Here is a 52,521-nt window from a genome sequence, read left to right on the forward strand (position 1 = left end):
CAATTCGCGAAGGTGGTCGTACCGTTGGTGCCGGCGTGGTTGCCAAGATCGTCGAGTAATAATTGACGATGATGAAAAAGGCCCCCTCGGGGGCCTTTTTCTATTGTTGATCATTTATTGACACCCTATGGACGCATCCGTACAATTGCGCCTCCTTTTACCGGGGGTATTGCGCCTGGTAGGGTGGCTACTTGGAGTCTGAGGTCAAAATGCAAAACCAACAAATCCGTATTCGGTTGAAGGCTTTTGACCATCGCCTGATCGATCAATCAACCCAGGAAATCGTGGAAACCGCGAAACGTACTGGTGCTCAGGTGCGTGGTCCGATTCCGCTGCCAACCCGCAAAGAGCGGTTCACTGTGCTGGTCTCCCCGCACGTCAATAAAGACGCGCGCGATCAGTATGAAATTCGAACCCACAAGCGTGTGCTGGACATTGTTCAGCCGACCGACAAAACCGTCGATGCGCTGATGAAGCTCGATCTTGCGGCTGGTGTGGAAGTGCAGATCAGCCTCGGCTAAAACCTGAGAGTTTTAGTCGTGTAACGCTCTGAAATGGGCGGCCATAGCGGGTGAAAGCCCCGTACACTCAAGAGGTTTCAAAATGACTATTGGTGTAGTCGGTCGCAAATGCGGTATGACCCGCGTTTTTACCGAGGATGGTGTCTCTATTCCGGTTACGGTCATCGAGATCGAGCCGAATCGCGTCACTCAGTTCAAAAATGAAGAGAGCGATGGCTATCGTGCAGTGCAGGTCACTGTCGGCGAGCGTCGCGCGTCCCGTGTTACCAAGGCTCAGGCCGGCCACTTCGCTAAAGCGAATGTTGCTGCTGGTCGTGGCGTCTGGGAATTCCGCCTCGATGGCGAGGAGTTCCAGGCTGGTGACCAGATCAACGCTGAGATTTTCCAGGCTGGGCAGATGGTGGATGTCACCGGTCAGTCCAAGGGTAAAGGCTTCGCCGGTACCATCAAGCGCTGGAACTTCCGTGGTCAGGACAATACCCACGGTAACTCCGTATCCCACCGCGTTCCGGGCTCTATCGGTCAGTGCCAGACCCCAGGTCGTGTATTCAAGGGCAAGAAGATGTCCGGGCACATGGGCGCCGAGCGCGTAACCGTGCAGTCTCTGGAAATCGTGCGTGTCGATGCTGAGCGGAATCTGCTTTTGGTGAAGGGCGCAGTGCCCGGTGCCACTGGTGGTGACGTGCTCGTGCGTCCGGCCGCCAAGGCTCGCGGTTAAGGGGGAGTTCACATGCAATTGAATGTAAATGGCGCACAGGCCATCGAAGTCTCCGATCGCACCTTTGGTGGTGAGTTCAACGAGACGCTGGTGCACCAGGCAGTCGTCGCCTACATGGCCGGCGGTCGTCAGGGTAGCAAGCAGCAGAAAACCCGCTCCGATGTGTCCGGTGGTGGCAAGCGTCCGTGGCGCCAGAAGGGCACAGGTCGTGCTCGTGCTGGTACCAGCCGTGGCCCGATCTGGCGTGGCGGTGGCGTAACTTTCGCCGCTCGCCCGCAGAATCATGATCAGAAGCTGAACAAGAAGATGTATCGCGCTGCGCTGCGTTCCATTCTTGCTGAGCTGGTCCGCTCCGAGCGTCTGGTTGTCGTAGAAGATTTCGCCGTCGACGCGCCGAAAACCAAAGTGCTTGCTAGCAAGCTCAATGGTATGGGCCTGAGCGATGTGCTGATCGTTTCCGATGCTGTCGATCAGAACCTGTACTTGGCTGCGCGCAACCTGCCGCATGTCGACGTGCGTGATGTCCAGGGTTCCGATCCGGTCAGCCTGATCGCCTATGACAAGGTGTTGATCACCGTGTCGGCTGTGAAGAAATTCGAGGAGCTGCTGGGATGAACCAGGAACGCGTATTCAAAGTCCTGCTTGGTCCGCACGTCTCTGAGAAGGCTACCGTGCTGGCTGACAGCAAGAAGCAATTCGTTTTCAAGGTTGCGACCGACGCAACCAAGCTGGAAATCAAGAAGGCTGTTGAGAGCCTGTTCGACGTGAAGGTCGCCGCCGTCAACACCCTGAATGTTCAGGGCAAGACCAAGCGTACCGCTCGCGGTCTGGGCAAGCGCAACGACTGGAAGAAGGCGTATATCGCGCTTCAGCCGGGCCAGGATCTCGATTTCTCCGGCAGTGCTGAGTAAGGAAGGGGTGCATCATGGCAATCGTTAAATGCAAACCGACTTCCGCGGGCCGCCGTTTTGTGGTCAAGGTGGTCAATCAGGAGCTGCACAAAGGCGCTCCTTACGCACCGCTGCTCGAGAAGAAGTCGAAGACTGGCGGCCGTAACAACAACGGTCGTATCACCACTCGCCACATTGGCGGTGGTCACAAGCAACATTACCGTCTGGTTGATTTTCGTCGCAACAAGGATGGCATTCCTGCCATCGTCGAGCGTATCGAATATGACCCGAACCGTACTGCGCACATTGCGCTGCTGAAGTATGCCGACGGTGAGCGTCGCTACATCATCGCGCCGAAGGGTGTAAGCGCTGGCGATCAGCTGGTCTCGGGCATCAATGCTCCGATCAAGGCTGGCAACAGCCTGCCGCTGCGCAACATCCCGCTGGGTTCTACCGTTCACGGTGTCGAGCTCAAGCCGGGTAAGGGTGCTCAGATCGCTCGCTCCGCTGGCGCTTCGGCTCAGCTGGTTGCTCGCGAGGGTTCCTACGTGACGCTGCGTCTGCGCTCCGGCGAGATGCGCAAGGTGCTGGCCGAGTGCCGTGCGACCCTGGGCGAGGTCTCGAACTCCGAGCACAGCCTGCGTTCGCTGGGCAAGGCAGGGGCTAAGCGCTGGAAGGGCATTCGTCCTACCGTTCGTGGTGTCGCGATGAACCCGGTCGATCACCCGCACGGTGGTGGTGAAGGTCGTACCTCCGGTGGTCGTCATCCGGTGTCGCCATGGGGCTTCCCGACTAAGGGCGCGAAGACCCGCACTAACAAGCGCACCGATAACATGATTGTCCGTCGTCGCAAGTAACTAGAGGGATACGACAGTGCCGCGTTCTCTGAAAAAAGGTCCTTTTATCGATCTTCACCTACTGAAGAAGGTCGAAGCGGCGGTGGAAAAGAGCGATCGTAAGCCAGTTAAAACCTGGTCGCGTCGTTCGATGATCCTGCCGCAAATGGTCGGTCTGACCATCGCTGTACATAACGGTCGTCAACATGTGCCGGTCCTCGTGTCCGAAGACATGGTCGGCCACAAACTCGGCGAGTTCGCTGCAACCCGTACATATCGCGGGCATGTGGCGGACAAGAAAGGCAAGCGCTAAGGGGTAAGGAAAGATGGAAGTAGCCGCTAAGTTGTCGGGCGCTCGCATCTCCGCCCAGAAAGCCCGCCTGGTCGCCGACCAGATCCGCGGGAAGAAGGTGGGCGAAGCGCTCAACCTCCTGGCTTTCAGTAGCAAGAAAGCCGCCGAGATCATGAAGAAAGTGCTGGAGTCGGCCGTTGCCAACGCCGAGCACAACGAAGGCGCAGATGTGGATGACTTGAAAGTCTCCACGGTCTTCGTCAACGAGGGGCGTTCGCTTAAGCGCATCATGCCGCGTGCCAAAGGCCGCGCTGATCGCATCGTCAAGCGGTCTTGCCATATCACTGTCAAGGTTGCGGACAAGTAACGGAGTCGATCAGATGGGTCAGAAAGTACATCCCACTGGCATTCGCCTGGGAATCGTCAAGGAGCACACCTCCGTCTGGTACGCAGACGGCCGTACGTATGCAGACTATCTGCTTGCAGATCTGAACGTGCGTGAGTACCTCCAAGACAAATTAAAAAGCGCGTCCGTAAGCCGTATCGATATCCATCGCCCGGCTCAAACCGCACGCATCACCATCCACACCGCTCGTCCCGGCATTGTGATCGGCAAGAAGGGTGAGGATGTTGAGAAGCTGCGTCAGGACCTGACCAAGCAAATGGGTGTGCCGGTGCACATCAATATCGAAGAGATCCGCAAGCCGGAGCTCGACGCAATGCTGGTTGCACAGAGCGTAGCTCAGCAGCTGGAGCGTCGCGTGATGTTCCGTCGCGCCATGAAGCGCGCCGTACAGAACGCCATGCGCATTGGTGCCAAAGGCATCAAGATCCAGGTCAGTGGTCGTCTGGGTGGGGCTGAAATTGCCCGTACCGAGTGGTATCGCGAAGGTCGTGTGCCTCTGCACACCCTGCGTGCCGATATCGATTACAACACTTACGAAGCGCACACCACTTACGGTGTGATCGGCGTGAAGGTGTGGATCTTCAAGGGCGAAGTAATTGGTGGTCGCCATGAAGAGCTCAAGCCTCAAGCGCCTGCTCCTCGTAAAAAAGCTGCTAAGTAAGGGGTACGCCAAATGTTGCAACCCAAGCGTACAAAATTCCGCAAGCAGATGACCGGCCACAACCGTGGTCTGGCTCAGCGCGGTAGCAAGGTCAGCTTCGGCGAATTCGCGCTGAAGTCTGTTTCCCGTGGTCGTCTGACCGCGCGTCAGATCGAGGCTGCACGTCGTGCGCTCACCCGTCACGTAAAGCGTGGCGGAAAGATCTGGATCCGCGTGTTCCCCGACAAGCCTGTAACCAAGAAGCCTCTGGAAGTCCGGATGGGTAAAGGTAAGGGTAGCGTCGAGTACTGGGTAGCCCAGATTCAGCCGGGCAAGGTGCTCTACGAGATCGAGGGTGTTTCCGAAGAGCTGGCGCGTGAGGCTTTCGCCCTGGCCGCTGCAAAGCTGCCGCTCGCCACCTCCTTTGTTAAGCGGACGGTGATGTGATGAAAGCGAATGAACTTCGTGAAAAATCCGTTGAGCAGCTGAACGAGCAACTGCTCGAGCTGCTGCGGGACCAGTTCAATCTGCGTATGCAGAAAGCGACTGGCCAGTTGGGGCAGTCTCACCTGCTCTCGCAAGTCAAGCGCGACATCGCTCGTGTCAAGACTGTGCTCAACCAGCAGGCAGGTAAGTGATCATGGCTGAAGCTCAGAAAACCGTCCGCACGCTGACCGGCCGCGTCGTCAGCGACAAGATGGACAAGACCATCACCGTTCTGATCGAGCGTCGCGTCAAGCACCCGATCTACGGTAAATACGTGAAGCGTTCGACCAAACTGCACGCCCACGACGAAACCAACCAGTGCCGTATCGGCGACAAGGTCACCATCCGCGAGACTCGTCCGCTGGCAAAGACCAAGTCCTGGATGCTGGTTGATGTCGTTGAACGCGCCGTCGAAGTCTAAGGGCTAGGGGTCGGAGAAATTATATGATTCAGACTCAATCCATGCTCGATGTGGCTGATAACAGTGGCGCTCGTCGCGTCATGTGTATCAAGGTGCTCGGCGGTTCTCACCGTCGTTACGCCGGCATCGGCGACATTATCAAAGTAACCGTCAAGGAAGCGATTCCTCGTGGCAAGGTCAAGAAAGGCCAGGTGATGACCGCTGTTGTGGTTCGCACTCGTCACGGTGTTCGTCGTCCCGATGGCTCCATCATTCGCTTCGATGGCAATGCTGCTGTTCTGCTGAACAACAAGCAGGAGCCTATCGGCACCCGTATCTTTGGGCCGGTGACGCGTGAACTTCGTACCGAGAAGTTCATGAAGATCGTCTCGCTCGCCCCTGAAGTGCTGTAAGGAGTAGCCGCATGCAAAAGATTCGTCGCAACGACGAGATCATCGTCATCGCCGGCAAAGACAAGGGCAAGCGCGGTAAGGTGCTGAAGGTCCTCGCGGACGACCGTCTGGTCGTTGGCGGGATCAATCTCGTGAAGCGCCATACCAAGCCTAACCCGATGTCCGGCGTTCAGGGCGGTATCGTCGAGAAGGAGGCGCCTTTGCACGTCTCTAACGTCGCCATTTTCAACGGTGAGACCAACAAGGCAGACCGCGTTGGCTTCAAGGTTGAAGAGGGCAAGAAAATTCGTGTCTTCAAGTCGACCCAGAAGCCGGTTGACGCTTGAGACTGCTAGGTAGATAACCATGGCACGACTAAAAGAAGTTTATCGGAAGGAAATCGCGCCCAAGCTGAAGGAAGAACTGAAGCTTGGCAACGTGATGGAAGTTCCGCGTATCACCAAGATCACCCTCAACATGGGTATCGGCGAAGCGATCGGTGACAAGAAGATCATCGACAATGCTGTTGCCGATCTGGAAAAGATCACCGGCCAGAAGGTTGTAGTGACTCACGCTCGCAAGTCCATCGCAGGCTTCAAAGTTCGCGAAGGCTGGCCGATCGGCGTCAAGGTCACGCTGCGCAGTGATCGTATGTATGAATTCCTGGATCGCCTGCTTTCGATCTCCCTGCCGCGCGTGCGTGACTTCCGCGGCCTGAATGCCAAGTCCTTCGATGGCCGCGGCAACTACAGTATGGGCGTCAAAGAGCAGATCATCTTCCCGGAAATCGATTACGACAAGATCGATGCCCTGCGTGGTCTGGACATCACTCTGACCACTACTGCTCGGACGGATGAAGAAGGTCGCGCTCTGCTGCGTGCTTTCAACTTCCCGTTCCGTAACTGATTGGAGTAGGCACATGGCTAAGCAAAGCATGAAGAACCGTGAGCTGAAGCGTCAGCAAACGGTCGCCAAGTTCGCCCAGAAGCGTGCTGCACTGAAAGCAATCATCGCAAGTCCGGAGTCCTCTCCGGAAGCGCGCTGGGAAGCTCAGGTCGCACTGCAGAAGCAGCCTCGTGACGCAAGCGCTTCGCGCCTGCGCAACCGCTGCCGTCTGACTGGTCGTCCGCACGGCGTTTACCGCAAGTTCGGCCTCGCGCGCAACATGCTGCGTCAGGCGGCAATGCGTGGTGACGTGCCGGGTCTGGTTAAGGCCAGCTGGTAATAGAAGCATCCAGGGCCCTGCGGGTCCTGTTTGTTTTTCGTTCAAGCCCCTCATGGGGCTTGATTCGTTTCTGGCAACTCTCTAGAATGCCCGGCTCGCCTGAGCCTTGCATTTTTGTGGGGTTTGCCTGTTGGCGACACGAGCCGTCCAAGGCTTATTTTTTTGTATTAGGAGCTAAGAGCCCATGAGTATGCAGGACCCGTTAGCGGACATGCTAACTCGTATCCGTAATGCCCAGATGGCCGAAAAGTCCGTCGTAAGCATGCCGTCTTCCACTCTGAAGGTGGCTGTTGCCAACGTTCTTCAAGGTGAAGGCTATATCGCGGGATACCAGGTCAGTGGCGACGCCAAGCCGCAACTGTCCATCGAGCTGAAGTATTTCGAAGGCCGTCCGGTCATCGAAGAGCTCAAGCGCGTAAGTCGTCCTGGCCTGCGCCAGTACAAATCCGTTGACCAGTTGCCGAAAGTACGTGGCGGTTTGGGTGTGTCGATTGTCTCCACCAACAAGGGTGTGATGACTGATCGGGCTGCTCGGGCTGCTGGTGTTGGCGGCGAAGTGCTCTGCACTGTGTTCTAAGGGGGGATAAGCATGTCTCGCGTTGCTAAGAACCCCGTCAAGCTGCCTGCTGGCGTCGAAATCAAGATGTCTGGTCAGCAGCTTTCGGTGAAGGGCGCAAAAGGCGCTCTCGAACTGAATGTTCATCCGTCCGTGGAGGTCATCCAGGAGTCTGGTGAGCTGCGTTTTGCTGGCCGTAATGGCGATCAGCAAACTCACGCCATGGCCGGCACTACCCGTGCGCTGGTCAACAACATGGTGATCGGCGTCAGCCAAGGCTTCGAGCGCAAGCTTCAGCTGGTTGGTGTTGGTTACAAGGCGCAAGCCAAAGGTCAAGTGCTGTCCCTGGCTCTCGGTTTCTCGCATCCGGTGGATTACGAGCTGCCGCAAGGCGTTACCGCTGAGACCCCCAGCCAGACCGATATCCTGATCAAGGGTGTCGACAAGCAACTGGTCGGTCAGGTGGCTGCTGAAATCCGCGACTTCCGTCGCCCTGAGCCTTACAAGGGCAAAGGCGTGCGGTACTCGGATGAAGTAGTCCGTCGCAAAGAAGCTAAGAAGAAGTAGGGCATAGCAAATGAGCGTAAAGAAAGAAACTCGTCTGCGTCGCGCTCGCAAGGCACGCCTGAAGATGCGCGAGCTGGAAACCGTACGCCTCTGCGTGTACCGCTCTTCCCAGCACATCTACGCCCAGGTCCTTTCGGCCGACGGCGGCAAGGTCCTGGCCAGCGCCTCGACTCTGGACAAAGAACTGCGTGACGCCGCCACCGGCAACGTCGACGCTGCCAAGAAAGTCGGTCAGCTGGTCGCTGAGCGCGCGAAAGCCGCAGGTGTCACTCAGGTGGCGTTCGACCGTTCTGGCTTCAAGTACCACGGTCGTGTCAAGGCACTGGCTGAAGCTGCTCGTGAAGGCGGGCTGGAGTTCTAAGTTATGGCAAATAACGAGCAAAAGCGCGACGAAGGCTACATCGAGAAGCTGGTTCAAGTTAACCGCGTCGCAAAAACTGTAAAAGGTGGTCGTATCTTCACCTTCACCGCGCTGACTGTGGTCGGTGATGGCAAGGGTCGTGTCGGCTTCGGTCGTGGCAAGTCCCGTGAAGTACCGGCTGCTATTCAAAAGGCTATGGAGGCGGCTCGCCGCAACATGATCCAGGTCGACCTGAATGGCACTACTCTGCAGTACGCCACCAAGGCCGCGCATGGCGCGTCCAAGGTCTACATGCAGCCTGCCTCCGAGGGTACCGGCGTGATTGCCGGTGGTGCCATGCGCGCCATTCTGGAAGTTGCTGGCGTTCAGAACGTACTGGCCAAGTGCTACGGCTCTACCAACCCGGTCAACGTGGTTCACGCCACCTTTAAGGGTCTGAAGGCGATGCAGTCGCCTGAGTCGATTGCTGCCAAGCGTGGCAAGAGCGTCGAGGAGATTTCCTGATCATGGCTAACACCGTCAAGGTCACGCTGATCAAGAGCGTCAGCGGTCGTATCCCCAATCACAAGCTGTGCGTCAAGGGTCTTGGCCTGCGTCGCATTGGTCACACCGTCGAGGTTCAGGATACTCCTGAAAATCGCGGCATGATCAACAAGGCTTATTACATGCTCCGTGTGGAGGGCTAAGCCATGCAACTGAACGATCTGCGTTCTGCGCCGGGTGCCCGTCGCGAAAAGCTGCGTCCCGGTCGTGGTATCGGTAGTGGCCTGGGCAAGACCTGTGGCCGTGGTCACAAGGGTCAGACCTCTCGTTCCGGCGGCAAGATCGCTCCCGGTTTCGAGGGTGGTCAGCAGCCTCTGCATCGTCGTCTGCCGAAGTTCGGTTTCGTTTCGCTGAAAGCCATGGATCGCGCTGAGGTTCGTACCTCTGAGTTGGCCAAGGTGGAAGGTGATGTCGTTACCGTGCAAAGCCTGAAAGACGCCAACGTAATCAACCAGAACGTACAGCGCGTGAAAATCATGCTGTCGGGCGAGGTTGGTCGTGCGGTTACTCTCAAGGGTATCGCAGCCACCAAAGGTGCGCGTGCGGCTATCGAAGCAGCTGGCGGCAAGTTCGAGGAATAAATGGCTAAGCAAGGTGCTCTCTCCGCGCTGAGTAATGGTGGTCTGTCCGAACTCTGGGCTCGTCTGCGCTTTCTGTTCATGGCGATCATCGTCTATCGGATTGGCGCACACATCCCTGTTCCCGGGATAAATCCCGATCGGCTGGCCGAGCTGTTCCGTCAGAACGAGGGGACCATCCTTAGCTTGTTCAACATGTTTTCCGGTGGTGCGCTGGAGCGCATGAGTATTTTTGCTTTGGGGATCATGCCGTACATTTCGGCATCGATCATCATGCAGCTCATGACCGCTGTCAGCCCACAGCTGGAGCAGTTGAAGAAAGAAGGTGAGGCCGGTCGTCGCAAGATCAGTCAGTACACGCGTTACGGTACGCTCGTGCTGGCCATCGTTCAGGCGATCGGTATGTCGGTCGGGTTGGCGGGGCAAGGTGTCGCGTTCAGCAACGATTTCGGCTTCTACTTCGTGGCCATCACGACGTTCGTGTCTGGTGCGATGTTCATGATGTGGCTGGGTGAGCAGATCACCGAGCGTGGCGTTGGCAACGGTATCTCGATGTTGATCTTCGCAGGTATCGTCGCTGGCTTGCCGGGTGCGCTCGGTCAGTCGTTCGAGTCTGCTCGTCAGGGCGATATCAATATCATCGCGCTGCTTGCTGTCGGCCTGCTCGCTGTAGCGATCATCGGTTTCGTGGTGTTTATCGAGCGTGGTCAGCGCCGTATCGCGGTTCACTACGCGAAGCGTCAGCAGGGCCGTAAGGTCTTTGCCGCGCAGACCAGTCACTTGCCGTTGAAAGTGAATATGGCGGGGGTCATCCCGGCTATCTTTGCCAGCAGCATTCTGCTGTTCCCGGCTTCGCTGGGGCAGTGGTTCGGTCAGTCAGAAAGCATGGGCTGGTTGGCTGACATTTCGCAGGCGATCGCGCCCGGGCAGCCGTTGAACATTCTGCTGTTCAGTGCCGGGATCATCTTCTTCTGCTTCTTCTATACGGCATTGATGTTCAATCCGAAAGACGTAGCAGAGAACCTGAAGAAGTCTGGCGCGTTTATTCCCGGGATTCGTCCTGGTGAGCAGTCGGCTCGCTACATTGATGGCGTGTTGACTCGTTTGACCATGTTCGGCGCCCTGTACATGACGGCTGTCTGCCTGCTGCCACAGTTTCTTGTGGTTGCAGCCAATGTGCCGTTCTACCTTGGTGGGACCTCGTTGCTGATCGTGGTTGTGGTTGTAATGGACTTCATGTCCCAAGTGCAGTCACACCTCATGTCGCACCAGTACGATTCCCTGATGAAGAAAGCCAACCTGAAGGGCTACGGCAGTGGAATGCTCCGCTGAGGTGGCTCGTAAGGTTCTAGGAGTTGGTGATGAAAGTTCGTGCATCGGTTAAAAAGCTGTGCCGTAACTGCAAGATCATCCGTCGCGACGGTGTCGTGCGCGTGATCTGTAGCGCAGAACCGCGTCACAAGCAGCGCCAAGGCTGATTGTGTAAGGCGTTATAACCCGGCAGCTAGTGCGCTGCCGGGTTGAATATTTGTTATTACAGCGTTAATATCTCGCGCCCTTTTCTTGGCTTCCGGGGCGTAGGTAGCTGTCAATTGGAGTTTCACTGAATGGCCCGTATTGCAGGCGTCAACATTCCGGATAACAAGCACACTGTTATCTCGCTGACCTACATCTACGGTGTTGGTCGCACCCGTGCACAGGAAATCTGTGCTGCTACCGGTGTGAATCCGGCAGCGAAGATCAAGGATCTTTCCGACGAGCAGGTCGAACTGCTGCGTGGCGAAGTCGGCAAGTTCATCGTTGAAGGCGACCTGCGTCGCGAAGTCAACATGAAAATCAAGCGCTTGATGGACCTGGGTTGCTATCGCGGCCTGCGTCATCGTCGTGGTCTGCCGGTTCGCGGTCAGCGTACCAAGACCAACGCACGTACCCGTAAGGGCCCGCGCAAGCCGATCCGCAAGTAATCGCGTTAGCGAATCGACAGGAATTTAGTCATGGCAAAACCTGCTGCTCGTCCTCGTAAAAAAGTCAAAAAGACAGTGGTTGATGGCATCGCCCACATCCACGCGTCTTTCAACAACACCATCGTGACCATCACCGATCGTCAGGGCAATGCGTTGTCCTGGGCTACTTCGGGTGGTTCCGGTTTCCGCGGCTCGCGTAAGAGCACTCCGTTCGCTGCCCAGATCGCTGCAGAGCGCGCTGGTCAGGCTGCGCTGGAGTACGGCCTGAAGAACCTCGACGTCAACGTCAAGGGCCCAGGTCCGGGTCGGGAGTCCGCCGTGCGTGCTTTGAACGCATGTGGTTATAAAATCGCCAGCATCACCGACGTGACGCCTATCCCGCATAACGGGTGCCGTCCGCCGAAGAAGCGCCGCGTGTAATCAGGAGACAGTGAAGAATGGCTCGTTATATTGGTCCCAAGTGCAAACTGTCTCGTCGTGAAGGCACCGATCTCTTCCTGAAGAGTGGTGCGCGCGCGCTCGAATCCAAGTGCAATATCGAAACCCCGCCGGGTGTTCACGGTCAGCGTCGCGGACGTCTGTCCGATTACGGCACCCAGCTGCGTGAAAAGCAGAAAGTACGCCGCATCTACGGTGTGCTGGAGCGTCAGTTCAGTGGTTATTACAAGGAAGCAGCCAGCCGTAAGGGCGCTACCGGTGAGAATCTGCTGCAGCTGCTCGAGTGCCGTCTGGACAACGTCGTGTACCGCATGGGCTTCGGCTCTACTCGTGCCGAATCGCGTCAGCTGGTCTCGCACAAGTCAATCAGCGTCAACGGTCAGACCGTGAACATTCCGTCTTACCAGGTCAAGGCCGGTGACGTAGTGGCTGTTCGTGAGAAGTGCCGTAACCAGCTGCGTATCGCCCAGGCCCTCGAACTGTGCGCTCAGCGCGGTCGCGTTGAATGGGTCGAAGTAGATGCCGACAAGAAATCCGGTGTTTTCAAGAATGTTCCGGCTCGCAGCGATCTGTCCGCCGACATCAACGAAAACCTGATTGTCGAGCTCTACTCCAAGTAAGGGCTAGAAAATAGGTGTATCCATGCAGAGTTCGGTAAATGAGTTCCTGACCCCCCGCCATATCGATGTGCAGGTGGTCAGTCCGACCCGTGCCAAGATCACTCTCGAGCCCCTCGAGCGTGGTTTTGGCCACACCCTTGGCAACGCGCTGCGTCGTATTCTGTTGTCCTCCATGCCCGGCTGCGCTGTGGTCGAGGCCGAGATCGACGGTGTGCTCCACGAGTACAGCGCCATCGAGGGCGTGCAGGAAGATGTCATCGAAATCCTGCTCAACCTCAAAGGTATCGCCATCAAGCTGCACGGCCGTGATGAAGTGACCTTGAGCCTGGTGAAGAAGGGCGCGGGCGCTGTTACCGCTGCCGATATCCAGCTGGATCACGATGTCGAAATCGTCAATGGCGATCACCTGATCGCCAATCTGGCGGCCAACGGCTCGCTCAACATGAAGCTCAAGGTCGCTCGCGGCCGCGGTTACGAGCCTGCTGATGCGCGTCAGAGCGATGAAGACGAAAGCCGTAGCATCGGTCGTCTGCAGCTCGACGCCACTTTCAGCCCGGTTCGTCGCGTGGCTTACGTGGTCGAGAATGCTCGTGTCGAGCAGCGCACCAACCTGGACAAACTGGTCATTGACCTGGAAACCAACGGCACCCTGGATCCCGAAGAGGCGATCCGTCGTGCAGCGACCATCCTGCAGCAACAGCTGGCTGCGTTCGTCGACCTCAAGGGCGACAGCGAGCCGGTCGTAATCGAGCAGGAAGACGAGATCGATCCGATCCTGTTGCGTCCGGTTGATGACCTGGAGCTGACCGTACGTTCGGCCAACTGCCTGAAGGCGGAAAACATCTACTACATTGGTGATCTGATTCAGCGCACCGAAGTAGAGCTGTTGAAGACGCCGAATCTGGGCAAGAAGTCCCTGACTGAGATCAAGGACGTTCTGGCTTCGCGTGGTTTGTCCCTCGGTATGCGTCTGGATAACTGGCCGCCGGCAAGTCTCAAGAAGGACGATAAGGCTACTGCCTGATCGCCCCCAGTAACCGAACTGAACGTTTGGTAAGGAATTTCAATCATGCGTCATCGTAAAAGTGGCCGTCACCTGAGCCGCACCAGCGCCCACCGCAAGGCCATGTTCCAAAACATGGCGGTGTCGCTGTTCGAGCACGAACTGATCAAGACCACCCTGCCCAAGGCCAAGGAGCTGCGTCGCGTTGCCGAGCCGCTGATCACCCTGGCTAAGGAAGACAGCGTCGCCAACCGTCGTCTGGCTTTCGACCGTACGCGTTCGAAGGCTGCCGTAGGCAAGCTGTTCAACGATCTGGGCAAGCGTTACGCCACCCGTCAGGGCGGCTATCTGCGTATCCTCAAGTGCGGCTTCCGCGCTGGTGACAACGCACCTATGGCTTACGTCGAGCTGGTTGACCGTCCGGTCACTGGTGAAGTGGAAGCCGCCGAGTAAGATCGGTAGCAGCAATTAAAAACCGAGCCTTTTGGCTCGGTTTTTTTATGCCCAAAGGAGTCTGAGAGACTGGCTCTATAAGGGGCGTTGATCTTCATCATTAGTCGCCGTTGCGCTTGCTTCCTATGATGGCATTCAACCAGCAGGTACTTACCAAGACCCTGGAAGCTATTGAATACCAAGGAGCTGCAACCATGACTGACAAGCCGAAGCTCACAACCGTTGCCGGTGCGCCGGTATCCGAAAACCAGAACTCCATGACTGCGGGCCGCCGTGGTCCCATGCTGCTTCAGGACGTATGGTTTCTAGAGAAGCTCGCTCATTTCGACCGCGAGGTGATTCCGGAGCGTCGTATGCACGCGAAAGGTTCCGGCGCGTTTGGCGAGTTCGTCGTCACCCATGACATCACCCGCTACACCAAAGCCAAGCTGTTTTCCGAGGTTGGTAAGCGCACCCCGTTGTTCGCCCGCTTCTCTACCGTCGCCGGTGAGCGCGGCGCGGCCGACGCCGAGCGTGACATTCGTGGTTACGCACTGAAGTTCTACACCGAGCAAGGCAACTGGGACATGGTGGGCAATAACACCCCGGTGTTCTTTTTCCGCGATCCGCTGAAGTTTCCGGACCTCAACCACGCAGTAAAACGCGATCCGCGCACCAACATGCGCAGCGCGAACAACAACTGGGACTTCTGGACCGGGCTGCCTGAGGCCTTGCACCAGATCACCTATGTCATGGGTGATCGGGGCATTCCGGCGTCGTACCGCCATATGCACGGTTTCGGTTCGCACACCTACAGCTTCATCAGTCCGAACAACGAGCGTTTCTGGGTGAAGTTTCACTTTCGGACCCAGCAGGGCATCAAGAATCTCACCGACGCCGAGGCTGCAGCCATCGTTGCCAATGACCGGGAGAGTTCGCAGCGCGATCTGTTCGAGGCCATCGAGCGTGGCGAATATCCACGTTGGACGATGTATGTGCAGATAATGCCGGAGGCCGACGCCGCCAAGGTGCCGTACCATCCGTTCGACCTCACCAAGGTCTGGCCGCATGCTGACTACCCATTGATCGAGGTCGGCTATTACGAACTCAACCGCAATCCCGACAACTACTTCCAGGATGTCGAGCAGGCGGCATTCACGCCGGCGAATGTCGTTCCGGGCATCAGCTTCTCTCCAGACCGTATGTTGCAGGGCCGTCTTTTCTCCTACGGGGATGCGCAACGCTACCGGCTGGGGGTGAATCACCATCAGATTCCGGTCAACGCTCCGCGTTGCCCGGTCCACAGCTACCATCGCGATGGTGCCATGCGCGTAGATGGCAATCAGGGCGGTCGTCTGCATTACGAGCCGAATACCTATGGCGAGTGGCAGGAACAGCCTGACTTCAGCGAGCCACCGCTGGCTCTCGAGGGGGCGGCGGATCGTTACGACTACCGTGCCGACGACGCCGATTACTTCACTCAGCCGGGCAACCTGTTCCGCTTGATGAAGGCCGATGAACAGCAGCGGTTGTTCGAAAATACCGCTCGGTCGATGCAGGGAGTGGCGCGTCATATCAAGATTCGCCACATCAGTCACTGCCTGAGTGCTGATCCGGCCTATGGAGCAGGTATTGCCGCCGCCCTGGATATTCCGTTGTCGGAAGTGCCGGCATAAGCGATTCGCGGTATCCGCAGGATCGAGAAGCCCCGCAGCGAGCGCTGCGGGCTTTCTTGTCTCTTCAGCGCTATTCGTGGGGATTGTTGAGCGGCTTATCGCTCTCCTGTCCGGGTGGCAGAAGGCGATCGGCCTCTGCCGGATCGATCGCCGTCAGACTGCCGTCGGCAGTTGCGACAAGCACGGCCTCAAGCATTTCACGCACATTGTTGCGCAGCATGCCGGCAGACTTCTGGCCGCGACTGTTCAATCCGCCGATTTCCATGAGCACGCTGCCGCCCAATGGGCCTGTTTCGCCGGCGGCCAGTCGCTCGGTCCCCAGCAGGCCGTATGCGTTTCGGGCAATGCCTGGATCGCCGCCGCCGCGGCGGACATCGCCGTTGGGGTGCTCATAGTAGTAGTTGGTGATTTCCATGAAGCCAAGCTGCGTGGAGCGCTGCTTCATCACGATTGCCAGCTGCTTCGACAGTGCTACCGCTTCCGGGGCGACATCCGGGTGAGTTGGCCAGGTGATAGAACCGGTCACCTGGCGTCCCGGGCGGTTCACTTCAGGATCCACATCCTCGAGTACCACGGCAGGGTTCTGATTGTGCACATCTACCAGCCAGATGGGACGGTAACGGTCATAGATGCCGCGTACCGCAACCGCTTCTGGCACCGGGTTCTGCCCCGGGTTGAAGTGCCGCTCGCTGGCCAGGCCTGGATTGCAGCGTATCTGCGTGCTCTTGCTCCAGTCTGTCCAGTGGTAGCGGTTGATGTCGTAGCTAAATTGGCGTTGGCCGTCGGCATTGGTGAAGGCGGTCACGTTGGCGCCGAGGTGCTGATCCAACTTGGCAGGATTCAGGGTGCCATCGGCGCGCAGGCAGTCAGCGCTGGTTTGCGGGGCGCTGAAATCCATGTTGCCGCGACTGAAACGCTCGGCGCCGTCTGGGTTGACCCTCGGCACGATCAGCACCTGCAGATTATCCAGTACCTGGCGGGACAAGGCCCCGCTCGAGGCAAGGCGTTTTATCAGATTGACCGCCGCTTCGGTGCCGTGAGGTTCGTTGCCGTGCTGTTGGGTGATGATCATCACGGCTGGTTTGTCTGAATTACCCAGCCTGGCCAGCCAGATTGGCCGGCCTTCGTTGCTGCTGCCGGCCTGTTCTAGTCGCAGGGCATCCGGGAAGCGTCGTGAAAGTGCGTTGAGCTGATCGTACAGCTGGTTGTTGCTCATGAACGCCTCCAGCGAGACGTTCTGCTCATTGGTGATCCAAGGGCCGTTGGGTTGGGCGGCGGCGGCGAGACCGGGTAGCAGGCCGGCGCCAAGCAGGCAGGCAGCAAGCGCAATTCGCATCAGGATTTCTCCTTATCGGGCTGAGAGTGTCCCGCCCAACTGCCCGGCGGGATCCGTAGTGGACCCCGCTGCGCTTGCGCTTGTTGCCGAAACGGCTGCCGACGCGATGATCAACCCGCCGAGCGGTCGCGCTCGAGTAACGGTTTGAGGAAATGACCGGTATGAGACTGGGCCATGCCTGCCACCTCTTCCGGCGTACCGCAGGCGATTATCTGGCCACCCTTCGAGCCGCCTTCCGGGCCGAGATCCACCAGCCAGTCGGCCGTCTTGATGACGTCAAGGTTGTGCTCGATCACCACGACCGTATTGCCGTGGTCGCGCAGACGGTGCAGTACGTCGAGCAGCTGCTGGATATCGGCGAAATGCAGGCCGGTGGTGGGTTCATCAAGAATGTACAGCGTCTTGCCCGTGTCACGCTTGGACAGCTCGCGGGACAGCTTGACGCGCTGCGCCTCACCGCCAGACAGGGTCGTCGCACTCTGCCCCAGCTTGATGTAGGACAGCCCAACATCCATCAGCGTCTGCAGTTTTCGCGCGACGGCCGGCACCGGATCGAAGAACTCGCGGGCTTCCTCGATAGTCATGTCGAGCACTTCGGTGATGCTCTTGCCCTTGTACTTCACCTCCAGCGTTTCGCGGTTGTAGCGCTTGCCCTTGCACACGTCGCAGGGCACGTAGATGTCGGGCAGGAAGTGCATTTCCACCTTGATCACGCCGTCGCCCTGGCAGGCTTCACAGCGTCCGCCCTTGACGTTGAAAGAGAAGCGGCCCGGGCCGTAGCCGCGTGAGCGCGCTTCCGGCACGCCGGCAAACAGCTCGCGAATCGGCGTGAACAGCCCCGTGTAGGTCGCCGGGTTGGAGCGCGGTGTGCGGCCGATCGGGCTCTGATCGATGTCCACCACCTTGTCCAGATGCTGCAGCCCATCGAAGCTGTCGTGCGGGGCTACTTCCAGCGTGGTCGCGCCATTGAGTGCAGTCGCCGTGATCGGGAACAGCGTGTTGTTGATCAGCGTTGATTTGCCCGAGCCCGACACACCGGTGATGCAGGTGAGCAGGCCGACCGGAATCTCCAGGTCGACGTTGCGCAGGTTGTTGCCACGCGCGCCCTTGAGCTTGAGCAGCATCTTCGGATCACGGCGGGTGCGCTCAGGCCGATAGTTGATCTTCACCCGGCCAGAGAGGTACTTGCCGGTCAGCGAATCCGGGTGCGCCATCACCTCGTCAGGTGTGCCTTCAGCGACGATGCGGCCGCCATGTATGCCGGCACCTGGACCGATGTCTACGACGTAGTCGGCGAGACGGATCGCATCCTCGTCATGCTCCACGACGATCACCGTATTGCCGATGTCGCGCAGGTGGCGAAGGGTGCCCAGCAAGCGTTCGTTGTCGCGCTGATGCAGGCCGATCGAAGGTTCGTCGAGGATGTACATCACCCCAACCAGGCCGGCGCCGATCTGACTGGCCAGGCGAATACGCTGGGCTTCGCCGCCGGACAGGGTGTCGGCGCTGCGATCCAGGGTCAGATAATCCAGGCCGACGTTGACCAGGAACTGCAGGCGTTCGCGGATCTCCTTGAGAATCTTGTCGGCGATCTCGCCGCGTCGCCCGCTGAGCGAGAGGACGCCGAAGTAGTCGGTGGCGTCGCCGATGGGCATGGCCGTGACCGCAGGCAGGGTCTTGTCGCCAACCCACACGTGGCGTGCTTCGCGGCGCAGACGCGTGCCGCGACAGTCCGGGCAGGGCTGGGTGCTGAGGTATTTGGCGAGCTCTTCGCGAACCGAATTGGATTCGGTTTCGCGGTAGCGGCGTTCCAGGTTGGGAACGATGCCTTCGAACGGGTGCGAACGCTTGACGATATCGCCGCGGTCGTTGAGGTAGCGGAACTCGACATTCTCACGGCCGCTGCCGCGCAGGATGGACTTCTGATGATCGGCGGCCAGTGAGTCGAAAGGCTCGTCGAGGCTGAAGCCATAATGCGAGGCCAGTGAGCCGAGCATCTGGAAATAGTAAACGTTGCGCCGGTCCCAGCCGCGTATGGCGCCTTCGGCCAGGGTCAGCTCGCCATTGACCAGGCGCTTGGCGTCGAAGAACTGCTTCACGCCCAGGCCGTCACAGGTGGGGCAGGCGCCGGCTGGGTTGTTGAAGGAGAACAGCTTGGGCTCAAGCTCGCTGATCGAGTGGCCGCAGATCGGGCAGGCGAAGCGTGCGGAGAAGATCATTTCCTCGCTGTCGTCGTCCTCTTCCATGGAGGCGACCAGGGCGATGCCATCGGCCAGCTTGAGCGCCGTTTCGAAGGATTCGGCCAGGCGCTGCTGCAGGTCGCCGCGAACCTTGAAGCGATCCACCACCACGTCGATCGAGTGCTTCTTCTGCTTGTCCAGCTTGGGTAGCTCGTCGAGCTCGTACAGCCGCCCGTTGACGCGGGCGCGCACGAAACCCTGAGCACGCAGTTCGTCGAACACGGCCAGGTGCTCGCCCTTGCGTTCGCGGATGACCGGGGCCAGCAGCATCAGCTTGCGGCCTTCGGGCAGTGCCAGCACCTGGTCGACCATCTGGCTGACCGTCTGCGCTTCCAGCGGGGCATCGTGATCTGGACAGCGCGGCGTGCCGACCCGCGCATAGAGCAGACGCAGGTAGTCGTAGATCTCGGTGATGGTGCCCACGGTGGAGCGCGGGTTGTGCGAGGTCGATTTCTGCTCGATGGAGATCGCCGGGGAGAGCCCCTCGATGGTGTCGACGTCGGGCTTTTCCATCATCGAGAGGAACTGGCGCGCATACGCCGAAAGCGATTCGACGTAACGGCGTTGGCCTTCTGCGTAGAGAGTGTCGAATGCCAACGATGATTTGCCAGAACCGGACAAGCCGGTGATGACGATCAGCTTGTCGCGCGGCAGGGTGAGGTCGATGTTCTTCAGGTTGTGGGTGCGGGCCCCACGAATCAGAATCTTGTCCAAAACAGCCTCGCGTGGCGGGCGGAAACCCGAAAGTATACGGCCGGGGTGATAGTCGCGGCAAAACCGCGCGCCTGTGCCGAACAGGGTAGGGCTGCTAGAATCGCCGCCGGTTCATACAAGCGAGACCCTCCATGCAGGACCCCTACAGCGAGCGCATGAGCGCCAGCGAAAAACGCGCAGCTTCCGGGCTGGCCCTGGTTTTCGCTTTTCGCATGCTCGGCATGTTCATGGTTTTGCCCGTGCTGGCAACCTACGGTATGGACCTGGAAGGGGCTACGCCGACCCTGATCGGTCTTGCGATAGGTGCCTATGGTTTGACCCAGGCGCTGCTGCAAATTCCCTTCGGTATTCTTTCCGATCGTATTGGACGCTTGCCTATCATCTATTTCGGCCTGCTGATCTTCGCCGCTGGAGCGGTGCTCGCGGCGATGTCCGACAGCATCTGGGGCGTCATCGCCGGGCGCATCCTGCAAGGGGCGGGGGCGATTTCCGCCGCAGTGATGGCGCTGCTCTCGGACCTGACCCGCGAACAGCACCGGACCAAGGCGATGGCGCTGATCGGCGTGAGCATCGGTTTCTCCTTCGCTGTCGCGATGATCGTCGGGCCGTTGCTGACCCGTGCCTTCGGTCTCTCCGGGCTGTTCTGGGTAACCGCCGGCATGGCGTTGCTTGGCGGCGTCATCGTCGCGTTGCTGCCCAAGGCCCATGCGCATGTGCGCCATCGCGAATCGGGCGTCGCCAAGCAGGCGCTCGGCCTGACGTTGCGCCACCCCGATCTGTTGCGCCTGGATTTCAGCATCCTGGCGCTGCATGCGATCCTGATGGCCAGCTTCGTCGCGCTGCCGCTGGCACTGGTCGAGCAGGGCGCGTTGCCCAAGGAAGAGCATTGGTGGGTCTACCTCACGGCACTGCTGGTCGGCTTCTTCGGCATGATTCCCTTCATAATTTATGGCGAGAAGAAGCGCCAGATGCGCCGCGTGCTGTTGGGCGCGGTCTCCGCGTTGCTGCTCTGCGAGCTGTTCTTCTGGTGGTTCGGAAATGGCTTGTGGATGCTGGTCGTCGGCATGGTGGGCTTCTTCATCGCGTTCAATCTGCTGGAAGCGTCGCTGCCTTCGTTGATCAGCAAAGTCGCACCGGCCGGCGGCAAGGGCACCGCGATGGGCGTCTACTCCACCAGTCAGTTTCTCGGTGCCGGTCTCGGTGGCGTGCTTGGCGGTATGCTCTATCAGCAGGGTGGCCTGGCGCTGGTGTTCGCCGGTTGCGCTGCACTTTGCGCGTTGTGGTTCGTGGTGGCCTTCAGCATGCGCGAACCTCCTTATGTCACCAGCCTGCGCTTGCCGCTGTCGGCCGGAGCGCTGGCCAACGCAGGACTTGGGCGTGACCTGCTACAAGTCGCCGGTGTTAGCGACGTGCTCATCGTTGCCGACGAGGCAGCGGCCTATATCAAGGTCGATACGCAGCAGCTGGATCGTGAAGCTCTTGATCGCCTGGTTGCCTGAGGCGCCTGTTCGCGGCTGCATAGTGCCGCGCAACATGAAAGTGCGTCGGTTGGCCGTCAGGGGTGGCTGAGGTAAGATTCGCGGTCATCGGCTTTGCTGGCGGTACAACCGCCATCGGTGAATCCATCCAATTCAATGTTCCAATGAGGAGTTACCCATGGCCAGAGGGGTGAATAAAGTCATCTTGATCGGCAATGTCGGCGGCGACCCGGAAACCCGCTACATGCCCAATGGCAATGCGGTGACCAACATCACGCTGGCAACCACCGATAGCTGGAAGGACAAGCAGACCGGTCAGCTTCAGGAGCGTACCGAGTGGCATCGCGTGGTGTTGTTCGGCAAGGTTGCCGAGATCGCCGGCGAATACCTGCGCAAGGGTTCGCAATGCTACATCGAGGGACGCCTGCAGACCCGCGAGTGGGAGAAGGACGGCGTCAAGCGCTACACCACCGAAATAGTCGTCGACATGAACGGCACCATGCAGCTGCTCGGTGGCCGTGGCGGCAGTTCCGACGATGCGCCGCGTCAGGCTCGCCCGCAGCAGCGTGAGCCGCAGCAGGCGCCGCGTCAGCAGGCCCAGCCGCAGCAGCCCGCTGCGCGGCAGCAGCCGGCACCGGACTACGACAGCTTCGACGACGACATCCCCTTCTAGAGTTATCTGAATGCGAATGCGCCTGATGCTGTTGGGCGGCGGCAATGCCCTGGGCCAGGCGCTCATCCGCCTCGGCGCCGAGGAAGACATCGGCTTCCTCGCACCGCGACCGCCCGCTCAGGGCTGGGACGCCGCCAGTCTTACCCAGTTGCTCGACGACAACCGTCCGGATGTCGTGGTCAACCTTGCCTACTATTACGACTGGTTCCAGAGCGGACAGCCCAACGAGCCGGCGCTCGCCGCACAGGAGCGTGCGGTCGAGCGGCTCGCCGAACTCTGTCAGCACTATGATTTCGTCCTGTTGCAGCCATCGAGCTATCGGGTATTCGACGGTGCCCGAACCACGGCCTATAGCGAAAAGGACGAGGTGGCGCCGCTGGATGCACGAGGCAGGGCGCTCTGGCGCATCGAGCAGAGTGTGCGTTCGCTATGCCCGCGACATGTCCTGCTGCGTTTTGGCTGGTTGCTCGATGACAGTCGGGATGGTGTTCTAGGGCGCGTGCTGCAACGACTCGAGCAGAGCGAGGCGATACTGCTGGCGGATGACCGGCGCGGCAATCCGACACCTGTCGACGATGCCGCGCGTGTGATCCTTGCGGTATTGAAGCAGCTCGACTGCCAGGCTCCGCTGTGGGGTACATATCACTACGGCGGACATGAGGCTTCCACCCCGTTGCTGGTCGCCCAGGCGTTACTCGGCGAGGCCGGCAAGTATCGCGACGTCACAACGGCGAATCTGACGGCCGTGGCGCATGCTGCCTGTTCGGATGCCGCAGCCGAACCGCAGCACGGCGTACTCGCCTGCAAGAAGATTTTCACCACTTTCGGCATCAAGCCTCGCGCCTGGCGCACGGGGTTGCCGAGCATGTTGGAGCGTTATTACCGTCATGGCTGATGCACCTATTCTGGTTACCGGCGGGGCCGGGTTTATTGGCTCGAACCTGGTCGACGCGTTGCTGGTGCGCGGCTATGCCGTTCGTGTGCTGGACAACCTCTCGACCGGCAAGCGCGAAAACCTGCCGCAAGATACACGCGTCGAACTGATCGTCGGCGATGTCGCCGATGCCGATTGCGTGCGTCGTGCGGTGCAGGGATGTCGGGCGGTGGTGCACCTGGCCGCGGTGGCGTCGGTGCAGGCGTCGGTGGATGATCCATTCGGTACGCACCAGAGCAACCTGATTGGCACGCTCAATCTGTGTGAGGCGATGCGCGAGTCGGGTGTGAAGCGTGTGCTGTTTGCCTCGAGCGCAGCGGTCTATGGCAACAACGGCGAAGGCCATGCTATCGATGAGGACACACCGAAGGCGCCCCTGACACCCTACGCCGCGGACAAGCTAGCCAGCGAGCACTACCTGGATTTCTATCGGCGCCAGCATGGTCTGGAGCCGGTGGTGTTCCGTTTCTTCAATATCTTCGGGCCGCGGCAGGATCCATCGTCACCGTATTCCGGTGTGATAAGCATCTTCACCGAGCGGGCGCAGAAGGGTTTGCCGATTGCGGTGTTCGGCGATGGCGAGCAGACGCGCGATTTTCTCTACGTTGCCGATCTCGTCGAGGTGTTGGTGCAGGCGCTGGAGTCGCCCGAGGCAGTGGAGGGCGCGGTGAATGTTGGGCTGAATCAGGCCACTTCTCTGAATCAGCTGCTAGCGGCCATCGGTGACGTGTTGGGCGGGCTTCCCGAGGTGAGCTATCAGGCCGCGCGGCCGGGGGATATTCGACATTCGCGGGCGAATAATGCCCGGCTAGTGCAGCGCTATCGTCTGCCGGAACCGCCGACCGGCATGCGGGAAGGGTTGGCGAAGCTGTTGGGTTTGTAGGTTGCAAACTCTGAAAGCACAAAAGGCGCCCTAGGCGCCTTTTGTCTGTCTGCGATCCGGCTGGGCCGGTTACGTCAGAACTTGTAGCCGAGACCGACCATGTAGACGAAGGGGTCGACGTCTACGTCGACTTTGACTTTGTCGCCAGCCAAGTAAGTGGTGCCGGTCGTGTCGATGTCGATATAGCGAAGCTGAGCGTTCAGCATGATGTTGTCGGTCAGCATATAGTCCATGCCAACTTGAGCGGCCAGGCCCCAAGAGTCCTTCATGTCCAGTCCGCTAAAACCTTTGTCTTCGGCGCTGCTGCTCAGTTCGGTGTCGAAGAACCAAGTGTAGTTGATGCCGGCACCGACATAAGGCTGGAACGCTGAGGTCTTGTCCAGCGGGTAGTAGATAACGCTGAGGGTCGGCGGCAGGTGCTTGAGGCTGCCCAGCTTGCCGTTCAGGCCTGCATATGGTCCTGGCATTCCCTTCACGCCAACGTCGTGACTGAAAGGAGTTGCGGCCAACAGTTCAATACCCACCTTGTCGGTGACCATGTAGGCGAAGTTCAGGCCCAGCTGAGTATTGCTGTCCAGCGTAGCTTTGGAGCCAGCGACGTCGCCGAGAACGGCATGGTTGATGTCACTGCTATCTTCGTGCGGATCAACGGTAATAGCACCAGCGCGAACGATGATGTCCCCGGCTTCGAAAGCCTGGGCGAAGGGTGCGGCCAGCGCCAGGGCCAGCGCGGAAGCGGTGAACAGGGTCTTGCGCATGATGATGCTCCGTTTGTTGGAATGCGATTGGGCGCCATGGTAGGTGCTGAGCGCTGGGGCTTTTTGATCCAGCTCAATGAAAAACGCCGCCTCGACTGCGACGAAACGCCCGGGTTGCTTTGCGTCAACTCACAGATGATAATGTTTCTCTTTTGAGTTAACGACCGTCTGCAAGGACCCTTCAATGCCTTCCTTCTTTCCCCGCCTGCTGGCGGTTGCCGTGCTGCCGTGCTGTTTTCAGCTTTATGCCGGGTCGCTGTCCGCGGCACCGCTGGATGCTGCGCTGGATGAGAGTGAGCGCTTGTCTGCGGAGGCGAAGGCCTCGCAAGCGCGGATCGACCAGCTCGACGACGCCACTCGCGAGATGCTCAACGAGTACCGCAGTGCTTTGCAGCAGACCGAAGCGCTGAAGGCCTACAACAAGCAGTTGCAGGAGCTGACCGCAGCGCAGAGCAAGGAACTTGTGGGCTTTCAGCGCCAGCTGGACAGCATCGAGCGCACCCAGGAAGCCGTTACGCCGCAGATGAGCCGTATGGTCGAGGTGCTGGGGGAATTCATCGCAGCCGATCTGCCGTTCCTCCCCGATGAGCGTGCCGACCGTCTGGCCGGCCTGCAGGACCTACTGCCACGCGCCGACGTCAGCCTGGCGGAAAAGTACCGGCGCATCCTCGAGGCCTATCAGATCGAAAGCGATTACGGCCGCACGCTGGAAGCCTGGCGTGGCGAGCTGCCGGGCGACGCGGAGTCACGCAGCGTCGAATTCCTGCGGCTCGGTCGAGTGATGCTCTATTACCAGACTCTCGATGCTCACGAGAGCGGCTGGTGGAATCCGCAGACTCGCGCCTGGGAAGTGCTCGACGGCAGCGCCCGCCGACCGCTTACGCAGGCCATCGCCATCGCCCGTCAGCAACAGGCTCCGGCCTACCTGCAATTGCCCGTGAAGACCCTGGCCGAGGAGGCCGCGCAATGAGCCGTCTGTTTTCCCTCCTTCTTGTCGCGCTGTTGCCCCTCACGGCTCATTCGGCAGAACCGCTCAGTCCCGACCAGCTGCTCGAGCGCATTCGCAGCGACCGTGCCGCCGAGGTCAGCGCCATGCAGGCCCGCGAGCAGGCCTTCGTTCGTGATCGTGGCGAGCAGCAGCAACTGCTTTCCCGTGCCCGTGCCGCACTGGCCGAGCAGAAGGCCGAGGCCGAACGCCTGAAGGCCGACTTCGATCGCCAGGAGGCCGAGCTGGCCGAGCAGGAAAAACTCCTGGCGCAGCGTGTTGGTCATCTGGGTGAGCTGTTCGGCGTCGTGCGCCAGAGTGCAGGTGACATCGCTGGCCAGTGGCAGGACAGTCTGCTCAACGCCCAGTATCCCGAGCGCCTGACCCAGCTGCGCAGCCTGGCGGAAAGCCGCGCGCTGCCGTCGGCCGATGACCTCGATGCGTTCTGGATGACCCTGCTGGAAGACCTGGCGGCCAGCGGCCGCGTCGAGCGCGTACAGCTGCCGGTGGTGGGCACCGATGGCGCGCGCAGCGAGCAGCCGGTACTGCGGGTCGGCAGCTTCTCCGCATTCACCGACGAGGCCTTCCTGGGCTACGACGCCGATGCCGGCGAGCTGCTGGTACCGACACGCCAGCCGTCCGGTCAGGGTTTGATCGAAGACTATCTGAGCAGCTCCGATGCGCTGGCTACATTGCCGGTGGATCCGAGCCGCGGCACGCTGATCGCCCAGCTGCAACGCCAGCCGGACCTGTGGGATCGCGTCAAGCAAGGCGGTCTGGTCGGTGGCGTCATTCTGGTGCTCGGTGCCGTCGGCCTGCTGCTGGCGATCTGGCGCATGGTGTATCTGGGTGGCGTCGGTCGCAAGGTGGGCAGCCAGATGCGCGAGCTGAACCAGCCGCGCGACGACAATCCGCTCGGCCGCATCATCGGCGTGCTGGGGCCGAAGCCCCAGTTGTCCGATCTTGAGACGCTGGAGCTCAAGCTGGACGAGGCGATCCTCCAGGAGACCCCGCCGCTGGAGCGCGGTCAGCCGCTGCTCAAGCTGCTGGCGGCCGTTGCTCCGCTGCTCGGCCTGCTGGGTACCGTGACCGGCATGATCATCACTTTCCAGGCCATCACCCAGAGCGGTGGCGGCGACTCGCGGCTGATGGCCGACGGCATCTCCCAGGCGCTGGTAACCACGGTGCTGGGCCTGGTGGTGGCGATTCCGCTGCTGTTCCTGCACAGCCTGCTGGCCAGCCGTAGCAAGGCGCTGATCCAGTTGCTGGAGCAGCAGAGCGCCGGCCTCATCGCGCTGCACCTGTCGGGGGCGCCACGCCGTGACTGATCTGCGCGCTCACTGGCTGGGTCTGATCGACAGCGGTCACGCGCTGCTCGATTTCATGGCTGCCGGCGGCGTGGTGATGTGGGCGCTGGCCGGCCTGTGCGTGCTGTATTGGACACTGGTCTTCGAGCGCCTCTGGTTCATGCGGCGGGTCTTCCCGCACTGGGTCGAATCGCGTCGGCAGGCCTGGGCGCAGATGGCCGATGAGCCTGGTAGCTGGCAGCGTGCGGTGCGTTCGGCCTGGCTGGCGCAGGCTCAGCAGCAGTTGTCCGGACCGCTACGGCTGAGCAAGACCCTGGTGGCGATGTATCCGCTGCTTGGCTTGCTCGGTACGGTCAGCGGCATGATCGCGGTTTTCGACGTGCTGGCGCTCAGTGGCTCCGGCAACCCACGCGGCATGGCCGCGGGTGTCTGGCAGGCGACCCTGCCGACCATGGCCGGCATGGTGCTGGCCATCACAGGATTGTTCAGTCTGGCGCGCCTAGAGCGAATCGCGCGCCAGTCTCTCGACCGGCTGGCTGACCAGCTGCGTCACGACTGAGGATTAGCGGGATGCGTATGCGCCGTCATCATTACCAGCAGGAAGAAGATACCGGCATCGATCTCACGCCGATGCTCGATGTGGTCTTCATCATGCTGATCTTCTTCATCGTCACCAGCTCCTTCATCAAGGAATCCGGTGTCGAAGTCCAGCGCCCGCAGGCGGACACCGCCAGCACCCAGGACAAGGGCAATATTCTCATCGCCGTCACGGCCGATGGCCAGGTCTGGATCGACAAGCAGGTGGTCGACGTACGCAGTGTGCGGGCGCATGTCGAGCGGCTGCGCGTCGATCAGCCGGAGGGCGCGGTGGTCGTCCAGGCTGACCAGGATGCGCGCACCGGCCTGGTGGTGCAGGTCATGGACCAGGCGCGTCAGGCCGGCGTGCAAGACGTTGCGCTGGCCGCCAGCACGGGGTCGCGCTGATGCAACCGCGGCTGGTCCGTTTCAGTCTGGCCTTCATCGCCGCCTGTGTGGTGGCGTTGCTGCTGTTCGCCCTGATGCTGAGCATGGTCAATCCCCCGCGCAGCAAGATTGAGGAAGATCCATTGGCGATTGCCAATTTCGTGCGCATGGATGGGCGCAACGAGGACACCGCCACGCGCTCACGTCAGCAGGCGCCACAGCCACCGCAGCCGAAGACGCCACAACCGCCGACGCCACCGACGCCGAACATGGCGACCCCAGACGCCAATCTGCCCAAGCTCGACCTCGACCTGCCGAACATCGATGCAGGCGTATCGGTCGCCACCGCTCCGGCACCCAGTCTGTCCGGCCTGACGGCGGCACAGAGTGCCCCGGCCGCGGCGCCAGCGCCGGCCAGTGCGGCAGTCGAAGCGGCGGGCAAGCCCGGCGGCCCGGAGCAGGAAGTGATGCCGCTCAATGATGTACGTCCGGAGTATCCCTACCGTGCGCGGCAACAGGGCATCGAAGGGCATATCAAACTGGCGTTCACCATCAACCCGCAGGGACGGGTGGAGAACATCCGCGTGCTGGAAGCCTCGCCTCGTAACGTGTTCGACCGCGAGGCCCGGCGCGCGGCGGCCCGCTGGCGTTTCGCGCCGCGTACCGAAAATGGTGCGCCGGTATCCCGTGAAGCCGTGAAAACCCTGCACTTCCGCCTGCAAGGAGAACGCTGAGATGCTGCGTTTGCTGCTCGTGCTGTCGCTTTTTCTCTCCGCTTCGGCCCAGGCCGCCCAGGCCATCGACCCCGCGGTGTTCATGGCGCTCGAGCGAGCGCAGACCGCGCAGAGCAAGGGCGACTATGCCACTGCGCGTAAGGCGCTGGAGGGCGTCAGCGCCAAGGCCGGTAGCGGTGAAGAGGCGTTGCTCTGGCGCAGTCGCGGCTATCTGGCCTGGGCCGAAGGCAATAATCGCCAGGCGCTGGAATGGCTGGACAAGGCAGTGGCCAGCGGCAAGCTGGACGAAGAGCTGCTGGCCGGCGAGCGGATGAACCTTGCGCGGCTGAACCTGGTCGAGGGTCGCTACGCCAAGGTGGTCAGCCTGCTGGGATCGGCCAATCAGGGCAACGAAGAAGTGCTGCAGATGCTGGTGCAGGCTTACCAGGGCCTCGGTCAGCATGCCAAGGCGCTGCCGCTGGCCGAGCGTTATGTGCAGGCGAACCCGAAGGCGGGTGATACCTGGCTGCAGTTCCTGGTTGCCGGCAACGCCGAGCTGAAGCGCTATCAGGCTTCCGAACGCTGGCAACAAAAGCTGCTGCTGCGCCACTCCGATCAGGTCAAGGCCTGGCGGCAGCTGGCCGGTCTGCAGCAGATGGCGGGCGCTGAAGATCGCGCGCTGGCGACGCTGCGCACTGCGCACGCGAAGGGCTTGCGCTTCAGTGAGGCGGAGCTGGACAACCTAGTCGCTCTCGCTAGTGCCGCTGGGCAGCCATGGCAAGGCGCCAAACTGCTCGAAGGGATGCTGGCGTCACGCTTGCTGCCGAGCAATGCCAGTCGCCAGGAGCGCATGGGCATGCTCTGGTGGCAGGCCCGCGAGCGCACCGAGGCCGCGAAGATCTATCGCCAGCTGGCGACTCAGACCGGCAGCGCGAAGTTCTGGATGAATGTGGCGCAGCTCGAGCTGGAACAGGCTCGTTGGCAGGCCGGGCTTGACGCGTTGAAGCAGGCCGAGCGGGCCGGCGCCGAACGTCGTCGCGTGCGCGAATGGCGCGAGTGGGCGGAAGGTGAACTCAGTTTCGAGCGTGAGAAGCAGATCGCCAGCGCGCACTGACCGCTGGCAGAAGCGTAATCGCCACCGCGTTGCCGGATGGCGATTACTGCAATTCGTAGGGATAGATTTTCTGTGCCTGCATGCGATAACCAGCCTCTGCCAGCTCGCTGCTGGCGTGTTCCACCCTCAGCGGTCCCTCGATCCAGAACGGTTCATATAGCGCTTCCACCCGCACGCCCAGCTCGCTGGTGGCATGCACGATCTGGTTGGATGGCGGCGGGGGCACGTGAATGCAGGCGCCGAAGTAGGGCACCAGCAGGAATTCGATGACGCGCCCTTCCTCGGTCATGTCCAGCGGCACGATATACCCCGGCAACTTCACCATCTGCCCATCGAGCGCTTCGACCACTGGCGCGGCCGGCGACTGTTGTGCGGCAGCCGGCCCGGCCTCGGCAGCCAGCGCATCGGCCAGCTGCGACATGTCATGCATGGCCATTGGCGGCGGTGGTGGCGGCGCGCCCTCGGGAATCAGCTCCGACCACTGTAGATCGCGGACGTCATCGGCATGCGCAGAGACCGCACAGGCCAGTAGCAGAGCAAGCAGCAGGCGCGACATCGGGTTCCTCACAGTCGAATCGACAGGCCATCGGCCAGCGATTGGCGATAGGCCCGCCAGGCCGGCACGCTGCCCATCAGCAGTGCCGCCAGCAGGATAGCGCCGAGCAGTCCCCACTCATAGGCGCTCGGCCAGGCCAGCGGCAGATAAAGGCCGTAGAGGCTCTGCAGCGGCGACTGCGCGATGGCGATGCCGATATACAGCAGCGCCAGCCCCAGCAGCGTGCCCGCGAGGGCGAGGCCGAACGCCTCGATGATCAACAGCGCGGCGATATGCCAGGGGCGAGCACCCACCGAGCGCAGGATCGCCATCTCCCGGCGTCGCTCGTTGAGGCTGGTGAGGATCGCCGTGAGCATGCCGATCAGGCCGGTCAGCACGACGAACAGCGAGACCACGAACAGCGCCTTCTCGGCCGTGCCCATCAGGCTCCAGAGCTCCTGAAGGGCGACGCCGGGCAGGATCGCCAGCAGCGGCTCGCTGCGGTACTGGTTGATTTCCCGTTGCAGGGTGAAGGTGGCGACCTTGCTGTTCAGACCGAGCAGGACCGCAGTGATCTGCTGCGGCTGGAGATCGAGTGCCCGCGCTTGCTCGGCGTCGATACGCGCGGCGCCGCGGGCTGGCATGCCGTTCTGCCAGTCGACATGCAGCGCTTCCATGCCGGCCAGGCTGATGTGCAGGGTACGGTCGACCGGCGTGCCGGTGCGCTGCAGCACGCCGACCACGCGGAACGGTTTGTCATCGTGCTGTACAAGGCTGACACGCGCTACGCCATGGGCGAGGACGATGCTGTCGTCGAGTTTGTAGCCCAGTGCACTCGCCACTTCCGCGCCAAGCACGACCTCGAACGGGTCGCTTTCGAAGGCGCGGCCTTCGGCCAGTTGCAGCGGCTGTTTGCGGCCGTAGCGGTAATGCTCGAAATAGGCCGTGTTGGTGCCCATTACGCGATAGCCACGATGGGAGTCGCCCAGGGAAATCGGAATCGCCCAAGCGACCCGCGGGTGTTCGGCGAAGCGCTGGTAGCTGTCCCAACGGATGTTGTTGGTCGCATTGCCGATGCGGAAGACCGAGTACAGCAACAGATTGACCGAGCCGGAGCGCGCACCGACCACCAGATCGGTGCCGCTAATGGTGCTGGCGAAGCTGGCGCGGGTTTCGTTGCGCACCCGTTCGACGGCGAGCAGCAGGCACACCGAGAGGGCGATGGCGAACACGGTCAGCAGGGCGGTGAAGCGCCGATTGTTCAGGCTCGCCAGGGCCAGACGCAGGAGATACATCGCTCAGCACTCCACTGCGCGCGTCGCGCGATTGAGCTCGGCCAGCGACAAGTTGCGGTCGAACAGTGGCGCCAGGCTCTGGTCATGGCTGACGAACAGCAGGCTCGCGCCGGCTGCGCGGCACTCGGAGAACAGCAGCTGCAGAAAGACTTCGCGGCTATCCGCATCCAGCGCCGAGGTCGGCTCGTCGGCGATGACCAGCTCCGGCTGGCCGATCAGTGCGCGGGCAGCGGCGACGCGTTGCTGCTGGCCGATGGAGAGCGCATCGGCACGACGCTCGAACATCCCCGGGGGCAGTCCCAGATGCTCCAGCAGGCTCGCCGCCGCGGCATCCGTACTGCTGTGGCGCTTGCGCGCACGTTCGGCACGCAGCGGCGAAAAATGGCAGGGCAGGCCGACGTTCTCGCGTACCGAAAGAAAAGGCAGCAGGTTGAACTGCTGGAAGATGTAGCCGGTGTGATCGACGCGGAAGCGGTCACGGGCACCGGCCGACAGGCTGCCGAGGTCGCGGTCGAGCAGGCGGATACTGCCGCGGCCGGCCTTTTGCACACCGCCGATCAGGCCGAGCAGGGTGGTCTTGCCGCTGCCCGACGGGCCCTTGAGAAACAGGCTTTCGCCGCGTTCGAGGCGAAACGTGGGAATGTCCAGCAGCTCGGCCTGGCGGGGCCAGGCGAAGCCGAGGTTGTCGATTGCGAGGATTGGAGCGCTCATCGGGGTCCAGTGCTGGTTCAGAAGGGCAACTGCGCGCGGGCCGGAGTCAGTTCCGTGCCCTGCTGGCCGCTCGGGCCGATCAGTTGTACCTGAATCTTTTCCGTGCCGGGAAAGCTTTCGAACAGCCGTGTGAGATCCAGTGCGCGCAGCGCCTCTGGGTTGCTGCAGGCGAGTTGGTAGTGCGCTTCGATATCGCTGTGGCCACCGGCTTCGTGGTCGTCGTGGTCGTGCTTATCCTCCTGCTTGTGTTCATGATCATCGCCGCGCTGATAGCCCGCATGGGCCGAGCCGAGCAGTTCGCCGGCAAACTGCTGCTCACTGACGCTGCAACCTGCCGCCGCCGGGAGGCCGAACAGGGCCAGAGGTTGTTCCAGTTGCGAGCGTACGCTGGCGATCTTCGCCTCATCTGCTGCGCTGGCAGCAGCGTGCTCGAAACCGAGCAGGTTCATCGCCGGGCTGATCAGCTCCAGCTCCAGCTGATTGCCATCCAGTGCCGCATTCAGGCGCGCCGCGCCATGCTCATGCGCACCCAGGCTGGTGGCGCCTTCGTGTTCATGGTGATGATCGTCTTCATGTGCTTGGCTGTAGCTCAGGGGCAGCAGAAGCATAGGCACGGCAAAAAGTAGGTGGCGCATGGTCGGCTCCATCGAAAGGGGTTCGTTACGTTATAACAACTTTGCCGTGCGGCTGGCCAGTCCGCTGCCTTCATGTGAGGATGAACGCATAGCTCTGGAGGGACAGCATGATTCGAATCCGCGGACGCATAGGAGATTGGCCGGTCGATCTGGAAATCGAGCTGGACGCCCAGGACTGGATGAACCTGACCCGTAGCGTCGGCACCGATGAGGCTGCGGCGGGCGGCGTCCCGGCGCCTGCGACGCCACCTGGCGATGCCCTGTGGCACAGCGCGCGGGAGCGACTGCGCTGCGCCGGCAAACTGGACGGCCCGGAATTGCTCGCCGAACTGGAAGCGCTCGCCGGCAATGCGCTGCTGGCCAAGCGGCTGCTGGTGCGCTTGCGTCACTGTGACGAGGTGAAGGTCGAGCACGGCGCCGACTCGGCTTGCTATCACTGGGTCGGCGCGCCTTCCTGATGGCGCGCCGGAGGTTTGCCCGCGATCAGTAGATCGCCTGATAAAGCTTGCGGCGGTACAGCGTCACCAGCGGGTGGTCATTACCCAGCAGATCGAAAACCTGTAGCAGCGTCTTGTGCGGCTGCCCATCGGCGTACCCGCGGTTTCGCACGAACAGCTTGAGCAGGCCGTCGAGCGCCGCCTCGTATTGCTGGCGAGCCAGTTGCTGGATGGCCAGCTGATACGCCGCTTCATCGTCCTCGCCATTCTGCGCCAGGCGACTCTTCAGGTTGGCGACTTCCGGCAGGTCGTTGGCCTGGCGCAGAAACGTCAGCTGAGCACGGGCGCCGGCCAGAGCCTGCTTGTGCTCATCGCCTTTTACCGCGTTGAGCACCGTTTCCGCTTCGCCCAGTTCTCCGCGCTCGGCCAAGCAGCGGGCATAAAGAATCAGCCCGGCAGCGTTCTCGTTGTCTTCACTCAGCAGCTGCTGCAGCTGCGCCTCGGCCTCGGCGAAACGGCCTTCGGCGAAGGCGGCCTGCGCGCTTTCCAGCAGGTTGCCCTGCGGCGTCGCCGGAGCCTGCACGTGGGGCTCGAGCATCGCGCGAATCGCCGATTCGGGCTGCGCACCGGCGAAACCGTCCACTGGCTGACCATCCTTGAACAACACCACGGTCGGCAGGCTGCGGATGCCGAAACGGGCGACGACTTCCTGCTCGATGTCACAGTTGACCTTGGCCAGCAGCAGCTCACCCTGATACTCCTCGGCGATCTTCGCCAGTAGCGGCATCAGAGCCTTGCACGGCGCGCACCATTCGGCCCAGAAGTCGACCAGTACCGGCTTGTGAAACGAGTTCTCGAGCACCAGCTGTTCGAAGCTGGCGGTGGTGACATCGAAGATATAGGGCGTCTGGCTCATCGGGATTCTCGTGGGCACGAATGACAGGAAAGGCGTGCATGGTATGTGGGGGCGCCCGCCACGGGAAGCAAGGGCTCGCATGCCCGCGGTCATTGGTCTATGGTTGCGCCCGTCGGATGGCACGGCTCTTTGCCGGCTCATCGTGGCGCAACCCTTTTCCTAGACCGGTGCGGCGTTTGCAGTCGCGCGTCATAAGGAGCTTCACATGTCCGTTCTCTCCGACTTCCGGGAGCGCTACCTCGTGCGCTTCTGGTCGCCGCTGCCCGCGCTTGTCGCGCTGGGCGTCGCTTCCGCTTACTACTTCGCCATCACTGGCACCTTCTGGGCCGTCACCGGCGAGTTCACTCGCTGGGGTGGGCACGTCATTTCCTGGTTCGGCTACGCACCCGAGGAGTGGAGCTACTTCAAGCTGATCGGCCTTGCCGGCACGCCGTTTGATCGCATCGACGGCGTGATGATCATCGGCATGTTGCTTGGCGCATTGTGTGCGGCGTTGTGGGCAAACAACGTCAGCCTGCGCTGGCCGACCAGCAAGCGCCGCTTGTTGCAGGGGCTGATCGGTGGGGTAGTCGCCGGCTTCGGCGCGCGCCTGGCAATGGGTTGCAACCTGGCGGCTTTCTTCACCGGCATTCCGATGTTCTCGCTGCACGCCTGGGCGTTCATGTTGGCCACCGTGGGTGGAGCCTGGATTGGCGTGAAGATCTGCCTGTTGCCCTGGTTGCGCACGCCGCTGAAGGTCGGCAGCCAGGCCAGTTCGCTGTTCGGCGATGCGGAAGGCACGCGGCGGCGGGCCGCGGTGCAGGCCCGGATCGGCACGGCGGTCGCGGTTCTTGCGGTCGCCTTCGCTGCCTGGCGTTTCGATGCCTCGCTGGTGCTGGGCGTGGCGGTGCTGTTCGGACTCCTGTTCGGCGGGCTGATCGAGCGAGCACAGATCTGCTTTACCAGTGCCGCGCGCGACCTCTGGACCACCGGCCGAACCCGCGCTGCCTACGGCATCCTGCTGGGCATGGCTGTGGCCTGCGTCGGTACTTTCGGTGCCATCGCGCTAGGGGCAAGCCCGAAGATTTTCTGGATGGGGCCGAACGCAATCATCGGTGGCGTGCTGTTTGGTATCGGTATCGTCGTTGCCGGCGGCTGCGAAACCGGCTGGATGTATCGCGCCATGGAAGGGCAGGTGCATTTCTGGGTGGTCGGCGTCGGTAACGTTATCGGCGGTACTCTGGTGGCGGTCTACTGGGACGAACTCGGCACCTCGCTGGCACTGCCCTATCCGAAGATCAATCTGCTGGAGAGCTTTGGCCCGGCCAGTGGCTTGCTGCTGACCTTCGCCGGCCTGGCCGTCGCCATGTTACTGGTGCACCTCAATGCACGTCGTTTCCAATCGAAAAGGAGCCCTGCCCGTGAGCCAGGCCAAACCGAATCTCTCGCTTGATCTGCGTGGCGAGCATTGCCCGTACAACGCCATCGCTACGCTGGAAACCCTGGAAACCATGCAGCCGGGGCAGCTGCTCGAGGTGGTAACCGATTGTTCGCAGTCGGTGCATGGCATCCCCGAGGACGCCAAGGCCAAGGGCTACAACTGCCTGGCAGTGGAACAGCACGGCCCGCTGTTTCGTTTTCTGATCGAAGTGCCGCGTTGAGAGACTGCGCCATGGCGGCCTTGAAGGGTTGTTATGGCAGAAGTGGCCAGCTGCCCAGCTCGTCGTAGCGCACGCCGTCCGCCGTATTGACTGAACGGTAGAGCACGAAGCGATCGACGTGCCAGGTGAAGTCTGGCGCCGATTGCTGCGCTCGGCTCCGGGCCTGGCGGCTCAGCGTCAGGTGCGGTAGGAATGGCCGGCAGTCGAGCACGACGCCAAGCGCTGCCAGCCGTTCGCTCAGTGCTTCGACCAGCTGCAGCAGCGCGGGCGGTGTACTGGCGAGCTGCAGGCAGATGAAACCTTTGCCAATGGTGCTCAGGCGGTCGAGAGACAGGCTGAAAGCTTCGGCGTGCACGGTCGCAGCCATCTGCAGCAGCGCGTCGAGGTGTTCTCTCGGTTGTGCGCCAAGAAAGGCCAGGGTCAGGTGCAGGTTGTCGCGCGGCACCGCTCGGCCATCGATCGCCTGGTCGTCCCGCCACGCGCAGATCGCAGCCGCCTGCTCGGGCGGGCAGGGCAGGGCAAAGAACAGGCGCAGGGTGTCGTCGATCATGGCGGGTCCCTAGTCGCAGCGGCACAGATTGGTGGAAAGCGCTTCGCGGTTTTTCACCCTGGCTCAGACTCTTCAGCTCCTTGCAGCGTGATAGAGGCTCACGTGCCTGAACTCCGCAGGCTCTGCCAGATCCGGCCAGGTGCAGGCATCCAGCACGTCCAGGCGCCGGTACAGCGGGTGGGCGAAATCGCGCACGCGGGAGTCGGCCACTAGCGCTTCGCGTCCACGACTGAGGAAGTGATCCAGCAGCGGCAGATTGGCGCGGTCGTAGAGCACATCGGCGACGATGATCAGGTCGTAGCGATCCGCCTCGCCGAAGAAGTCCTGCGAATAGCGTAGCTCGACCTCATTCAGCGCGGCGTTGGCCTGGCAGGCGGCGAGTGCCAGCGGGTCCAGGTCGCAGGCCACCACTTCGGCAGCGCCCGCCTTGGCCGCGGCGATGGCGGCGACGCCCGAGCCCGCGCCGAAATCCAGCACGCGCTTACCGCGCACCCACTCGGGGTTTTCGGCCAGCCAGCGCGCCAGCACGAGGCCGCTGGCCCAGCAGAAGCTCCAGTACGGCGGGTCTTCGAGAATTCGGCGGGTTTCCTCGGGGCTGAAGGCGCGATCCATGTTGGCGGCGTCGATCAGCCAGAGTCGCAGATCGGTGCCCGGCAGCGGCTCGGCAACCAGGCGTGCGTCGCCCAGCAGATCGTTCAATGCCGCTTGTAAGGGTGCCGGTGCCGTCACGGCGCCGGGACCAGCTGCAGCGGGCCGAGCGCCTGGCTGGCGGGGCTGGCAATGCTGCGCGATGGCAGGCGCATGATCAGCTGTCCCGCTCGCGTGACACGGCCGCGCAGCTCCACGCGCTGGCCCGGACGGAAAGTGTCCGGGTTGAACTGCAGGATGAATGGCAATTCGCTGCCGCGGCCCTTGAGCTGCACGTTGCTCAGCAGGCGGTCCGGCTGGTCGCGGCGATCGACTTCCAGCAAGGCGAGTTCGACGTCGCTGCCCGCCGGTGCGCCGATCAGGCTGCCGCTCAGTTCGTTGAGCAATTTGGAGTGCGGGGCAGTGCTCAGCTCGACCGGCGCGGTCGGCGGCTCGCTGGGTTGGCTGCTGCAGCCGGCGAGCAAGGTCAGGAAGGCAGGGAGAACGAAAAAACGTGGCGGCACGGACAGCCTCCTGAACGATGATTGCGGGTTGTATAGCAGCAAAGCCGTCGCCTTGTCTTGCGGGTCGGATGCGCTACCATGGCCGTCCCGACGTACGACCGATTTCAGCCCCATGCATTGTCCCTTCTGTGCCGCCAACGATACCAAGGTCATCGACTCCCGCCTGGTTGCCGAGGGCGATCAGGTGCGCCGTCGCCGCGAGTGTCTGGCCTGTGGCGAGCGTTTCACCACCTTCGAAACCGCCGAGCTGGTGATGCCGCGCCTGATCAAGTCCGACGGCAGCCGCCAGCCGTTCGACGAGCAGAAACTGCGCGCCGGCATGCAGCGTGCGCTGGAAAAGCGTCCGGTCAGCGTCGAGCGTCTCGAAGCGGCCATCGCTCATATCAAGCATCAGCTGCGCGCCACCGGCGAGCGCGAAATCAAGTCGCGGGTGCTCGGCGAGCTGGTGATGGCCGAGCTGCAGAAGCTCGACGAGGTCGCCTATATCCGCTTTGCCTCGGTCTACCGCCGCTTCCAGGACCTCAACGAATTCCGCGAGGAGATCGAGCGGCTGTCCCGCGAGCCCGCGAAGCCCGAATGACTACCGATCACGCTTGGATGGCCCGCGCGCTGCAGCTGGCGCGCAAGGGGCTGTATTCGACCCATCCGAACCCTCGGGTCGGTTGCGTCATCGTCGCTGATGGCGAGCTGGTCGGTGAGGGCTGGCACCTACGTGCCGGCGAGCCGCATGCCGAGGTCCATGCGCTGCGCCAGGCCGGCGAGCGCGCCCGCGGTGCCACCGCGTACGTCACCCTCGAACCCTGCAGCCATTACGGGCGTACGCCGCCCTGTGCCGAAGCGCTGGTCAGGGCTGGCGTTGGACGCGTGGTGGCGGCCGTGCAGGACCCCAATCCGCAGGTCGCCGGGAACGGTCTGGCGCTGCTGCGCAGCGCCGGCATCGAGGTCGCCAGCGGCGTGCTGGAAGCCGAGGCGCGCGAGCTCAACTGCGGCTTTATCAAACGTATGGAAAGCGGCCTGCCGTTCGTTCGTGCCAAGCTGGCGATGAGCCTGGACGGGCGCACCGCGATGGCCAGCGGCGAGAGCCAGTGGATCACCGGCCCGGCCGCGCGCGCCGAGGTGCAGCGCCTGCGCGCCCGTTCCAGCGTGGTACTGACCGGCGCCGATACGGTGCTGATGGACGCCGCGCGGCTGACCGTGCGTGGCGCCGAGCTGGGGCTGGACGCGGAAACCACCGCGCTGGCGATGCAGCGTCAGCCGCTGCGGGTGCTGGTCGATGGGCAGCTGCGCGTGCCGCTGGATGCGCCGTTCTTTCAGGCAGGTCCGGCGCTGGTCGCCACCACTGTCGCTGGCCATGAGGGTGCGTTCGCTGCTGCGGGGCATGAGTTGCTGGTGTTGGGCCAGGAGCGGGTCGATCTAACTGCATTGTTGCGTGAGCTGGGCGCGCGTGGTGCCAACGAGGTGCTGGTCGAAGCCGGCCCGCGGCTGGTCGGCGCCTTCGCCGGTCTTGGTTTGATCGACGAATACCAGATATTCATGGCCGCCAAGTTTCTCGGCTCCTCGGCGCGGCCGTTGCTGGAGCTACCGCTTGAGCGCATGAGCGAGGCGCGCGAGCTGAAGATCGTCGACATCCGGGCGGTGGGCGACGACTGGAAGTTCGTGGCGCGCCCGGCCAACTGATCGGCAACCCGTGTCGGCTGCGTCCGCCGATAGCCTACGTCTTGCACCCTCATAGCTGCTATCGGGCGATATCGGGCTGCCCCGCGCCGCTATTTGTGTTAAAAACGCTGCCGGGCCGCGAGCGGCCCAACGTTCTCAGGGCGGGGTGCGATTCCCCACCGGCGGTAATGGCCACGGCCTAGCCCGCGAGCGCTTGCCCAGGCAAGGTCAGCAGACCCGGTGTGATTCCGGGGCCGACGGTATAGTCCGGATGAGAGAGAGCGGGATATCCCGATGGACGCCGTCCGTGCGCCCGTCATGCATCCCTATCGATCCGTAGCGCCCTGTTTTTCAAAAACAGGAGTTCGTCGTATGCAGCGTTTTACCCGCCTTCCTCGGGAGGCCACATGTTCACCGGAATAATCGAAGCCATCGGCAGCATCCGTGCGCTCACGCCCAAAGGCGGCGACGTCCGCGTGCTGGTCGAAACCGGCAAGCTGGATCTGGGCGACGTCAAACTGGGCGACAGCATCGCGGTCAACGGCGTCTGCCTGACGGCGGTGGAGCTGCCGGGCAACGGCTTCTGGGCCGACGTCAGCCGCGAAACCCTGGCGCGCACCGCCTTTATCGACCTCAAGGCCGGCAGTCGGGTCAATCTGGAAAAGGCCCTGACGCCTACCAGCCGCCTTGGTGGCCATCTGGTCAGCGGTCACGTCGACGGCGTCGGCGAGGTCGTGGCGCGTGAAGATAACGCCCGCGCCGTACAGTTCCGCATCCGCGCGCCACGCGAGCTGGCCAAGTACATCGCGCTCAAGGGCTCGATCACCGTCGATGGCACCAGCCTCACGGTCAATGCGGTCAATGGCGCCGAATTCGAGCTGACCATCGTGCCGCACACCCTCGGCGAAACCATCATGGCCGACTACCGCCCCGGGCGGCAGGTGAACCTGGAAGTCGACCTGCTGGCGCGTTACCTGGAGCGCCTGATGATGGGCGACAAGGCCGCCGAACCCAAGGCCTCGGGGCTCACCGAAGGTTTTCTCGCCGAGCACGGCTACCTGAAGAATTGAGGAGACGCCCCATGGCGCTCAATACCGCTGAAGAACTGATCGAAGACATCCGCGCCGGCAAGATGGTCATCCTCATGGATGACGAGGACCGCGAGAACGAGGGTGACATCATCGTCGCCTCCGAATGCGTCACCGCCGAGCACATCAACTTCATGGCGCGCTTCGCCCGCGGCCTGATCTGCATGCCGATGACCCGCGAGCGCTGCGAGCTGCTCAAACTGCCGCTGATGGCGCCGCGCAATGGTTCCGGTTTCGGCACCAAGTTCACCGTTTCCATCGAGGCGGCTGAAGGCGTGACCACCGGCATTTCCGCGGCCGACCGCGCGAGGACCGTGCAGGCAGCTGTAGCGCGAGCAGCGAAAGCCGAGGACATCGTCAGCCCGGGTCACATCTTCCCGTTGATGGCGCAACCGGGCGGCGTACTGGCGCGTGCCGGTCACACCGAGGCGGCATGTGATCTGGCGCGCATGGCGGGCTTCGAACCATCCGGCGTGATCTGCGAGATCATGAACGACGACGGCACCATGGCGCGCCGCCCGGAGCTTGAGCTGTTCGCCGAGCAGCACGGGCTGAAGATCGGCACCATCGCCGACCTGATCCACTACCGCATGATCCACGAGCGCACAGTCGAGCGGGTTTCCGAGCAGCCGCTGGAAACCGAGCTGGGCCAGTTCAACCTGGTTACCTATCGCGACGGCGTCGAGGACACCGTGCACATGGCGCTGACTCGCGGCGAAATCTGTCCGGAAGAGCCGACGCTGGTGCGCGTGCATAACATGGAGCCGCTGCGTGATCTGCTGCTGGTCACCGTGCCCGGCCGCTGGAGCCTGCGCGCGGCGATGAGCGAGGTGGCCAACGCCGGCAAGGGCGTGGTGCTGCTGCTCGGTAATCCGCTGACCGGCCCGCAGTTGCTGGCGCAGCTGACCCGCCAGCAGCCGCCGACCCCGGCGACCTACAGCACCGTCGGTGCCGGTTCGCAGATCCTGCGTGATCTTGGTGTACGCAAGATGCGCCTGATGAGCGCGCCGATGAAGTTCAACGCGATATCCGGCTTCGATCTGGAAGTTGTAGAATACCTCCCGGCCGAATAATCAGAGGCGCCGCGCAGTCCGCGGCGCCTTCGTTCTTTAAAGAGATGAGAAAGCACCCATGCCCCTGAAGACCATCGAAGGAACCTTCATCGCCCCGCAGGGCAAATACGCCCTGGTCGTAGGCCGCTTCAACAGCTTCGTCGTCGAGAGCCTGGTCAGCGGCGCGGTCGATGCGCTGGTTCGCCACGGCGTCAGCGAGAACGACATCACCATCATCCGCGCACCGGGTGCCTTCGAGATTCCGCTGGTTGCGCAGAAGGTCGCCCAGCAGGGTGAATACGACGCCATCGTCGCCCTCGGCGCGGTCATTCGTGGCGGTACGCCGCATTTCGAATACGTTGCCGGTGAGTGCACCAAGGGCCTGGCCCAGGTTTCCATGGAATTCGGTGTGCCGGTCGCCTTCGGCGTACTGACCGTCGATTCCATCGAACAGGCCATCGAGCGCTCCGGCACCAAGGCCGGCAACAAGGGCGCTGAAGCTGCACTTTCCGCACTGGAAATGGTGAGCCTGCTGTCGCAGCTGGAGGCGAAGTGAGCCTGAATCACGACGATAGCCAGGACGCTCCCCAGCCCAAGGCCAAGGGCAAGATCGCCACGCGCCGGGTTGCCCGCAGCCTGGCGATGCAGGCGCTTTATCAGTGGCACATGGCCGGTCAGAGCCTCAACGAAATCGAGGCGCAGTTCCGCGTCGACAACGATTTCTCCGGGGTGGACGGCAGCTACTTCCACGAGCTGTTGACCGGTGTCGCACGCAGCAAGAGCGAAGTCGACGGTGCCATCGCGCCGAATCTCGACCGTCCGCTGGACGAGCTCGATCCGGTGGAGCTGGCGATTCTGCGGCTGTCCACCTACGAGCTGATGCAGCGCATCGACGTGCCTTACCGCGTGGTCATCAACGAAGGCATCGAGCTGGCCAAGGTCTATGGCGCCACCGACGGGCACAAGTTCGTCAACGGCGTGCTGGACAAGCTGGCCCCCACGCTGCGCAGCGCCGAAGTGCGCAATCACAAGCGCTGAGGGCTGCTCGCCTTGCTGGGTGAGTTCGAGCTGATCCGTCACTACTTCGCCGCCGCCGCTTGTGCCAGGGCTGGCGGCGATGTCGTTCTCGGCATCGGCGATGATTGTGCCCTGCTGCAGCTTCCGGTCGGCGCACAGCTGGCGGTTTCCACCGATACCCTGGTCGCCGGGGTGCATTTCCCCGATCCCTGCGATCCCTTCCTGCTCGGCCAGCGCGCGTTGGCCGTGGCGGCCAGTGATCTCGCCGCGATGGGCGCCACGCCCATCGGTTTCACTCTCGCCCTGACCTTGCCTGCTGGCGATCCACTCTGGCTGGCGGAACTTGCCCGTGGCCTGGATTCGATGGCGCTTGATTGCAGCCTGCGTTTGATTGGTGGCGACACTACCCGCGGCCCGCTGAGCCTGACCGTCACCGTGTTCGGCCGGGTGCCGTCCGGTCAGGCGCTGGTTCGGTCTGGCGCGCAGGTCGGTGATCTGCTCTGTGTCGGCGGTGTGCTCGGTGAGGCGGCTGGTGCCCTGCCGCTGGTGCTGCGCCAGGCCGAGGCCGATGCGGACGTCGCCGAACACCTGCTGGCACGCTACTGGTCGCCGCAACCGCAGCTGGCCCTGGGTGAAGCGCTGCGAGGCAAGGCCACGGCGGCGCTGGATATCTCCGACGGTCTGCTGGCCGATTGTGGGCATATCGCCAAGGCTTCGGGCGTGGCCTTGCAGATCGTGCGTGATCGCCTGCCGCTGTCCGAACCTTTGCGGCGCTTCGCCGGCGACGCCGAAGCGCTGCGTTGCGCGCTGGCCGGCGGCGACGACTACCTGCTGGCGTTCACCCTGCCGGCTGCTGAGCTCGTATCACTGCAGGCCGCCGGCTGGCCGGTACAGGTCATCGGCCGGGTGTTGGCAGGGGAGGGTGTGCAGCTGATCGATGCTGCGGGCAATGAAGTCGCTGTGTCCGAACGTGGTTACAACCATTTCAATGCGTAAGTGCTGCGATGCGATCGCTTACCTCCGATCCGAGAAAGGAACGCTGTTTTGACTGAATCCTCACCAGTCGCGGCCAAGCCGCAAACCCTGGTTTGGTCCGACCCCTGGCACAACCTGGCGTTCGGCTTCGGTTCCGGGCTGATGCCCAAGGCGCCGGGTACCTGGGGTTCACTGGTAGCACTGCCGTTCGTGCCGCTGTGGCAACTGCTGCCGGGGTGGGGTTATCTGCTGATGCTCGGCCTGACCATGCTGTTCGGCGTCTGGCTGTGTGGCAAGGTGGCGCGCGAACTCGGCGTGCATGACCACGAAGGGATCGTCTGGGACGAGTTCGTCGGTATCTGGATCACTTTCTGGCTGGTGCCGGAAGGCTGGTACTGGATGCTGCTCGGCTTCGTGGTGTTCCGCGTGATGGATATCGCCAAACCCTGGCCGATCAGCTGGGTCGATCGGCATATCCATGGCGGGGTGGGGATTATGCTCGACGATATCCTCGCCGGTGTCGCGGCCTGGGCGGTCATGCAGGGACTGGTGGCGCTGTTGGTTTGATTGTGCGTCCGGTCGCTGCAGGCAGTCGGCCATTGAAGGATGATCGGCGTTCGCCCCGGGCCCGGTTTCGAGGAAGAAATAGCCATGCGTAGCGTCTCCGTTCTGTTCGCCAGCCTGTTGCTCCTGCCCGCGCTGGCGCAGGCCGCCTCCATGGTGCAAGTGGTCGGGCTATTTCCGGGCGCTGCGGTGGTCAATGTCGACGGGCAGCGCAAGCTGGTCAGGGTCGGTCAGACCGGCCCTGGCGGCGTCCAGGTGGTGAGCGCCGATGCCAGCGGTGCGGTGCTGCGCGTCGACGGCGTTGAGCGTCATTACAACCTGAGTCGCGAATACAGCGGCGCCTACGCGGCGCCAAGCAAGACCCAGCTGAGCGTCGCAAAGGGCACCGGCGGCCATTACTGGATCGCCGGGGCGATCAACGGCCAGTCGATTCAGTTTCTCGTTGATACCGGCGCCACCTCGGTGGCGATCAACGAACATCAGGCCCGTCGCTTGGGCATCGACTACCGCGTCAACGGTCGGCCCATGGTGGTGAGCACCGCCAGCGGTACGGCGAAGGCCTGGCGCGTGCATCTCAACAGCGTCAAGGTCGGGGCGATCGAGGTGCTCGGCGTGGACGCGGTGGTCGTCGAGGGCGGTTCGCCTACCGAGGCGCTGCTCGGCATGAGCTTTCTCGGGCGCGTCAGCTGGCGCGAGGAGCAGGGCGTGCTGGTGCTGGAGTCGAAAACCTCCTGAGCGGCTTCCTGACGGCACGATAGGCGCGGTCGACGACCAAACTCTCCAGCCAGATTCGCGGTTAGTTGGTGTTACAATGTCCGCTTTTCTGCCTCCTGGGATTTCCGCCCGTGTCTGTCGTGTTCGTCGCCGCTTCCCAACTGCCGACGCCGTTCGGTGTGTTCACCATGCATGGTTTTCTCGACCAGGACACTGGCAAGGAACATGTCGCGCTGACGCTCGGCGACGTGGCCGATGGCAAGCCGGTGCTGGGTCGTCTGCACTCCGAGTGCCTGACCGGCGATGCGTTGTTCAGCCTGCGCTGTGACTGCGGCTTCCAGCTCGAAGCGGCACTGCGCGCGATTTCCGACGAGGGCCGCGGCGTGCTGCTCTATCTGCGCCAGGAAGGCCGTGGTATCGGCCTGCTGAACAAGATTCGCGCTTACGAACTGCAGGATGCCGGCGCCGACACCGTCGAGGCCAACGAGCGTCTGGGGTTCGCCCCGGACATGCGCGACTACGGCATCTGCCTGCCGATGCTCGAGCACCTGGGCATCGCCGAGATCAAGCTGATGACCAACAACCCACGCAAGGTCAAGGCGCTGCAGGGCTTCGGCATTCGCGTCGCCGAACGCAAGCCATTGCAGATCGCGCATAACCCGTACAACCGCAACTACCTCGCCACCAAGGCCGGCAAGCTCGGCCACATGCTCGGCGAGATTCACCAAGGCGAAGCCGAGCAGTCGTGACGCGCGCCGCCGCCCTTCGCCAGCTCGCACGTGACGGCTGGCTGCATACGCTGCTGATGGTGCTACCGGTGCTGGTGCTTGGGCGCACATCGGTGGTGTTTGCCGACTGGGGTCTGCCACTCTTCGCTGCAGGCCTCGTCTCGCTGTTCTTCAGCCTGCGGGCCTTCACCCGGTTCAAACATGCACTGATCGCCACCGAACAGGCGCTGAACGGTCCGGTGGAGGACGACGCCTGGAACGATCTGCGTCGCGTGCGCCGTCACGGCCTGCTGATCGCCTCGTTACCGGCCTGGTTCGGTGCTGCGGGTGCGCTGTTCGGCATGGAGCCGGTTGCTCGCCTGTTGCTGGTATTCGGCAGCCTGGTCTTGCTGGTGCTCTACCGCATTCCGCGGCAATTGCGTTGATGCGACGTCTACTCCTCGCCGCGCTGATTTCCCTGGCGTCATTGCCTGCGTTGGCTGCCGAGCGGGTGGTGAGTCTGGCGCCATCGCTCAGCGAGATCATGCTCGAACTCGATGCTGCCGACCGGCTGGTTGGCGTCCTGGATGGTGGCGAGCGCCCAGCGGCGCTGCAGTCGGTACCTTCGGTTGGGCGCTACGGCCAGGTGGAGATGGAAACCCTGCTCAGCCTGCGCCCTGATCTCGTGCTGCTCTGGCCGGACAGTGTGCCGCGCAGTCAGCGTGAGCAGTTGCAGCAGTTCAGTATTCCCGTTCTGGTTGTCGAGCAGACCCGTCTCGAAGGGCTGGCCGAGCAGTTCGTTGTAGTGGGTAATGCCGTCGGGCGCGCCGAACAAGGCGAACGACTGGCCGGGCGCTTTCGTGCAGGCCTCGCCGAATTACGCAGCAACTACACGCGCGCTGAGCCGCTGCGGGTGTTCTATCAGATCTGGAATCGCCCGCTGTATACCCTGGGCGGCCAGCAGATCATCAGCGAAGCGATCGAGGTGTGTGGTGGGCAAAACGTTTTCGCCGATCTGACCCTGGCGGCGCCCCAGGTCAGCATCGAAGCCGTGCTCGCCCGCGATCCCGAAGTCATTCTGGCCGGTAGCGGTGCGCAGCTGGACGAATGGCAGGCCTGGCCGCAGCTCAGTGCCGTGCGCAGCGGTCGACTGCTTGAAGTGCCCGACAAGGGGCTGGAGCGACCGAGCTTCCAGATGCTGGGGGCGATCAGGAAGCTCTGCGAGGTGATGGCGGCTGCGCCCTGAGCGGGCGCGCCGGTAGACGCTGCTACAGCGAGGGAGTCCAGGTGACGGCGAACAGCAGGGTTCGCCCCGCCTCGTGATAGCCGTGATTCTGCGACGGATCCCACCAGTTAGCTCCGTCTGGGCGGTTGTAGGTCGCCAGCGCGTAGTCGCGGTCGAGCAGGTTGTTGACCTTCGCCTCCCAGCGCAGCTCGGGATGGCTGTGCCAGGCCGCTCTAAGGTCGAATACGCCATAGCCGGACAGCTCGCGGGTGTTTGCGATCGTGTCGTAACGAGCGCTTGAAACGTGCCAACCGGCGCCAGCCGAAAGCGTACCGAACGTGCGATCAAGGTCGATGCTGAGCGTGCGCTTTGCCCGGCGCGCCAGAGTATGACCGCTGTCCCGATCGCGCGGATCAATAATGCTCACGCCGAGGCTCGCTTGCCACCCCAGCAGTTCGCGCGCCGCACTGGCTTCGAAACCGTTGATCCGTGCCTGGCTGACGTTTTCCATCCGGGTTCCACCCCAGGCAATCATGTCTTCAACGTCGGTACGATAAAGCGCGGCTTCCAGCTGGGTCTCGTCGAATTCGGCGCGCCATTGCAATTCGTAGGTCTTCGAAGTCTCCGGCTGCAGGTCGGGGTTCGGCCCCCAGGCGGGTGGTGCGTAGAGGTCGGTGAACGTCGGGGCGCGGAAGCCTTCGCCATAGCTCAGAATCCAGCGCTGCGACTGACCTACCGGCAGGCTGAATGCTGCGTTCCAGCTGTTGTGGCTGCCGAACTGCTGGTTGTCGTCGTGACGCAGACCCAGCTCGGTGCCGAAGCTTTCGCCCTGGTAGCTGTGCTGGGCAAAGAAAGCGAGATTGTCGCGACTGTCTTCCTGGTAGGCTGTGGTGGCGTCGAGTCGGTCTTCGTACCAGTCGCTGCCCACGCTCAGCTGCTGGCGCTCGCTCAGTTGCACGCGGTTGATCCAGGCCGCGGAGTGGCGAGTGGTCTCCAGCAGACCGTCGTTGTAGTTGGAGCCGACCGCGTGGTTGCGATCGAAGCTGCGGCCCAGCTCCAGACGGCTGTTCCAGATGTCGCTTAGCTGGCCGTCCAGGTAGCCGCTGTAGCTGCTGACGCGAAACTCGTCCTGCGGTGCGCCCGGAGCAAACTCGTAGGCATCGTCGTACTCGTTCTTGCCGCGCTGGTCGTTGAGACTCAAGCCCGCTTTCCAGTTTGCATCGAACTGGTGATCCAGCTTCAGGTGCAGCGCCTTGTTGCGCTGGCCATCGTTGTCCCGATCGGCGCCGCGGTTGTCGCGGGTGATATCGAAGCCGTCGCGCTCGTCGAGGCTGGCGCCAAGATGGACGCGGGTCTGCTCCGTTCCGGCTGCGAGGCTCAGGCTGCGCTGGAAGGTCTGGTCGCTGCCGGCGGCCAAGCGGACTTCCGGGTTTATTCCGGTTTTGCCGCCACGGGTAAAGATCTGGATGACGCCACCAATGGCATCTGCACCGTAAAGCGAGGAGCGCGGGCCACGGATCACTTCGACACGCTCGATGTTGTCGATAGCCAGATAGTCGAGGCGGGCGAAACCGCTGGTGGCCGAGGCAATGCGTTGGCCATCGACCAGCACCAGCGTTTGTGCAGTACCGGTGCCGCGCAGCGATAGCGACGCCACACCGCCAGGGCTGCTCACCTGTACGCCTGGCACACGCCGCAGCAGCTCGGGCACGCTGCGGGCTTGTAGCCGTTCGATATCCGCGCGAGTGAATACGGTATTGGCTGCCGTCGCCTGGGCGCGGGGTTCAGCCTGGCGGGCGGAGGTAATGAGCATGCTTGGCAGCTCCTGCTCAGCAGCAAACACCTGCACGCCAGGCAGCAGCGCCACGGCCAGGGCAAGTCGGGACAGTTTCATTCTTGGAATTCCTCAAAAGATCGCAGACTTTTGAGGAGGGCAGGAACAAGCGCGGGGGATGACGGGCAGCAGCGCTTGACGGTGCTGCCCTCCGCAACACCAGTCGAATCCGTCAGGCCGGTCTCCGGGCTTTCGACACGCATCACGCTCACCTTCCCATGTCGGAACACAGTGGCTGTGGAGCGGACGGCGATCCCTGAGGATCGCGGTCGATTACCGTTGCGGGGGCAGCGCCGGCCTTGCTCATCGAGCGCACCGGCTTCCCGTTTAATGCGGACCTTGCGGTCGTGCACACCTGGGCGGATAAGAAAACGCGCGAACCTTACGGCTGGTGCTGGGGAAACACAAGCGGACGAATGGCCGCAAGGACAGTGGTTTCCAAGCAAAGCCGCGCCCCAGGGCCGCTCGAGCGTTGCTCGAAAAACATCCAGCCGCGATGGTGCGCAATGTTCAGCGATCGGCGCTGACTTGCGGGCGCCTACATTGGGCTCGAGGCCGCCGAGGTCGTGCCGACCGTCGCCAAGCGACGGCGGCATGTCTGCGCGACAGCGCCGAGCTTTATGAAAGCCCCCCGACAATCTGTAGATCACTTTGCCCATTGCCCTGCCGGCGCACCTGGATCTGCACTGGAATGCGCTCGTGCATTTCCGCCACATGGGAGATCACCGCCACCTTGCGGCCCTGGGCCTGCAGCGAATCCAGCGCGTCCATGGCGATCTGCAGCGACTCGGGATCGAGGCTGCCGAAGCCTTCGTCGATGAACAGCGATTCGATCTTCAGCTTGCTCGACGCCATCGAGGCCAGGCCCAGCGCCAGGGCCAGCGAGACAAGGAAGGTTTCGCCGCCGGACAGCGAATGCACCGAGCGCAGCTCGTCGCCCATCTCGGTATCCATGACCAGTAGGCCCAGCGGGCTGCCGCCGCGCTTGAGCCGGTAGCGCCGCGCCAGTTGGCGCAGCTGCACGTTGGCGTGCTGCACCAACAGGTCGAGGTTGTAGGCCTGGGCGATCTTGCGGAAGGCGCCGCCGTCGCTGGAACCGATCAGCGTGGCGATACGCCCCCAGCGCTGATGCTCGGCTCGCGCCGCGTCGATCTGGGTGAGCAGCACCTGGCTCTGGCTGCGACGTTTATCATCGTCGATCAGCTGGGCGCGGGTTTCAGCGCAGCGTTGATCGGCCTGCTCGCACTGCTGCAGTTGCTCGGCATGGCGCTGTTGCAGCTGCTCGGCATCCGGCGCTTCGCTCTGCTGCTGTTTGTGCAGGTTCAGACGGTTGAGGCAGCCGTCGAGACGCTCGCGACAGCGGGTCAGGTTTTCGCTGTTCTCTTGCAGGCGCTGGCGCGCCTCGGCGATCAGCTGATCGTCCATGTGCAGCAGCTGGGCGTGGGTGGCGTCGTCCAGCTGTGGATGGTCGGCGCGCCAGGTTGCCAGCTCCGCATTCAGCGCGTCGCGTTCCTGTTCCAATTCGGCGTGGCGCTGGCGACAGTTCTGCTGCTCGCTGTGCAGGCGCGTCAGGCCGAGCTTGCTCTCGTTGAGCTGCTGATCGATTGCGGTCTGCGCCTGGCGGGCGATCTGGATTGCCGCATCCAGCTGCTGTTGCCAGGCCTTGGCGCTGCTTTGCTCGCCAAGGCTGGTACGCAGCGCCTGCTGGCAGGCCAGCAGCAGTTTCTCGCGCTCGCTCAGCCGCGCGCTGTAGCTCGTCTGTTTCTCCTGGCGATGACGTTGCTGTAGCTGCTCGTCGCTGCGGCGCTGCTCGCACTGGCGCAGCTCCTCGGCCAGCTCGCTCTGCTGTTGCAGCTGTTGCAGCCGCGTGGCGATGCTGGCGTCCAGCTGCATAAAGGTCTGCGCGGGGTTTTCGCGCCAGCGTTGCAGCTGGTCGGCGGGCAACAGCTCGGCAAACGCCTGCAGTTCCTCATCAAGCTGTTGGCTGTCGTGGGCCAGGGCATCGCGCTGGCGGGCGAGTTGCTGGGTCGTCTCGACACAGGCTTCGCGCGCGGCCTGCCAGGCCTGCTGCAGGGTTTCGCTGCGCTGTTGCAGGGCGAGTAACTGCTGCTGACGCTGGCTGGTGTTGGCGATCTGGTCTTTGAGTGTCGTCAGCTGCGCTTCCAGCCATTGCGAACGCTCGGCTTCCGGCTGCTCAAGCAATCGCGAGTGTGCGGGCAGGGCGAGCAGGCGCGGTGCCAGGGCCTGCAGCTGCGCCTCGACTTCGCCCTGGCGTTGTTGCGTCTGGCGCAACTGCGTGCTGAGCGCAACATGGCGATCGCGCAGTTCCTGCAGACGCTGGTCCTGTTCCTGCAGCGACTGGCGAGCGCGCTCGGCCTCGCTGTCGTCGTGTCGGTCGAGGCTGGCGACCAGCGCATCGGTCTGCTGCCAGGGATGCTCGTCGCTGCCGCAGACCGGGCAGGGCTCGCCGGGGACGAGCGCCGCACGCAGCGCTTCGACATTCTCGCCGCGTGCCAGGCGTTGGCGTTCGAGCAGGGCGAGGGTGACCTTGAGCGCCTGCTCGGCAGCATCACGGTCACTGCGAAGCTGTTTGCCCTGCGGTACCAGGCTGTCCAGCTCGGCCTGCTGGCGGATGTGGGCGTCGCTCAGTTCGCGCTGGCTGGCGGTGAGCGTGAGCTGCTGCGCCCAGAGTTCGCGCAGGGCCTCGGTTTCGCGCTCGGCCTGGCGCCATTCGTCGAGCTGTTGATGCAGCTGGGCCAGCTGTTCGGCCAGGCCGACATGGCTGTCGCGCTCGCGTTGCAGGCTATCCAGCGCCTCGCGCGCCTGGCTTTGCCGGGTTTCGGCAGCCTTGGCCTGCGCTTCCAGTGCCGGGAGTTCGCCCTGACCTTGCTGCAGCCGTGCCGCCAGCTGGACGGCCTGTTGCAGACGCGGACGGTAACCGCCCCAGGCTGCACAGAGCGGTTGCAGCGCTGCGCTCGTCTCGAGTTGCTGCGTCAGCGCTGCTAGCTGTTCGGCGGCGCGCTGTTGCTGCTCGGCGAGCTGCTTGAGCGTTGCCTCGCCGGTGCTCGCCGCAGCATCGGCCTGGACGCTTTCTTCGCGGATCGAGGCGAGGTCGGCGTTCAGATGGCTGAGGCGTTCCTCTTCACGGCGCGCTTGCGCAAGCCTGGGCTCGGCCGTCTGGCGCGCCTGATCGGCCGCACGCAGATCGTTGCCGGCCGCTTCGCATTGGCTCTGCAATGTGTCGAGACGTTGCTGCAGGCTTTGCGCCTCGTGCTGCAGGCGAGTGAGACTTTCGGCGGCCTTGCCGAGCAGGGGTTCGAGTTCCTGCTGACGCAGAAAACGATGGCGCTGCGGTGCGAGCCGTTCGAACAGGTCGAGAATACGGCGGGCCTCGGTCAGGCTCTCGCGCTCGCCTTCGGCGTCCTGCAGTTGCTGGCGTGCCGCTTCGCGCTCGTTTTCCAGGCGCTGCAGTTCGCTGAGCCATTGCCGCTGGGCTTCCAGTTCCTTGAGCTGCTGTTGCAGCTGCTTCAGGTCTTCCAGCTGGGTTTGATGCTCGCGCTCCAGTACATCGCGCTGCTCGGGCTCCAGCGGCTTCAAGCCGCCGGCCTGCTGTTCCAGGCGGGTGAGACTTTCCTTGGCCTGCTTGGCGGCCTCGAAGGCAGCCTGGCCGAGGCGGCTGTAGAGCCCGGTGTCGGTGAGCTTTTCCAGCAGGGTGCCGCGCTCGTTGTCGTCGGCCTTGAGGAAGGCGGAAAACTCGCTCTGCGCCAGCAGCACGGCGCGGGTGAACTGGGCCAGGGTCAGCCCCAGGCGTGCTTCGAGCAGTTCCTTGAATTCGCGCTTCTTGCCGCTGGCCAGCAGCGTGCCGCTGTCCAGATCGGTGAGGCTCTGGCTGCTGGCCTGCAGTTTGCCGTCGATCTTCTCTTTGGCACGCCTGACCTCCCAGCGCGCGCGGTAGCGGTGGCCGTCGACGCCGACGAAATCCACCTCTGCGTAGCCGCTGCCACAACCGCGGCGCAGCAGGTTGCGCTCGTCGCCGCCGCCGATCTCGGCTTCGACGTCGGGTACCTTGTTCAGAGGTGAGACGCTGTCGAGCCGCGGCGTGCTGCCAAATAGCGCCAGGCACAGGGCGTCGAGGATGGTGCTCTTGCCCGCACCTGTAGGCCCGGTGATGGCGAAC

67 protein-coding genes and 2 riboswitches (1 of these 69 only partly in view) are annotated in these 52,521 nt (G+C 62.5%); of the genes, 54 read left to right on the top strand and 13 right to left on the bottom strand.

What is annotated here, in order from left to right; translation table 11 throughout:
• The first annotated feature begins 209 nt into the window (after positions 1-209).
• The 29 genes from rpsJ to RT582_RS16335 all read left to right on the top strand — a co-directional run bounded on the left by rpsJ (position 210) and on the right by RT582_RS16335 (position 15,544).
• Positions 210-521 (top strand): 30S ribosomal protein S10, encoded by a 312-nt coding sequence (gene rpsJ / locus RT582_RS16195; RefSeq protein WP_003186070.1) that lies wholly within the window; start codon positions 210-212, stop codon positions 519-521.
• A gap of 82 nt (positions 522-603) precedes the next feature.
• Entirely contained in the window at positions 604-1,239 is a 636-nt protein-coding gene (gene rplC, locus RT582_RS16200) for a 50S ribosomal protein L3 (RefSeq protein ID WP_014821632.1), read from the top strand.
• Between the two features lie 12 nt (positions 1,240-1,251).
• On the top strand, positions 1,252-1,854 hold the full coding sequence (gene rplD, locus RT582_RS16205; RefSeq protein ID WP_014821631.1) for a 50S ribosomal protein L4: 603 nt from the start codon (positions 1,252-1,254) through the stop codon (positions 1,852-1,854).
• Positions 1,851-2,150: a 50S ribosomal protein L23 gene (gene rplW, locus RT582_RS16210; protein ID WP_003281842.1), complete on the top strand. Its 300-nt coding sequence runs from the start codon at positions 1,851-1,853 to the stop codon at positions 2,148-2,150. The genes rplD and rplW overlap by 4 nt, the downstream gene beginning before the upstream one ends.
• 14 nt (positions 2,151-2,164) lie before the next feature.
• Positions 2,165-2,986, top strand: a complete 822-nt coding sequence (gene rplB / locus RT582_RS16215) for a 50S ribosomal protein L2 (protein WP_003281841.1) — start codon at positions 2,165-2,167, stop codon at positions 2,984-2,986.
• A gap of 16 nt (positions 2,987-3,002) precedes the next feature.
• Positions 3,003-3,278 carry a 30S ribosomal protein S19 gene (rpsS, locus tag RT582_RS16220; RefSeq protein WP_014821630.1) on the top strand — a complete coding sequence of 92 codons (276 nt, stop codon included), beginning with the start codon at positions 3,003-3,005 and terminating at the stop codon, positions 3,276-3,278.
• A gap of 13 nt (positions 3,279-3,291) precedes the next feature.
• Positions 3,292-3,624: a 50S ribosomal protein L22 gene (gene rplV, locus RT582_RS16225; protein WP_003103908.1), complete on the top strand. Its 333-nt coding sequence runs from the start codon at positions 3,292-3,294 to the stop codon at positions 3,622-3,624.
• A 13-nt stretch (positions 3,625-3,637) separates the two neighbouring features.
• On the top strand, positions 3,638-4,324 hold the full coding sequence (rpsC, locus tag RT582_RS16230) for a 30S ribosomal protein S3 (protein ID WP_003289210.1): 687 nt from the start codon (positions 3,638-3,640) through the stop codon (positions 4,322-4,324).
• A gap of 12 nt (positions 4,325-4,336) precedes the next feature.
• A complete protein-coding gene (gene rplP / locus RT582_RS16235; protein WP_003281836.1) occupies positions 4,337-4,750 on the top strand; it encodes a 50S ribosomal protein L16 in 414 nt (137 codons plus the stop codon).
• Positions 4,750-4,941, top strand: a complete 192-nt coding sequence (rpmC, locus tag RT582_RS16240; RefSeq protein ID WP_003281834.1) for a 50S ribosomal protein L29 — start codon at positions 4,750-4,752, stop codon at positions 4,939-4,941. The genes rplP and rpmC overlap by 1 nt, the downstream gene beginning before the upstream one ends.
• A gap of 2 nt (positions 4,942-4,943) precedes the next feature.
• Positions 4,944-5,210, top strand: coding sequence for a 30S ribosomal protein S17 (rpsQ, locus tag RT582_RS16245; RefSeq protein ID WP_003293030.1), 267 nt, complete (start codon positions 4,944-4,946; stop codon positions 5,208-5,210).
• 23 nt (positions 5,211-5,233) lie between these two features.
• A complete protein-coding gene (gene rplN, locus RT582_RS16250; protein WP_003281831.1) occupies positions 5,234-5,602 on the top strand; it encodes a 50S ribosomal protein L14 in 369 nt (122 codons plus the stop codon).
• A gap of 11 nt (positions 5,603-5,613) precedes the next feature.
• Positions 5,614-5,928, top strand: coding sequence for a 50S ribosomal protein L24 (rplX, locus tag RT582_RS16255; protein WP_003304067.1), 315 nt, complete (start codon positions 5,614-5,616; stop codon positions 5,926-5,928).
• A gap of 19 nt (positions 5,929-5,947) precedes the next feature.
• On the top strand, positions 5,948-6,487 hold the full coding sequence (gene rplE, locus RT582_RS16260; RefSeq protein WP_003304066.1) for a 50S ribosomal protein L5: 540 nt from the start codon (positions 5,948-5,950) through the stop codon (positions 6,485-6,487).
• Positions 6,488-6,500: 13 nt separating this feature from the next.
• The gene (gene rpsN / locus RT582_RS16265) at positions 6,501-6,806 is read left to right on the top strand and encodes a 30S ribosomal protein S14 (protein WP_014821629.1); all 306 of its coding nucleotides are present in this window, start codon (positions 6,501-6,503) and stop codon (positions 6,804-6,806) included.
• 184 nt (positions 6,807-6,990) lie between these two features.
• The gene (gene rpsH / locus RT582_RS16270; RefSeq protein ID WP_003293036.1) at positions 6,991-7,383 is read left to right on the top strand and encodes a 30S ribosomal protein S8; all 393 of its coding nucleotides are present in this window, start codon (positions 6,991-6,993) and stop codon (positions 7,381-7,383) included.
• Between the two features lie 12 nt (positions 7,384-7,395).
• Positions 7,396-7,929 carry a 50S ribosomal protein L6 gene (gene rplF, locus RT582_RS16275; RefSeq protein ID WP_313478508.1) on the top strand — a complete coding sequence of 178 codons (534 nt, stop codon included), beginning with the start codon at positions 7,396-7,398 and terminating at the stop codon, positions 7,927-7,929.
• Between the two features lie 10 nt (positions 7,930-7,939).
• Entirely contained in the window at positions 7,940-8,290 is a 351-nt protein-coding gene (gene rplR / locus RT582_RS16280; protein WP_003304061.1) for a 50S ribosomal protein L18, read from the top strand.
• A gap of 3 nt (positions 8,291-8,293) precedes the next feature.
• Positions 8,294-8,794: a 30S ribosomal protein S5 gene (rpsE, locus tag RT582_RS16285; RefSeq protein ID WP_003304059.1), complete on the top strand. Its 501-nt coding sequence runs from the start codon at positions 8,294-8,296 to the stop codon at positions 8,792-8,794.
• Between the two features lie 2 nt (positions 8,795-8,796).
• Complete coding sequence (gene rpmD / locus RT582_RS16290) at positions 8,797-8,976, top strand: 50S ribosomal protein L30 (RefSeq protein WP_003281818.1); 180 nt, start codon at positions 8,797-8,799, stop codon at positions 8,974-8,976.
• 3 nt (positions 8,977-8,979) lie between these two features.
• A complete protein-coding gene (gene rplO, locus RT582_RS16295; protein WP_014821627.1) occupies positions 8,980-9,414 on the top strand; it encodes a 50S ribosomal protein L15 in 435 nt (144 codons plus the stop codon).
• Entirely contained in the window at positions 9,415-10,743 is a 1,329-nt protein-coding gene (gene secY / locus RT582_RS16300) for a preprotein translocase subunit SecY (protein WP_003304058.1), read from the top strand.
• A 29-nt stretch (positions 10,744-10,772) separates the two neighbouring features.
• Positions 10,773-10,889 carry a 50S ribosomal protein L36 gene (gene rpmJ, locus RT582_RS16305; RefSeq protein WP_003281814.1) on the top strand — a complete coding sequence of 39 codons (117 nt, stop codon included), beginning with the start codon at positions 10,773-10,775 and terminating at the stop codon, positions 10,887-10,889.
• A gap of 129 nt (positions 10,890-11,018) precedes the next feature.
• Positions 11,019-11,375, top strand: coding sequence for a 30S ribosomal protein S13 (gene rpsM / locus RT582_RS16310; RefSeq protein ID WP_003289190.1), 357 nt, complete (start codon positions 11,019-11,021; stop codon positions 11,373-11,375).
• A gap of 30 nt (positions 11,376-11,405) precedes the next feature.
• Positions 11,406-11,795: a 30S ribosomal protein S11 gene (rpsK, locus tag RT582_RS16315; protein ID WP_003281811.1), complete on the top strand. Its 390-nt coding sequence runs from the start codon at positions 11,406-11,408 to the stop codon at positions 11,793-11,795.
• 17 nt (positions 11,796-11,812) lie between these two features.
• Positions 11,813-12,433, top strand: a complete 621-nt coding sequence (gene rpsD, locus RT582_RS16320; RefSeq protein WP_003293044.1) for a 30S ribosomal protein S4 — start codon at positions 11,813-11,815, stop codon at positions 12,431-12,433.
• Positions 12,434-12,455: 22 nt separating this feature from the next.
• On the top strand, positions 12,456-13,457 hold the full coding sequence (locus RT582_RS16325) for a DNA-directed RNA polymerase subunit alpha (protein WP_014821626.1): 1,002 nt from the start codon (positions 12,456-12,458) through the stop codon (positions 13,455-13,457).
• Positions 13,458-13,502: 45 nt separating this feature from the next.
• Positions 13,503-13,889, top strand: coding sequence for a 50S ribosomal protein L17 (gene rplQ / locus RT582_RS16330; protein ID WP_003304056.1), 387 nt, complete (start codon positions 13,503-13,505; stop codon positions 13,887-13,889).
• 194 nt (positions 13,890-14,083) lie between these two features.
• Positions 14,084-15,544, top strand: coding sequence for a catalase (locus tag RT582_RS16335; protein WP_313478510.1), 1,461 nt, complete (start codon positions 14,084-14,086; stop codon positions 15,542-15,544).
• Between the two features lie 70 nt (positions 15,545-15,614).
• On the opposite strand, the gene RT582_RS16340 is transcribed toward RT582_RS16335, so the two are convergent.
• Together RT582_RS16340 and uvrA are read right to left on the bottom strand one after the other, a co-directional pair.
• Positions 15,615-16,760 (bottom strand): M14 family zinc carboxypeptidase, encoded by a 1,146-nt coding sequence (locus RT582_RS16340; protein WP_232019487.1) that lies wholly within the window; start codon positions 16,758-16,760, stop codon positions 15,615-15,617.
• 230 nt (positions 16,761-16,990) lie between these two features.
• A complete protein-coding gene (gene uvrA / locus RT582_RS16345; RefSeq protein WP_042923776.1) occupies positions 16,991-19,834 on the bottom strand; it encodes an excinuclease ABC subunit UvrA in 2,844 nt (947 codons plus the stop codon).
• Between the two features lie 131 nt (positions 19,835-19,965).
• Between uvrA and RT582_RS16350 the strand changes: the two genes are divergently transcribed.
• From RT582_RS16350 to RT582_RS16365, 4 genes are all read left to right on the top strand, one after another.
• Positions 19,966-21,333, top strand: a complete 1,368-nt coding sequence (locus tag RT582_RS16350) for an MFS transporter (protein WP_221102652.1) — start codon at positions 19,966-19,968, stop codon at positions 21,331-21,333.
• 157 nt (positions 21,334-21,490) lie between these two features.
• Positions 21,491-21,985: a single-stranded DNA-binding protein gene (locus tag RT582_RS16355; RefSeq protein ID WP_003304048.1), complete on the top strand. Its 495-nt coding sequence runs from the start codon at positions 21,491-21,493 to the stop codon at positions 21,983-21,985.
• Positions 21,986-21,995: 10 nt separating this feature from the next.
• Positions 21,996-22,880 carry a sugar nucleotide-binding protein gene (locus RT582_RS16360; protein ID WP_313478515.1) on the top strand — a complete coding sequence of 295 codons (885 nt, stop codon included), beginning with the start codon at positions 21,996-21,998 and terminating at the stop codon, positions 22,878-22,880.
• Positions 22,873-23,802 (top strand): NAD-dependent epimerase/dehydratase family protein, encoded by a 930-nt coding sequence (locus tag RT582_RS16365; protein WP_313478518.1) that lies wholly within the window; start codon positions 22,873-22,875, stop codon positions 23,800-23,802. Before RT582_RS16360 ends, RT582_RS16365 begins: the two co-directional genes overlap by 8 nt.
• A 74-nt stretch (positions 23,803-23,876) precedes the next feature.
• Here RT582_RS16365 and RT582_RS16370 read toward each other — a convergent pair whose 3' ends face one another.
• Positions 23,877-24,560: an OmpW/AlkL family protein gene (locus RT582_RS16370; protein WP_014821587.1), complete on the bottom strand. Its 684-nt coding sequence runs from the start codon at positions 24,558-24,560 to the stop codon at positions 23,877-23,879.
• A 184-nt stretch (positions 24,561-24,744) separates the two neighbouring features.
• On the opposite strand from RT582_RS16370, the gene RT582_RS16375 reads away from it, so the two are divergent.
• The 6 genes from RT582_RS16375 to RT582_RS16400 are packed head-to-tail and all read left to right on the top strand — an operon-like array spanning position 24,745 to position 29,642.
• Positions 24,745-25,530 (top strand): DUF3450 domain-containing protein, encoded by a 786-nt coding sequence (locus RT582_RS16375; RefSeq protein ID WP_104097996.1) that lies wholly within the window; start codon positions 24,745-24,747, stop codon positions 25,528-25,530.
• Positions 25,527-26,873 (top strand): MotA/TolQ/ExbB proton channel family protein, encoded by a 1,347-nt coding sequence (locus RT582_RS16380; RefSeq protein ID WP_313478522.1) that lies wholly within the window; start codon positions 25,527-25,529, stop codon positions 26,871-26,873. The genes RT582_RS16375 and RT582_RS16380 overlap by 4 nt, the downstream gene beginning before the upstream one ends.
• Positions 26,866-27,411 carry a MotA/TolQ/ExbB proton channel family protein gene (locus RT582_RS16385; protein WP_014821584.1) on the top strand — a complete coding sequence of 182 codons (546 nt, stop codon included), beginning with the start codon at positions 26,866-26,868 and terminating at the stop codon, positions 27,409-27,411. Before RT582_RS16380 ends, RT582_RS16385 begins: the two co-directional genes overlap by 8 nt.
• A gap of 11 nt (positions 27,412-27,422) precedes the next feature.
• Positions 27,423-27,836, top strand: a complete 414-nt coding sequence (locus RT582_RS16390) for an ExbD/TolR family protein (protein ID WP_023444691.1) — start codon at positions 27,423-27,425, stop codon at positions 27,834-27,836.
• Positions 27,836-28,549: an energy transducer TonB gene (locus RT582_RS16395; protein WP_014821583.1), complete on the top strand. Its 714-nt coding sequence runs from the start codon at positions 27,836-27,838 to the stop codon at positions 28,547-28,549. Before RT582_RS16390 ends, RT582_RS16395 begins: the two co-directional genes overlap by 1 nt.
• A 1-nt stretch (position 28,550) precedes the next feature.
• Complete coding sequence (locus RT582_RS16400) at positions 28,551-29,642, top strand: tetratricopeptide repeat protein (RefSeq protein WP_313478526.1); 1,092 nt, start codon at positions 28,551-28,553, stop codon at positions 29,640-29,642.
• Between the two features lie 43 nt (positions 29,643-29,685).
• Here RT582_RS16400 and RT582_RS16405 read toward each other — a convergent pair whose 3' ends face one another.
• Genes RT582_RS16405 through RT582_RS16420 form a run of 4 tightly spaced genes read right to left on the bottom strand, consistent with a single transcriptional unit; the run spans position 29,686 to position 32,830 of the window.
• Complete coding sequence (locus RT582_RS16405) at positions 29,686-30,198, bottom strand: DUF3299 domain-containing protein (RefSeq protein WP_014821581.1); 513 nt, start codon at positions 30,196-30,198, stop codon at positions 29,686-29,688.
• Positions 30,199-30,206: 8 nt separating this feature from the next.
• Positions 30,207-31,472, bottom strand: coding sequence for an ABC transporter permease (locus RT582_RS16410; RefSeq protein ID WP_278378408.1), 1,266 nt, complete (start codon positions 31,470-31,472; stop codon positions 30,207-30,209).
• Between the two features lie 3 nt (positions 31,473-31,475).
• Positions 31,476-32,183, bottom strand: coding sequence for an ABC transporter ATP-binding protein (locus tag RT582_RS16415; protein ID WP_313478529.1), 708 nt, complete (start codon positions 32,181-32,183; stop codon positions 31,476-31,478).
• A 17-nt stretch (positions 32,184-32,200) separates the two neighbouring features.
• Positions 32,201-32,830: a DUF2796 domain-containing protein gene (locus RT582_RS16420; RefSeq protein WP_313478531.1), complete on the bottom strand. Its 630-nt coding sequence runs from the start codon at positions 32,828-32,830 to the stop codon at positions 32,201-32,203.
• 95 nt (positions 32,831-32,925) lie between these two features.
• Here RT582_RS16420 and RT582_RS16425 point away from each other — a divergent pair, with 95 nt between their 5' ends.
• Positions 32,926-33,276, top strand: a complete 351-nt coding sequence (locus RT582_RS16425; RefSeq protein ID WP_014821577.1) for a hypothetical protein — start codon at positions 32,926-32,928, stop codon at positions 33,274-33,276.
• A gap of 25 nt (positions 33,277-33,301) precedes the next feature.
• Here the strand turns inward: RT582_RS16425 and trxA are convergent, their stop codons facing one another.
• A complete protein-coding gene (trxA, locus tag RT582_RS16430; RefSeq protein ID WP_313478532.1) occupies positions 33,302-34,171 on the bottom strand; it encodes a thioredoxin in 870 nt (289 codons plus the stop codon).
• A gap of 205 nt (positions 34,172-34,376) precedes the next feature.
• On the opposite strand from trxA, the gene yedE reads away from it, so the two are divergent.
• Together yedE and yedF are read left to right on the top strand one after the other, a co-directional pair.
• Positions 34,377-35,603 carry a selenium metabolism membrane protein YedE/FdhT gene (yedE, locus tag RT582_RS16435; RefSeq protein WP_313478534.1) on the top strand — a complete coding sequence of 409 codons (1,227 nt, stop codon included), beginning with the start codon at positions 34,377-34,379 and terminating at the stop codon, positions 35,601-35,603.
• Entirely contained in the window at positions 35,572-35,811 is a 240-nt protein-coding gene (yedF, locus tag RT582_RS16440; protein WP_023444682.1) for a sulfurtransferase-like selenium metabolism protein YedF, read from the top strand. The genes yedE and yedF overlap by 32 nt, the downstream gene beginning before the upstream one ends.
• A gap of 31 nt (positions 35,812-35,842) precedes the next feature.
• On the opposite strand, the gene thpR is transcribed toward yedF, so the two are convergent.
• The 3 genes from thpR to RT582_RS16455 form a co-directional block, all read right to left on the bottom strand.
• Positions 35,843-36,361, bottom strand: a complete 519-nt coding sequence (gene thpR, locus RT582_RS16445) for an RNA 2',3'-cyclic phosphodiesterase (RefSeq protein WP_125877771.1) — start codon at positions 36,359-36,361, stop codon at positions 35,843-35,845.
• A gap of 72 nt (positions 36,362-36,433) precedes the next feature.
• Positions 36,434-37,090 carry a class I SAM-dependent methyltransferase gene (locus tag RT582_RS16450; RefSeq protein ID WP_125862591.1) on the bottom strand — a complete coding sequence of 219 codons (657 nt, stop codon included), beginning with the start codon at positions 37,088-37,090 and terminating at the stop codon, positions 36,434-36,436.
• Complete coding sequence (locus RT582_RS16455) at positions 37,087-37,512, bottom strand: YbaY family lipoprotein (RefSeq protein ID WP_023444679.1); 426 nt, start codon at positions 37,510-37,512, stop codon at positions 37,087-37,089. The genes RT582_RS16450 and RT582_RS16455 overlap by 4 nt, the downstream gene beginning before the upstream one ends.
• A gap of 112 nt (positions 37,513-37,624) precedes the next feature.
• Here RT582_RS16455 and nrdR point away from each other — a divergent pair, with 112 nt between their 5' ends.
• The 12 genes from nrdR to RT582_RS16515 all read left to right on the top strand — a co-directional run bounded on the left by nrdR (position 37,625) and on the right by RT582_RS16515 (position 46,531).
• Complete coding sequence (gene nrdR, locus RT582_RS16460) at positions 37,625-38,092, top strand: transcriptional regulator NrdR (protein ID WP_003281766.1); 468 nt, start codon at positions 37,625-37,627, stop codon at positions 38,090-38,092.
• On the top strand, positions 38,089-39,189 hold the full coding sequence (ribD, locus tag RT582_RS16465; RefSeq protein WP_313478541.1) for a bifunctional diaminohydroxyphosphoribosylaminopyrimidine deaminase/5-amino-6-(5-phosphoribosylamino)uracil reductase RibD: 1,101 nt from the start codon (positions 38,089-38,091) through the stop codon (positions 39,187-39,189). Before nrdR ends, ribD begins: the two co-directional genes overlap by 4 nt.
• A 127-nt stretch (positions 39,190-39,316) precedes the next feature.
• Positions 39,317-39,455, top strand: a riboswitch (FMN riboswitch).
• A gap of 120 nt (positions 39,456-39,575) precedes the next feature.
• Positions 39,576-40,238 carry a riboflavin synthase gene (locus tag RT582_RS16470; protein WP_014821569.1) on the top strand — a complete coding sequence of 221 codons (663 nt, stop codon included), beginning with the start codon at positions 39,576-39,578 and terminating at the stop codon, positions 40,236-40,238.
• An 11-nt stretch (positions 40,239-40,249) separates the two neighbouring features.
• Positions 40,250-41,329 carry a bifunctional 3,4-dihydroxy-2-butanone-4-phosphate synthase/GTP cyclohydrolase II gene (gene ribBA, locus RT582_RS16475; RefSeq protein WP_313478545.1) on the top strand — a complete coding sequence of 360 codons (1,080 nt, stop codon included), beginning with the start codon at positions 40,250-40,252 and terminating at the stop codon, positions 41,327-41,329.
• 58 nt (positions 41,330-41,387) lie between these two features.
• Positions 41,388-41,864 carry a 6,7-dimethyl-8-ribityllumazine synthase gene (ribH, locus tag RT582_RS16480; RefSeq protein ID WP_003289143.1) on the top strand — a complete coding sequence of 159 codons (477 nt, stop codon included), beginning with the start codon at positions 41,388-41,390 and terminating at the stop codon, positions 41,862-41,864.
• Complete coding sequence (nusB, locus tag RT582_RS16485) at positions 41,861-42,346, top strand: transcription antitermination factor NusB (protein ID WP_003281759.1); 486 nt, start codon at positions 41,861-41,863, stop codon at positions 42,344-42,346. The genes ribH and nusB overlap by 4 nt, the downstream gene beginning before the upstream one ends.
• Before the next feature lie 12 nt (positions 42,347-42,358).
• On the top strand, positions 42,359-43,321 hold the full coding sequence (gene thiL, locus RT582_RS16490) for a thiamine-phosphate kinase (RefSeq protein WP_044316040.1): 963 nt from the start codon (positions 42,359-42,361) through the stop codon (positions 43,319-43,321).
• Positions 43,322-43,369: 48 nt separating this feature from the next.
• Entirely contained in the window at positions 43,370-43,867 is a 498-nt protein-coding gene (locus RT582_RS16495) for a phosphatidylglycerophosphatase A family protein (protein WP_023444676.1), read from the top strand.
• Between the two features lie 84 nt (positions 43,868-43,951).
• A complete protein-coding gene (locus RT582_RS16500; protein WP_003281753.1) occupies positions 43,952-44,599 on the top strand; it encodes a retropepsin-like aspartic protease family protein in 648 nt (215 codons plus the stop codon).
• 110 nt (positions 44,600-44,709) lie between these two features.
• Positions 44,710-45,327: a GTP cyclohydrolase II gene (gene ribA / locus RT582_RS16505; protein ID WP_003281750.1), complete on the top strand. Its 618-nt coding sequence runs from the start codon at positions 44,710-44,712 to the stop codon at positions 45,325-45,327.
• Positions 45,324-45,731, top strand: a complete 408-nt coding sequence (locus tag RT582_RS16510) for a hypothetical protein (RefSeq protein ID WP_044316041.1) — start codon at positions 45,324-45,326, stop codon at positions 45,729-45,731. Before ribA ends, RT582_RS16510 begins: the two co-directional genes overlap by 4 nt.
• Entirely contained in the window at positions 45,731-46,531 is an 801-nt protein-coding gene (locus RT582_RS16515; protein ID WP_044316042.1) for a cobalamin-binding protein, read from the top strand. Before RT582_RS16510 ends, RT582_RS16515 begins: the two co-directional genes overlap by 1 nt.
• 22 nt (positions 46,532-46,553) lie before the next feature.
• Here the strand turns inward: RT582_RS16515 and RT582_RS16520 are convergent, their stop codons facing one another.
• Together RT582_RS16520 and RT582_RS16525 are read right to left on the bottom strand one after the other, a co-directional pair.
• Complete coding sequence (locus RT582_RS16520) at positions 46,554-48,404, bottom strand: TonB-dependent receptor domain-containing protein (protein ID WP_313478549.1); 1,851 nt, start codon at positions 48,402-48,404, stop codon at positions 46,554-46,556.
• A 98-nt stretch (positions 48,405-48,502) separates the two neighbouring features.
• Positions 48,503-48,719: riboswitch (cobalamin riboswitch) on the bottom strand.
• Positions 48,720-48,962: 243 nt separating this feature from the next.
• A protein-coding gene (locus RT582_RS16525; RefSeq protein ID WP_313478551.1) for an SbcC/MukB-like Walker B domain-containing protein crosses the window boundary here: on the bottom strand, positions 48,963-52,521 show its 3' portion. It continues 95 nt past the right edge of the window; only the last 3,559 of its 3,654 coding nucleotides appear in the window; the start codon falls outside the window, past its right edge; the stop codon is at positions 48,963-48,965.

Origin of the sequence: Stutzerimonas kunmingensis (genome assembly GCF_032106285.1) — a bacterium.
In the GTDB taxonomy this organism is placed as follows: Bacteria; Pseudomonadota; Gammaproteobacteria; order Pseudomonadales; family Pseudomonadaceae; genus Stutzerimonas; species Stutzerimonas kunmingensis_B.

Excerpts from the sequence above, each read along its gene's own strand:
- RT582_RS16380 (WP_313478522.1), top strand. The coding sequence starts at position 25,527 with ATGAGCCGTCTGTTTTCCCTCCTTCTTGTCGCGCTGTTGCCCCTCACG.
- RT582_RS16515 (WP_044316042.1), top strand. The coding sequence starts at position 45,731 with ATGCGACGTCTACTCCTCGCCGCGCTGATTTCCCTGGCGTCATTGCCT.
- rplW (WP_003281842.1), top strand. The coding sequence starts at position 1,851 with ATGAACCAGGAACGCGTATTCAAAGTCCTGCTTGGTCCGCACGTCTCT.
- RT582_RS16335 (WP_313478510.1), top strand. The coding sequence starts at position 14,084 with ATGACTGACAAGCCGAAGCTCACAACCGTTGCCGGTGCGCCGGTATCC.
- RT582_RS16420 (WP_313478531.1), bottom strand. The coding sequence starts at position 32,830 with ATGGAGCCGACCATGCGCCACCTACTTTTTGCCGTGCCTATGCTTCTG.
- RT582_RS16405 (WP_014821581.1), bottom strand. The coding sequence starts at position 30,198 with ATGTCGCGCCTGCTGCTTGCTCTGCTACTGGCCTGTGCGGTCTCTGCG.
- RT582_RS16325 (WP_014821626.1), top strand. The coding sequence starts at position 12,456 with ATGCAGAGTTCGGTAAATGAGTTCCTGACCCCCCGCCATATCGATGTG.
- rpsJ (WP_003186070.1), top strand. The coding sequence starts at position 210 with ATGCAAAACCAACAAATCCGTATTCGGTTGAAGGCTTTTGACCATCGC.
- rplB (WP_003281841.1), top strand. The coding sequence starts at position 2,165 with ATGGCAATCGTTAAATGCAAACCGACTTCCGCGGGCCGCCGTTTTGTG.
- rpsQ (WP_003293030.1), top strand. The coding sequence starts at position 4,944 with ATGGCTGAAGCTCAGAAAACCGTCCGCACGCTGACCGGCCGCGTCGTC.
- RT582_RS16390 (WP_023444691.1), top strand. The coding sequence starts at position 27,423 with ATGCGTATGCGCCGTCATCATTACCAGCAGGAAGAAGATACCGGCATC.
- rpsH (WP_003293036.1), top strand. The coding sequence starts at position 6,991 with ATGAGTATGCAGGACCCGTTAGCGGACATGCTAACTCGTATCCGTAAT.
- RT582_RS16400 (WP_313478526.1), top strand. The coding sequence starts at position 28,551 with ATGCTGCGTTTGCTGCTCGTGCTGTCGCTTTTTCTCTCCGCTTCGGCC.
- rpsM (WP_003289190.1), top strand. The coding sequence starts at position 11,019 with ATGGCCCGTATTGCAGGCGTCAACATTCCGGATAACAAGCACACTGTT.
- RT582_RS16375 (WP_104097996.1), top strand. The coding sequence starts at position 24,745 with ATGCCTTCCTTCTTTCCCCGCCTGCTGGCGGTTGCCGTGCTGCCGTGC.
- RT582_RS16360 (WP_313478515.1), top strand. The coding sequence starts at position 21,996 with ATGCGAATGCGCCTGATGCTGTTGGGCGGCGGCAATGCCCTGGGCCAG.
- rplP (WP_003281836.1), top strand. The coding sequence starts at position 4,337 with ATGTTGCAACCCAAGCGTACAAAATTCCGCAAGCAGATGACCGGCCAC.
- rpsC (WP_003289210.1), top strand. The coding sequence starts at position 3,638 with ATGGGTCAGAAAGTACATCCCACTGGCATTCGCCTGGGAATCGTCAAG.
- ribD (WP_313478541.1), top strand. The coding sequence starts at position 38,089 with ATGACTACCGATCACGCTTGGATGGCCCGCGCGCTGCAGCTGGCGCGC.
- RT582_RS16410 (WP_278378408.1), bottom strand. The coding sequence starts at position 31,472 with ATGTATCTCCTGCGTCTGGCCCTGGCGAGCCTGAACAATCGGCGCTTC.
- rpmC (WP_003281834.1), top strand. The coding sequence starts at position 4,750 with ATGAAAGCGAATGAACTTCGTGAAAAATCCGTTGAGCAGCTGAACGAG.
- RT582_RS16425 (WP_014821577.1), top strand. The coding sequence starts at position 32,926 with ATGATTCGAATCCGCGGACGCATAGGAGATTGGCCGGTCGATCTGGAA.
- rplE (WP_003304066.1), top strand. The coding sequence starts at position 5,948 with ATGGCACGACTAAAAGAAGTTTATCGGAAGGAAATCGCGCCCAAGCTG.
- yedE (WP_313478534.1), top strand. The coding sequence starts at position 34,377 with ATGTCCGTTCTCTCCGACTTCCGGGAGCGCTACCTCGTGCGCTTCTGG.
- rplV (WP_003103908.1), top strand. The coding sequence starts at position 3,292 with ATGGAAGTAGCCGCTAAGTTGTCGGGCGCTCGCATCTCCGCCCAGAAA.
- nrdR (WP_003281766.1), top strand. The coding sequence starts at position 37,625 with ATGCATTGTCCCTTCTGTGCCGCCAACGATACCAAGGTCATCGACTCC.
- rpsE (WP_003304059.1), top strand. The coding sequence starts at position 8,294 with ATGGCAAATAACGAGCAAAAGCGCGACGAAGGCTACATCGAGAAGCTG.
- rplD (WP_014821631.1), top strand. The coding sequence starts at position 1,252 with ATGCAATTGAATGTAAATGGCGCACAGGCCATCGAAGTCTCCGATCGC.
- rpmD (WP_003281818.1), top strand. The coding sequence starts at position 8,797 with ATGGCTAACACCGTCAAGGTCACGCTGATCAAGAGCGTCAGCGGTCGT.
- RT582_RS16500 (WP_003281753.1), top strand. The coding sequence starts at position 43,952 with ATGCGTAGCGTCTCCGTTCTGTTCGCCAGCCTGTTGCTCCTGCCCGCG.
- rpsK (WP_003281811.1), top strand. The coding sequence starts at position 11,406 with ATGGCAAAACCTGCTGCTCGTCCTCGTAAAAAAGTCAAAAAGACAGTG.
- RT582_RS16350 (WP_221102652.1), top strand. The coding sequence starts at position 19,966 with ATGCAGGACCCCTACAGCGAGCGCATGAGCGCCAGCGAAAAACGCGCA.
- RT582_RS16520 (WP_313478549.1), bottom strand. The coding sequence starts at position 48,404 with ATGAAACTGTCCCGACTTGCCCTGGCCGTGGCGCTGCTGCCTGGCGTG.
- rpsN (WP_014821629.1), top strand. The coding sequence starts at position 6,501 with ATGGCTAAGCAAAGCATGAAGAACCGTGAGCTGAAGCGTCAGCAAACG.
- rplC (WP_014821632.1), top strand. The coding sequence starts at position 604 with ATGACTATTGGTGTAGTCGGTCGCAAATGCGGTATGACCCGCGTTTTT.
- ribH (WP_003289143.1), top strand. The coding sequence starts at position 41,388 with ATGCCCCTGAAGACCATCGAAGGAACCTTCATCGCCCCGCAGGGCAAA.
- rplF (WP_313478508.1), top strand. The coding sequence starts at position 7,396 with ATGTCTCGCGTTGCTAAGAACCCCGTCAAGCTGCCTGCTGGCGTCGAA.
- rplN (WP_003281831.1), top strand. The coding sequence starts at position 5,234 with ATGATTCAGACTCAATCCATGCTCGATGTGGCTGATAACAGTGGCGCT.
- thpR (WP_125877771.1), bottom strand. The coding sequence starts at position 36,361 with ATGATCGACGACACCCTGCGCCTGTTCTTTGCCCTGCCCTGCCCGCCC.
- RT582_RS16340 (WP_232019487.1), bottom strand. The coding sequence starts at position 16,760 with ATGAGCAACAACCAGCTGTACGATCAGCTCAACGCACTTTCACGACGC.
- ribBA (WP_313478545.1), top strand. The coding sequence starts at position 40,250 with ATGGCGCTCAATACCGCTGAAGAACTGATCGAAGACATCCGCGCCGGC.
- RT582_RS16470 (WP_014821569.1), top strand. The coding sequence starts at position 39,576 with ATGTTCACCGGAATAATCGAAGCCATCGGCAGCATCCGTGCGCTCACG.
- rpsD (WP_003293044.1), top strand. The coding sequence starts at position 11,813 with ATGGCTCGTTATATTGGTCCCAAGTGCAAACTGTCTCGTCGTGAAGGC.
- RT582_RS16415 (WP_313478529.1), bottom strand. The coding sequence starts at position 32,183 with ATGAGCGCTCCAATCCTCGCAATCGACAACCTCGGCTTCGCCTGGCCC.
- rplO (WP_014821627.1), top strand. The coding sequence starts at position 8,980 with ATGCAACTGAACGATCTGCGTTCTGCGCCGGGTGCCCGTCGCGAAAAG.
- RT582_RS16365 (WP_313478518.1), top strand. The coding sequence starts at position 22,873 with ATGGCTGATGCACCTATTCTGGTTACCGGCGGGGCCGGGTTTATTGGC.
- secY (WP_003304058.1), top strand. The coding sequence starts at position 9,415 with ATGGCTAAGCAAGGTGCTCTCTCCGCGCTGAGTAATGGTGGTCTGTCC.
- rplR (WP_003304061.1), top strand. The coding sequence starts at position 7,940 with ATGAGCGTAAAGAAAGAAACTCGTCTGCGTCGCGCTCGCAAGGCACGC.
- trxA (WP_313478532.1), bottom strand. The coding sequence starts at position 34,171 with ATGAGCCAGACGCCCTATATCTTCGATGTCACCACCGCCAGCTTCGAA.
- RT582_RS16370 (WP_014821587.1), bottom strand. The coding sequence starts at position 24,560 with ATGCGCAAGACCCTGTTCACCGCTTCCGCGCTGGCCCTGGCGCTGGCC.
- rplX (WP_003304067.1), top strand. The coding sequence starts at position 5,614 with ATGCAAAAGATTCGTCGCAACGACGAGATCATCGTCATCGCCGGCAAA.
- rplQ (WP_003304056.1), top strand. The coding sequence starts at position 13,503 with ATGCGTCATCGTAAAAGTGGCCGTCACCTGAGCCGCACCAGCGCCCAC.
- RT582_RS16355 (WP_003304048.1), top strand. The coding sequence starts at position 21,491 with ATGGCCAGAGGGGTGAATAAAGTCATCTTGATCGGCAATGTCGGCGGC.
- RT582_RS16395 (WP_014821583.1), top strand. The coding sequence starts at position 27,836 with ATGCAACCGCGGCTGGTCCGTTTCAGTCTGGCCTTCATCGCCGCCTGT.
- rpmJ (WP_003281814.1), top strand. The coding sequence starts at position 10,773 with ATGAAAGTTCGTGCATCGGTTAAAAAGCTGTGCCGTAACTGCAAGATC.